49 protein-coding genes, 1 pseudogene and 1 riboswitch (1 of these 51 running past the window's edge) are annotated in these 57671 nt (G+C 61.1%); of the genes and pseudogenes, 24 read left to right on the top strand and 26 right to left on the bottom strand.

Annotated features, from left to right (window positions below; translation table 11 throughout):
• Positions 1–357, top strand: partial view of a malonate transporter subunit MadM gene (gene madM, locus C9422_RS02635; RefSeq protein WP_116579615.1) — the 3' end only. The gene continues 408 nt to the left of window position 1, outside the view; only the last 357 of its 765 coding nucleotides appear in the window; its start codon lies beyond the left edge, outside the window; the stop codon is at positions 355–357.
• A 155-nt stretch (positions 358–512) separates the two neighbouring features.
• Here madM and C9422_RS02630 read toward each other — a convergent pair whose 3' ends face one another.
• Positions 513–1427, bottom strand: a complete 915-nt coding sequence (locus tag C9422_RS02630) for a LysR substrate-binding domain-containing protein (RefSeq protein WP_007975432.1) — start codon at positions 1425–1427, stop codon at positions 513–515.
• A gap of 240 nt (positions 1428–1667) precedes the next feature.
• Here C9422_RS02630 and C9422_RS02625 point away from each other — a divergent pair, with 240 nt between their 5' ends.
• On the top strand, positions 1668–2285 hold the full coding sequence (locus C9422_RS02625; RefSeq protein WP_007975433.1) for a hemolysin III family protein: 618 nt from the start codon (positions 1668–1670) through the stop codon (positions 2283–2285).
• Here the strand turns inward: C9422_RS02625 and C9422_RS02620 are convergent.
• The gene (locus C9422_RS02620) at positions 2282–3199 is read right to left on the bottom strand and encodes a LysR family transcriptional regulator (protein ID WP_102673447.1); all 918 of its coding nucleotides are present in this window, start codon (positions 3197–3199) and stop codon (positions 2282–2284) included. The two genes, C9422_RS02625 and C9422_RS02620, sit on opposite strands and share 4 nt — an antisense overlap.
• Positions 3200–3308: 109 nt before the next feature.
• Here C9422_RS02620 and C9422_RS02615 point away from each other — a divergent pair, with 109 nt between their 5' ends.
• The 3 genes from C9422_RS02615 to C9422_RS02605 are packed head-to-tail and all read left to right on the top strand — an operon-like array spanning position 3309 to position 5860.
• Entirely contained in the window at positions 3309–4550 is a 1242-nt protein-coding gene (locus C9422_RS02615) for a D-amino acid dehydrogenase (protein ID WP_116579614.1), read from the top strand.
• Positions 4551–4577: 27 nt separating this feature from the next.
• Positions 4578–4928, top strand: a complete 351-nt coding sequence (locus tag C9422_RS02610; protein ID WP_116579613.1) for a RidA family protein — start codon at positions 4578–4580, stop codon at positions 4926–4928.
• A gap of 29 nt (positions 4929–4957) precedes the next feature.
• Entirely contained in the window at positions 4958–5860 is a 903-nt protein-coding gene (locus C9422_RS02605; protein ID WP_116579612.1) for a transporter substrate-binding domain-containing protein, read from the top strand.
• A 58-nt stretch (positions 5861–5918) separates the two neighbouring features.
• Here the strand turns inward: C9422_RS02605 and C9422_RS02600 are convergent, their stop codons facing one another.
• Together C9422_RS02600 and C9422_RS02595 are read right to left on the bottom strand one after the other, a co-directional pair.
• Positions 5919–6638 (bottom strand): 16S rRNA (uracil(1498)-N(3))-methyltransferase, encoded by a 720-nt coding sequence (locus C9422_RS02600; RefSeq protein WP_116579611.1) that lies wholly within the window; start codon positions 6636–6638, stop codon positions 5919–5921.
• 142 nt (positions 6639–6780) lie between these two features.
• Positions 6781–8187 (bottom strand): adenosylmethionine--8-amino-7-oxononanoate transaminase, encoded by a 1407-nt coding sequence (locus C9422_RS02595; RefSeq protein WP_116579610.1) that lies wholly within the window; start codon positions 8185–8187, stop codon positions 6781–6783.
• Positions 8188–8410: 223 nt separating this feature from the next.
• On the opposite strand from C9422_RS02595, the gene C9422_RS02590 reads away from it, so the two are divergent.
• The 3 genes from C9422_RS02590 (at position 8411) to C9422_RS02580 (ending at position 11618) form a co-directional block, all read left to right on the top strand.
• Positions 8411–10177: a flavin monoamine oxidase family protein gene (locus C9422_RS02590; protein WP_116579609.1), complete on the top strand. Its 1767-nt coding sequence runs from the start codon at positions 8411–8413 to the stop codon at positions 10175–10177.
• A gap of 263 nt (positions 10178–10440) precedes the next feature.
• Positions 10441–10992: a cytochrome b gene (locus C9422_RS02585; protein WP_116579608.1), complete on the top strand. Its 552-nt coding sequence runs from the start codon at positions 10441–10443 to the stop codon at positions 10990–10992.
• A gap of 32 nt (positions 10993–11024) precedes the next feature.
• On the top strand, positions 11025–11618 hold the full coding sequence (locus C9422_RS02580; protein WP_116579607.1) for a YceI family protein: 594 nt from the start codon (positions 11025–11027) through the stop codon (positions 11616–11618).
• A 233-nt stretch (positions 11619–11851) separates the two neighbouring features.
• On the opposite strand, the gene C9422_RS02575 is transcribed toward C9422_RS02580, so the two are convergent.
• The 4 genes from C9422_RS02575 to ahcY form a co-directional block, all read right to left on the bottom strand.
• The gene (locus C9422_RS02575; RefSeq protein ID WP_102699937.1) at positions 11852–13714 is read right to left on the bottom strand and encodes a DEAD/DEAH box helicase; all 1863 of its coding nucleotides are present in this window, start codon (positions 13712–13714) and stop codon (positions 11852–11854) included.
• Positions 13715–13936: 222 nt separating this feature from the next.
• Entirely contained in the window at positions 13937–14752 is an 816-nt protein-coding gene (locus C9422_RS02570) for an ABC transporter substrate-binding protein (protein ID WP_116579606.1), read from the bottom strand.
• A 144-nt stretch (positions 14753–14896) separates the two neighbouring features.
• Positions 14897–15742: a methylenetetrahydrofolate reductase [NAD(P)H] gene (gene metF, locus C9422_RS02565; RefSeq protein WP_116579605.1), complete on the bottom strand. Its 846-nt coding sequence runs from the start codon at positions 15740–15742 to the stop codon at positions 14897–14899.
• Positions 15743–15883: 141 nt separating this feature from the next.
• Complete coding sequence (gene ahcY / locus C9422_RS02560; protein ID WP_102699935.1) at positions 15884–17293, bottom strand: adenosylhomocysteinase; 1410 nt, start codon at positions 17291–17293, stop codon at positions 15884–15886.
• Between the two features lie 23 nt (positions 17294–17316).
• A riboswitch (S-adenosyl-L-homocysteine riboswitch) is annotated at positions 17317–17416 on the bottom strand.
• A 188-nt stretch (positions 17417–17604) separates the two neighbouring features.
• Here ahcY and C9422_RS02555 point away from each other — a divergent pair.
• Both C9422_RS02555 and C9422_RS02550 read left to right on the top strand, forming a co-directional pair.
• Positions 17605–18009 (top strand): acyl-CoA thioesterase, encoded by a 405-nt coding sequence (locus C9422_RS02555; protein WP_102699934.1) that lies wholly within the window; start codon positions 17605–17607, stop codon positions 18007–18009.
• 147 nt (positions 18010–18156) lie between these two features.
• The gene (locus C9422_RS02550; RefSeq protein WP_116579604.1) at positions 18157–19053 is read left to right on the top strand and encodes a formate/nitrite transporter family protein; all 897 of its coding nucleotides are present in this window, start codon (positions 18157–18159) and stop codon (positions 19051–19053) included.
• A gap of 3 nt (positions 19054–19056) precedes the next feature.
• Here the strand turns inward: C9422_RS02550 and C9422_RS02545 are convergent, their stop codons facing one another.
• Entirely contained in the window at positions 19057–20226 is a 1170-nt protein-coding gene (locus tag C9422_RS02545) for an MFS transporter (protein ID WP_116579603.1), read from the bottom strand.
• Between the two features lie 298 nt (positions 20227–20524).
• Between C9422_RS02545 and C9422_RS02535 the strand changes: the two genes are divergently transcribed.
• Both C9422_RS02535 and C9422_RS02530 read left to right on the top strand, forming a co-directional pair.
• Complete coding sequence (locus C9422_RS02535) at positions 20525–21358, top strand: EamA family transporter (RefSeq protein WP_007975454.1); 834 nt, start codon at positions 20525–20527, stop codon at positions 21356–21358.
• A gap of 49 nt (positions 21359–21407) precedes the next feature.
• The gene (locus C9422_RS02530; RefSeq protein WP_007975455.1) at positions 21408–21791 is read left to right on the top strand and encodes an MAPEG family protein; all 384 of its coding nucleotides are present in this window, start codon (positions 21408–21410) and stop codon (positions 21789–21791) included.
• A gap of 142 nt (positions 21792–21933) precedes the next feature.
• Here the strand turns inward: C9422_RS02530 and C9422_RS02525 are convergent, their stop codons facing one another.
• Entirely contained in the window at positions 21934–23118 is a 1185-nt protein-coding gene (locus tag C9422_RS02525) for a murein transglycosylase A (protein ID WP_116579601.1), read from the bottom strand.
• Between the two features lie 128 nt (positions 23119–23246).
• Here C9422_RS02525 and C9422_RS02520 point away from each other — a divergent pair, with 128 nt between their 5' ends.
• Positions 23247–23696 carry a cytochrome c gene (locus C9422_RS02520; protein WP_116579600.1) on the top strand — a complete coding sequence of 150 codons (450 nt, stop codon included), beginning with the start codon at positions 23247–23249 and terminating at the stop codon, positions 23694–23696.
• Positions 23697–23873: 177 nt separating this feature from the next.
• Here the strand turns inward: C9422_RS02520 and C9422_RS02515 are convergent, their stop codons facing one another.
• From C9422_RS02515 to C9422_RS02500, 4 genes are all read right to left on the bottom strand, one after another.
• A complete protein-coding gene (locus tag C9422_RS02515; protein ID WP_104450103.1) occupies positions 23874–24269 on the bottom strand; it encodes a DUF1090 domain-containing protein in 396 nt (131 codons plus the stop codon).
• 96 nt (positions 24270–24365) lie between these two features.
• Positions 24366–26045 (bottom strand): NAD-dependent DNA ligase LigB, encoded by a 1680-nt coding sequence (gene ligB / locus C9422_RS02510; RefSeq protein ID WP_116579599.1) that lies wholly within the window; start codon positions 26043–26045, stop codon positions 24366–24368.
• A 282-nt stretch (positions 26046–26327) separates the two neighbouring features.
• Complete coding sequence (gene metK, locus C9422_RS02505) at positions 26328–27518, bottom strand: methionine adenosyltransferase (RefSeq protein ID WP_007975460.1); 1191 nt, start codon at positions 27516–27518, stop codon at positions 26328–26330.
• 18 nt (positions 27519–27536) lie between these two features.
• The gene (locus C9422_RS02500) at positions 27537–28532 is read right to left on the bottom strand and encodes a metalloregulator ArsR/SmtB family transcription factor (RefSeq protein ID WP_116579598.1); all 996 of its coding nucleotides are present in this window, start codon (positions 28530–28532) and stop codon (positions 27537–27539) included.
• Positions 28533–28794: 262 nt separating this feature from the next.
• On the opposite strand from C9422_RS02500, the gene tkt reads away from it, so the two are divergent.
• The 6 genes from tkt to fba all read left to right on the top strand — a co-directional run bounded on the left by tkt (position 28795) and on the right by fba (position 35168).
• Positions 28795–30792, top strand: coding sequence for a transketolase (gene tkt / locus C9422_RS02495; protein WP_116579597.1), 1998 nt, complete (start codon positions 28795–28797; stop codon positions 30790–30792).
• A 167-nt stretch (positions 30793–30959) separates the two neighbouring features.
• Positions 30960–32012, top strand: coding sequence for an erythrose-4-phosphate dehydrogenase (gene epd, locus C9422_RS02490; protein WP_116579596.1), 1053 nt, complete (start codon positions 30960–30962; stop codon positions 32010–32012).
• Between the two features lie 12 nt (positions 32013–32024).
• A complete protein-coding gene (locus C9422_RS02485; RefSeq protein ID WP_007975464.1) occupies positions 32025–33188 on the top strand; it encodes a phosphoglycerate kinase in 1164 nt (387 codons plus the stop codon).
• A gap of 35 nt (positions 33189–33223) precedes the next feature.
• On the top strand, positions 33224–33445 hold the full coding sequence (locus tag C9422_RS02480) for a hypothetical protein (RefSeq protein ID WP_007975465.1): 222 nt from the start codon (positions 33224–33226) through the stop codon (positions 33443–33445).
• Positions 33446–33501: 56 nt separating this feature from the next.
• Complete coding sequence (locus tag C9422_RS02475) at positions 33502–33843, top strand: MliC family protein (RefSeq protein WP_116579595.1); 342 nt, start codon at positions 33502–33504, stop codon at positions 33841–33843.
• Positions 33844–34103: 260 nt separating this feature from the next.
• Complete coding sequence (fba, locus tag C9422_RS02470; RefSeq protein ID WP_007975467.1) at positions 34104–35168, top strand: class II fructose-bisphosphate aldolase; 1065 nt, start codon at positions 34104–34106, stop codon at positions 35166–35168.
• Between the two features lie 193 nt (positions 35169–35361).
• Here fba and C9422_RS02465 read toward each other — a convergent pair whose 3' ends face one another.
• Positions 35362–36030: a polysaccharide lyase family 7 protein gene (locus C9422_RS02465; RefSeq protein ID WP_116579594.1), complete on the bottom strand. Its 669-nt coding sequence runs from the start codon at positions 36028–36030 to the stop codon at positions 35362–35364.
• A 321-nt stretch (positions 36031–36351) separates the two neighbouring features.
• On the opposite strand from C9422_RS02465, the gene C9422_RS02460 reads away from it, so the two are divergent.
• From C9422_RS02460 to C9422_RS02450, 3 genes are all read left to right on the top strand, one after another.
• On the top strand, positions 36352–38475 hold the full coding sequence (locus C9422_RS02460; RefSeq protein WP_116579593.1) for a bifunctional diguanylate cyclase/phosphodiesterase: 2124 nt from the start codon (positions 36352–36354) through the stop codon (positions 38473–38475).
• A gap of 45 nt (positions 38476–38520) precedes the next feature.
• The gene (locus C9422_RS02455) at positions 38521–39012 is read left to right on the top strand and encodes a YgjP-like metallopeptidase domain-containing protein (RefSeq protein ID WP_116579592.1); all 492 of its coding nucleotides are present in this window, start codon (positions 38521–38523) and stop codon (positions 39010–39012) included.
• Between the two features lie 92 nt (positions 39013–39104).
• Positions 39105–39401, top strand: a complete 297-nt coding sequence (locus tag C9422_RS02450; RefSeq protein WP_007894945.1) for a helix-turn-helix domain-containing protein — start codon at positions 39105–39107, stop codon at positions 39399–39401.
• A gap of 97 nt (positions 39402–39498) precedes the next feature.
• Here the strand turns inward: C9422_RS02450 and C9422_RS02445 are convergent, their stop codons facing one another.
• Positions 39499–39951 carry a GNAT family N-acetyltransferase gene (locus C9422_RS02445; RefSeq protein ID WP_007975472.1) on the bottom strand — a complete coding sequence of 151 codons (453 nt, stop codon included), beginning with the start codon at positions 39949–39951 and terminating at the stop codon, positions 39499–39501.
• A gap of 257 nt (positions 39952–40208) precedes the next feature.
• Here C9422_RS02445 and C9422_RS02440 point away from each other — a divergent pair, with 257 nt between their 5' ends.
• Positions 40209–40946, top strand: coding sequence for an ABC transporter substrate-binding protein (locus C9422_RS02440; protein ID WP_102699230.1), 738 nt, complete (start codon positions 40209–40211; stop codon positions 40944–40946).
• A 151-nt stretch (positions 40947–41097) separates the two neighbouring features.
• On the opposite strand, the gene yccS is transcribed toward C9422_RS02440, so the two are convergent.
• From yccS to betI, 9 genes are all read right to left on the bottom strand, one after another.
• Positions 41098–43281, bottom strand: coding sequence for a YccS family putative transporter (yccS, locus tag C9422_RS02435; protein ID WP_116579591.1), 2184 nt, complete (start codon positions 43279–43281; stop codon positions 41098–41100).
• Positions 43282–43544: 263 nt separating this feature from the next.
• Positions 43545–44723, bottom strand: coding sequence for an NAD(P)/FAD-dependent oxidoreductase (locus tag C9422_RS02425; protein ID WP_116579589.1), 1179 nt, complete (start codon positions 44721–44723; stop codon positions 43545–43547).
• A gap of 135 nt (positions 44724–44858) precedes the next feature.
• Positions 44859–46196, bottom strand: a complete 1338-nt coding sequence (gene dbpA / locus C9422_RS02420; RefSeq protein WP_371924674.1) for an ATP-dependent RNA helicase DbpA — start codon at positions 46194–46196, stop codon at positions 44859–44861.
• 248 nt (positions 46197–46444) lie between these two features.
• Entirely contained in the window at positions 46445–47872 is a 1428-nt protein-coding gene (mdtD, locus tag C9422_RS02415) for a multidrug transporter subunit MdtD (protein ID WP_007975478.1), read from the bottom strand.
• A 151-nt stretch (positions 47873–48023) separates the two neighbouring features.
• The gene (locus tag C9422_RS02410; RefSeq protein ID WP_116579587.1) at positions 48024–49361 is read right to left on the bottom strand and encodes a TldD/PmbA family protein; all 1338 of its coding nucleotides are present in this window, start codon (positions 49359–49361) and stop codon (positions 48024–48026) included.
• Positions 49361–50803, bottom strand: a complete 1443-nt coding sequence (locus tag C9422_RS02405) for a TldD/PmbA family protein (protein WP_116579586.1) — start codon at positions 50801–50803, stop codon at positions 49361–49363. The genes C9422_RS02410 and C9422_RS02405 overlap by 1 nt, the downstream gene beginning before the upstream one ends.
• A gap of 276 nt (positions 50804–51079) precedes the next feature.
• Positions 51080–52780 (bottom strand): choline dehydrogenase, encoded by a 1701-nt coding sequence (betA, locus tag C9422_RS02400; RefSeq protein WP_116579585.1) that lies wholly within the window; start codon positions 52778–52780, stop codon positions 51080–51082.
• A gap of 180 nt (positions 52781–52960) precedes the next feature.
• Positions 52961–54433, bottom strand: coding sequence for a betaine-aldehyde dehydrogenase (gene betB / locus C9422_RS02390; RefSeq protein WP_102700682.1), 1473 nt, complete (start codon positions 54431–54433; stop codon positions 52961–52963).
• 60 nt (positions 54434–54493) lie between these two features.
• Complete coding sequence (betI, locus tag C9422_RS02385) at positions 54494–55087, bottom strand: transcriptional regulator BetI (RefSeq protein ID WP_007975486.1); 594 nt, start codon at positions 55085–55087, stop codon at positions 54494–54496.
• A 380-nt stretch (positions 55088–55467) separates the two neighbouring features.
• Between betI and C9422_RS02380 the strand changes: the two genes are divergently transcribed.
• Positions 55468–57408, top strand: a complete 1941-nt coding sequence (locus C9422_RS02380; RefSeq protein ID WP_256589861.1) for a BCCT family transporter — start codon at positions 55468–55470, stop codon at positions 57406–57408.
• A 130-nt stretch (positions 57409–57538) separates the two neighbouring features.
• On the opposite strand, the pseudogene mtgA reads toward C9422_RS02380, so the two are convergent.
• Positions 57539–57671, bottom strand: a pseudogene (gene mtgA / locus C9422_RS02375) (monofunctional biosynthetic peptidoglycan transglycosylase); the annotation flags it as partial.

The following is a 57671-nucleotide window of genomic DNA, read 5'->3' as shown; positions in this document are numbered from 1 at the left end:
AGCATGACCACCATCGGCGCCGGTGCGGTGACCTACATCGTCGGGCCAGTGACCGGAGCCGCGATTGGCGCCAGTTCCGATGTGGTGGCGCTGTCGATTGCCACCGGCCTGATCAAGGCGATCCTGGTGATGGTCGGTACACCGATGGCGGCGCGCTGGATGGGCCTGGACAACCCGCGTTCGGCGATGGTGTTCGGTGGGTTGGCCGGGACGGTCAGCGGCGTGACTGCGGGGCTGGCGGCGACAGATCGGCGCCTGGTGCCTTATGGCGCGTTGACCGCGACCTTCCACACCGGGCTTGGCTGCCTGCTGGGGCCTTCGCTGTTGTTCTTCATTGTTCGCGGGATTGTCGGGTAGTCCAGTGAGCGCTTTTTGTGGCGAGGGAGCTTGCTCCCGCTGGGCTGCGTAGCAGCCCTGAGATCGGCTACCGAGATGAGTCAGGTAAATTCGGTGGTCTGGTTTTGCGGGCGCTTCGCACCCGAGCGGGAGCAAGCTCCCTCGCCACAAGGGTTTCAAGCCTGGCGATTGGCATACATCCGACACTCCGCCAGCAACGCCAACAGGTTCGGATCACGCTCCTTGGCCTTCAGGAACACCACGCCAATGTGTTGCTGCAAGCGGTACTTTTCCTGCAACGGGATCAGCTTCACCCGGTTCTCGTACACCGCCGCAATCCGCCCCGGCAGCAGCGCATAACCCACGCCCGAACTGACCATGCTCAGCAGGGTGAAGATGTCGTTGACCTGCATCGCCACCTTCGGCTCGAACCCTGCCTGCTCGAATACCCGCTTGCCGTCCTGATGGGTGGCGAAGCCCTGGGTCAGGGTGATGAAGGTTTCGTCGCGGACTTCGGCCAGGTCGACTTCAGTCCGTTGGGCAAACTTCGAGTCGGCGGGGGTGGCGAGGAAGATGTCGTCGGAAAACAGCGGGATCTGTTCGCAATCCGGATCGTTGACACTCTCGTCCAGCGACACCAGGGCCGCATCGACTTCCATGTTCTTGAGCTTGTAGAGCAGGTCGATATTGGAGCCCAGAATCAGGTCGATGTTGAGCTCGCTGCGGCGGATTTTCAGGCCCATGATCAGTTGCGGCACGGTCTTCACCGTCAGCGAATACAGCGAGCCCAACTTGAAACGCTCGGCCGAGAATCCGGCGGCCTCGCGGGTCAGGCGCACACTTTCGACGACATCCTGAATCAGCTTCTGCGCCCGCTCCTCCAGCACGTAAGCGCTTTCCAGCGGTGTGAGGTTGCGGCCTTCATGCTTGAACAACGGGCAGCGCAGGGCACTTTCCAGGGAATGGATCGCCCGATGCACGCTGACGTTGCTGGTCTGCAATTCGGCGGCGGCGCGTGCCAGGTTGCCGGTGCGCATGAAGGCCAGGAACACCTCGAGTTTTTTCAGGGTCAACTCTTCATCGATCAGCATGGGGCGGACTCTTTTTGGTATCGGTCAATTGTGCCCGTTAAACACGGAGCGTTGTAGGAGCTGCCGAAGGCTGCGATCTTTTGATCTTGATTTTTCGCTGCCCTTGACGGTGCTGAAAATCAAAAGATCGCAGCCTTCGGCAGCTCCTACACGGGATTGCGCTATACGGAAACATTGCGCTTTTACGCTTGAGGGCTGAGCCTTGCGCGTTGCGCTGATGAAATTCGAGGTGAGCACCACATGTATCACGGAGAAAGACTAAATGCCTGGACGCATCTGGCGGGGGCCGTGGCGGCGTTTATCGGCGGGGTGTGGCTGATTGTGCTGGCCAGTCTCGACGGCAGTCCGTGGAAGATTGTCAGCATGGCGATCTACGCCTTTACCCTGCTGGTGCTTTACAGCGCATCGACCGTGTACCACAGCGTGCGCGGACGCAAGAAAGCGATCATGCAGAAGGTCGATCACTTCTCGATCTACCTGTTGATCGCCGGCAGCTACACGCCGTTCTGCCTGGTGACCCTGCGCGGGCCGTGGGGCTGGACCTTGTTCGGGATTGTCTGGGGGCTGGCGCTGATCGGTATCCTGCAAGAGATCAAGCCGCGTTCGGAGGCGCGGATTCTGTCGATCGTGATTTATGCGGTGATGGGCTGGATCGTGCTGGTGGCGGTCAAGCCGCTGCTCGCGGCGCTGGGCGGCGCCGGATTTGCGTGGTTGGCCTCGGGCGGGGTGTTGTATACCGTGGGGATTATCTTTTTTGCCCTTGATCATCGCCTGCGCCATGCCCACGGGATCTGGCATCTGTTCGTGATCGCCGGGAGCTTGCTGCACTTTGTGGCGATTTTCTTTTATGTCCTTTAAGGCCGTACCGGGGCCAACCGATCCAGTTGCTCCCGGGCTCGGCGGCTGAATACCTGCAACAGGTCGTTCAAGGTATGGGGCGGCGGTTCGGCGGCACGGGTCACTGCGTACAGGGTGATGGGTAACGGCGGTGCCAGAGGGCGGATCATTGTGTTGGCGGGAGAGGCGCCAAGGGCGGTGAACGGATCGATCACCGCCAGGCCCGCGCCGGATTCCACCATCGCCCGTGCCAGTGAGTAGGTTTGCACGGCGATGCGTACCCGGGGTGGCGGTTCGACCGCTTCCAGGTAACTGTCGAGCCGCGCGGCCAGTGGGTCGGCGCTGGACAAGCCGATCAGCGGCGCATCCGCCAGCGCCATCAGCGGCAACGGTTTACCCACCTCTTCCTGAGGCCAGTAACCACTCGGCGCCAGCGCCACCAGCACACCGGACGCCAGCGCCTGGGCCTTGAGCCCCGGGTGATCCGGGCGTTGCAGGGTCAGGGCGACATCCACTTCGCGCATCAACAGGTTCTGCACCAGTTCGCGACTGTGGGCGCTGGAGAGTTCGCAAGCGATGTCCGGGTAACGCCCGGTCCATTCGTGAATGGCTGGCGGCAGCAATGACAGGGCCAGCGCCGGGGTGGCACCGATGCGCAGGCTGTGGCCCGGTTCGCGGCGCAGGCTCTGCGCCAGGCGTCGCACGCCTTGCAGGCTTTCACTGACCTTGTCCACTTCACGCTCCAGCTCCAGCGCTTCCGGCGTCGCCTGCAACTTGCCGCGTACCCGCAGGAACAGCGGGAAACCCAATTGTTGCTCGGCGTGCTGCAACACCTTGCTCACCGCTGGCTGCGAGACGTGCAGCAATTGCGCAGCAGCGCTGATCGAACCGGTCTGGCGGATGGCCTGGAAAATTTCGATATGGCGAAGGCGCATGGCAAGTCCATAACCTTTGTTTATGGGTTTGCCATCTTTATGCATTGTTCAACGTCTGTCACCTGGCTCTAACCTTGGCCTCGTCTTCACAACGGTTTTAAGGACGGACATGGCTCAGCGTGTGTGCATCATCGGTGGCGGTGTGATTGGCCTGGCAACGGCCTATGCGCTGGTGCGCGACGGCTTTGAAGTGACGGTGGTCGAGGCACGGGACTCGCTGGGCAGCGAAACCAGCTTCGCCAACGGCGGCCAGTTGTCCTATCGCTATGTCGCGCCCCTGGCCGACGCCGGTGTGCCTTTGCAAGCCATTGGCTGGATGCTGCGCGGCGACTCACCATTGAAGCTGCGCCCGCGCTTTGACCCGGCCCAGTGGCGCTGGATGGCATCGTTCCTCGGCGCCTGCCGCCGCTCGGTCAACCGCGAGAACGCCGCGCACTTGCTGCGCCTGGCGCTGTTCAGCCAGGACACATTGAAGTCCTGGCGCGAGGGCGATGGGCTGACGGGATTCCAATGGCGGCGCAATGGCAAACTGGTGACTTTCCGCCAGGACAGCAGCTTCGAGCGTGCGCGCCAGAACCTGGCCGACCCGCAGCAACAGCAGGTGTTGTCTCCGGCCGAATGCGCGCAACTGGAACCGGCGCTGATCGATGCGCCCTTTGTCGGGGCGATCTACACCCCGGACGAAGAGGTGGGCGACTGCCACGGTTTTTGCCAGCAACTGGCCGCCCGACTGCAAGCGTCCGGTCGTTGCGAGTTTCGTCTCGGGCAAGCGGTAACCGGCATCCGCCACAGCAATGGCAGCGTCAACGCCATCGAACTAAGCGAGCAAGTGCTGCCGGTCGATCAACTGGTGATCGCCGCCGGTCACCGCAGTCCGCTGTTGGCGCTTCCCGGGCTGCAACTGCCACTTTATCCGCTCAAGGGCTACAGCCTGACCGTGCCGATCGGCGCCGGTCACCGGGCGCCGGACGTGAGCATTACCGACTACGACCGCAAGATCGTCTATGCCCGCATCGGCAAACAATTGCGAGTGGCGGCAATGGTCGACATTGTCGGCTTCGACCCTGCTTTGGACCCCAAGCGCCTGGCGCTGATCAAGCGTCAGGCCCATGACACCTTTCCAGATGCCGGCGCCTATGACAAAGCCGTCGAGTGGGCTGGCATGCGCCCGGCCACCCCTGGCGGCGTGCCGTTGCTGGGCGCGACGGCCTATCGCAACCTGTGGCTCAACCTCGGCCATGGCGCGCTGGGTTTTACCCTGGCATGCGGCAGCGGGCGCTTGCTCAGCGAGCTGATCGGCGAGCGCCAGCCGTCCATTGACCTTCAGGGTTTCAGCCACCGGGTCGCCTGAATACTGATTTCTGAAGAGGACATTGCAATGACTATTACCCGACTGCACAGCAACCCGCGCCTGTCTGGCGCCGTGACCTTTGGCGACCTGGTGTTTCTCTCCGGGCAGGTGCCGGGCGATGCCCGGGATGCCAGCGGCCAGACCCGCGAAGTGCTGGCGAAAATCGATACCTTGCTGGCCGAGGCGGGTAGCGACAAGGATCATCTGCTCAGTGCGACCATCTACCTGAAGAGCATCACCGAGGATTTCGCCGCGATGAACGAGGTCTGGTCGGCCTGGCTATCGCCGGGGCAGGCACCGAGCCGCACCACCGTGCAGGCCGAACTGGCCCGCCCGCAGGTGCTGGTGGAAATCACCGTCATCGCTGCACGCGTCTGATAAACCAACACCCACAACGGAGAATAACAATGCAAAAAATCACGTTGCTCGCTTGTACGCTTGGCCTGTTGCTCGGCAGTCAGGTTCAGGCCAATGAAGCGCCCCTGACCGGCACCCTGAGCAAAATCGCCAGCGCCAACAGCATCACCCTGGGCTATCGCGATGCTTCGGTGCCGTTCTCCTACGTGGGTGATCACAGCGGCAAACCGATGGGTTACTCGGTGGATCTGGCGGGCAAGATCGTCGAGCGCATCCAGCAGCAACTGGCGCTGCCGGACTTGAAGGTGAAGTACAACCTGGTGACCTCGCAGACCCGTATTCCACTGGTGCAAAACGGCACCGTGGACCTGGAGTGCGGCTCCACCGGCGTGACCGCCGAACGACAGAAGCAGGTGGCGTTCTCTTATGGTTTCATCTACGTCAAAGGCCAGTTGCTGACCGCGAAGGACAGCGGGATCAAGGGCTTCGCTGACCTGCGCGGCAAGAACGTGGTGACCACCGCCGGCACCACCAACGAGCGCTTCCTGAAAAGCTACAACGTCGATCACAAGATCGACATGTTCGTGATCAGCGCCAAGGATCACGGCGAAGCCTTCCAGATGCTGCAGTCGGGCCGGGCGGCGGCGTTCTACATGGACGACGCGCTGCTCTATGGCGAGCGCGCAAAGGCCAACGACCCACACAAATGGGTGGTGGTCGGGGAGGAGCAATCGCGGGAGATCTACAGCTGCATGGTGCGCAAGGACGATCCGCAGTTCCTGGCGCTGGTCAACGGTGCGTTGGCGGATCTGTACAGCTCGGGCGAGATCAATGGCATCTACAAACGCTGGTTCGAGCAGCCGATCCCGCCGAAGGGTTTGAACCTTGAATTCCCGATGACCAGCGAACTCAAGGCGATCATTGCCAAACCGGTGAGTGATCCGGTGCAGTAAATGCAAAAGATCGCAGCCTGCGTACATCCTGTAGGAGCTGCCGCAGGCTGCGATCTTTTCAGAAATCCCCCCAGAGTTGCTGGGCCACTGCCAACGCCACCACTGGCGCGGTTTCGGTGCGCAGCACTCGTGGACCGAGGCGGGCGGCGTGGAAGCCGCCGGCCTTGGCCTGATCGACTTCGGCATCGGACAAACCACCCTCCGGACCGATCAGGAATGCCAGACTTGAAGGTTTGGCATGGCTCACCAGCGGCTCGGCCACCGGGTGCAGCACCAGCTTCAACTCGGCTTGCGTCTGCTTCAACCAGTCAGCCAGCAACAGTGGCGGATGAATCAGCGGTACCCGTGAACGGCCGCATTGCTCGCAAGCGCTGATCGCCACCTGACGCCAGTGCAGCAGGCGTTTGTCGGCGCGCTCGTCCTTGAGTCGGACTTCGCAGCGTTCGGTGAAGATCGGGGTAATTTCGCTGACGCCCAGTTCCGTGGCTTTCTGAATCGCCCAGTCCATGCGCTCGCCTCGGGACAGGCCTTGGCCGAGATGGATTTGCAATGGCGATTCGATCTGCCCGGCAAAGCTTTCATCGATCTGCACCACGACGCGTTTTTTGCCGACTTCGACCAGCCGGGCGCGAAACTCCTGGCCCGAGCCGTCGAACAATTGCAACGCATCGCCCTCGGCCATGCGCAGCACACGGCTGATGTAATGGGCCTGGGCTTCGGGCAACTCGTGCTCGCCGGTGCTCAGGGGGGCGTCGATGAAGAAGCGGGACAGTCTCATGCGGGGTCTCTGAAAAAGGTGTAAATATCTGGCGGCCCCATCGCGGGCAAGCCCGCTCCCACAGGTACAGCGCAATCCTGTGGGAGCGGGCTTGCCCGCGATGACGGTAGTCCGGTCAGCGCTGAAGCTTAGGTGAAATCAATCAACCCGGATCACGGAACCCCGGATGGAAGTCCTTCGGCACCGCCACGCTGACGCTGTCACGGGTCGCTATATCGATCCCTTCGCTGGCCACTTCGGCCAGGAAGTCGATCTGCTCCGGGGTGATCACGTACGGCGGCAGGAAATACACCACGCTGCCCAATGGACGCAGTAAAGCACCGCGCTCCAGGGCGTGCTGGAACACCTTCAGGCCACGGCGTTCCTGCCACGGGTAAGCCTCTTTGCTGGCCTTGTCCTTGACCATCTCGATGGCCAGCACCATGCCGGTCTGGCGCACTTCGGACACGTTCGGGTGATCCACCAGATGCGCCGTCGACGAAGCCATGCGCTGCGCCAGGGCCTTGTTGTTCTCGATGACGTTGTCTTCTTCGAAGATGTCCAGCGTCGCCAGGGCCGCCGCGCACGCCAGCGGGTTGCCGGTGTAGCTGTGGGAGTGCAGGAAGGCGCGCAGGGTCGGGTAGTCGTCGTAGAAGGCGCTGTAGACTTCGTCTGTGGTCATGCACGCCGCCAGTGGCAGATAGCCGCCGGTCAGGGCCTTGGACAGGCACAGGAAGTCCGGGCGGATGCCGGCCTGTTCGCAGGCGAACATCGTCCCGGTGCGGCCGAAACCGACGGCGATTTCGTCGTGGATCAGGTGCACGCCATAGCGATCGCAGGCTTCGCGCAGCAGCTTGAGGTACACCGGGTGGTACATGCGCATGCCGCCGGCGCCTTGGATCAGCGGCTCGACAATGACTGCAGCCACGCTGTCATGGTTCTCGGCCAGGGTCTGTTCCATCGCGGCGAACATGTTGCGCGAGTGTTCTTCCCAGCTCATGCCCTCGGGACGCTGGTAGCAGTCCGGGCTCGGCACTTTGATGGTGTCCATCAGCAGCGCCTTGTAAGTCTCGGTGAACAGCGGCACGTCGCCCACCGACATCGCCGCCATGGTTTCGCCGTGGTAGCTGTTGGTCAGGGTGACGAAGCGCTTCTTGTTCGGCTGACCGCGATTGAGCCAGTAGTGAAAGCTCATTTTCAGCGCGACTTCGATGCAGGACGAACCGTTATCGGCGTAGAAGCACCGGGTCAGGCCCTCCGGCGTCATCTTCACCAGTCGTTCGGACAGTTCGATCACCGGTTGATGGCTGAAGCCGGCAAGGATCACATGTTCGAGCTGATCGACCTGGTCCTTGATGCACTGATTGATCCGCGGGTTGGCGTGCCCGAACACATTGACCCACCAGGAACTGACCGCATCGAGGTAGCGTTTGCCTTCGAAGTCTTCCAGCCACACGCCTTCCCCGCGTTTGATCGGGATCAGCGGCAGTTGTTCGTGATCTTTCATCTGGGTGCAGGGGTGCCACAACACGGCGAGATCGCGTTGCATCCACTGATTATTCAGGCCCATTTTCACTCTCCTGGAGGCGGTCCGTGACCTGCGCGGACAAACAATCGGGCAAGCCTATGCAATGCGTGCCACGGGGACAACCCATTGTGTCGAAAGAGCTACTTTGTCCTGACCGATAGACGTTGCTGGCAGGTGCCTGATAGCTGACGTATCCTTCGCGCTTCTTGAGCCGTCTGGCTCGCAAAAACTGCTGTTTTCCTCGTGTGATTCCGGAGTTCGCTGAATGTCTGTCGGTTGGCTGCGCGCCTGTGCGCTGGTGATGTTGGGGCTGTTCAGCGTGTCTGCGCTGGCCAAGGATAAAACCGCGATCGTGATCGGCGGCGGCCTGTCGGGCCTGACTGCCGCGTACGAGCTGCAGAGCAAGGGCTGGCAGGTCACCCTGCTGGAAGCCAGGTCGAGCCTGGGCGGCCGTTCCGGCATGGCCACCAGCGAGTGGATCGGCAACGACAAGACCCAGCCGGTGCTGAACAAGTACGTATCGAACTTCAAGCTGAGCACTACGCCGGCACCTGAGTTCGTGCGCACCCCTGGCTACCTGATCGACGGCGTGTATTACAGCGCTGCCGATCTTGCCACCAAGGAGCCAGCCACCGCCGAGGCGCTCAAGCGCTACGAAAAGACCCTGGATGATCTGGCGCGCTCGATCGATGACCCGCAGAACCCGGCCGCCAACAACACCTTGCACGCGCTGGATCAAGTCAACGTGTCGAGCTGGCTCGACAAGCAGAACCTGCCGGCCACCGCCCGCCAGTTGATCAACCAGCAGATCCGTACCCGCTACGACGAACCTTCGCGCTTGTCGCTGCTGTACTTCGCGCAGCAGAGCCGCGTCTACCGTGGTGTCTCCGATCGTGACCTGCGCGCTTCGCGCCTGGTCGGTGGCAGCCCGGTGCTGGCCCAGGCCCTGGTCAAGCAGCTGAAAACCATCAAGACCAATTCCCCGGTCTCGGCGATCATTCAGGACAAGGACGGCGTGACCGTCAAGGTCGACAACGTCGGCTACCAGGCTGACTACGTGGTGTTGGCCGTGCCATTGCGCGCCCTGAACAAGATCCAGATGACTCCGGCGCTGGACGCCCAGCACCTGGCAGCGATCAAGGGCACCAACTACGGCTGGCGCGACCAGATCATGCTGAAGTTCAAGACGCCGGTGTGGGAAAGCAAGGCGCGCATGTCCGGCGAGATCTACAGCAACACCGGCCTGGGCATGTTGTGGATCGAGCCTGCCCTGAAGGGCGGCGCCAACGTGGTGATCAACCTGTCCGGCGACAATGCGCGGGTGATGCAGGCGTTCGGCGACAAGCAGATGGTCGATCAGGTGTTGATCCGCCTGCACGCGTTCTATCCACAGGCTCGCGGCTCGTTCACCGGTTATGAAATCCGTCGCTACAGCACCGACCCGTCGACTGGCGGTGCCTACCTGGCCTTCGGTCCGGGCCAGATCAGCAAGTTCTGGCGCCTGTGGGAACGCCCGATTCAGCGCGTAACCTTCGCTGGCGAACACACCGATACCCTGTATCCGGGCACCCTGGAAGGCGCGCTGCGCACCGGTCAACGTGCGGCCAGCCAGGTTGAAGACCTGGCGGCGGGCAAGTCGTTCGAACCGGCGAAAGTGGTTCCGGCCGCCGCTGCGGCGGGCGCTGGTGCGGTGGCGGCGAAGAAGGGCAACTTCTTCAGCAACCTGTTCGGCGGCTCGGATGACGAGAAGAAGCCGGAACCGGTCAAGGCACCTGAGCCTGTTGCACCGCCAGCACCTGCTCCGGCGCCAGCCCCGGCCGCCGTGCCGGCACCGGTGGAAGCACCGAAGCCTGCGACACCGGTAAAAGCCGAGCCAGCCAAGAAGGCTCCGGCCAAAACACCAGCCAAGCCGGCCGCCAAGACCGAAGCGAAAAAAGCCCCGGCCAAGGCACCCGCCAAGAAAGCCGAGCCGGCCAAGAAGCCAGCGGCCAAACCGGCTGCGACGCCGGCAACGGATGCCAAGGCGCAGTAACGTTCAGGCGTAGAAAAAGCGCGGCTCAAGGGCCGCGCTTTTTTTTGCCTGGAAAAAGCCGGGACCAGAATCGAATAAATCTTTTGATACAGGTGTTAGCTGGTTTGTATTCACTTTTTCTCACAATTTCGACTTTAATCTTTCCTTAACTCGCAGGCTTCAGACTGTTGATCGTATTTTTCGATATTTCAAAGCAAATTTTTCCGCTTTAATTCGATAGATAACTCGATACTCTTGGGCCAGCACTTACAGGGATCCAGGCAATGCAGCTACGAAACTCTTCCTCCCGCTACGGCTGGGTCAGCATCTTCATGCACTGGGGCGTGGCGCTGGCCGTGTTCGGTTTGTTCGCCCTTGGCCTGTGGATGGTTGGGCTTGGCTATTACGACCCATGGCGCAAGGCAGGGCCGGATCTGCACAAGAGCATTGGATTGATCCTGCTGGGCGTCATGGTGCTGCGGGTGTTGTGGCGATTCGTCAGCCCACCACCACCGACCTTGAGCAGCTACAGCCGCATGACGCGTCTGGGCGCGAAATTCGGCCATGGCTTTCTGTATCTCTGCCTGTTCGCTGTGATGATTGCCGGTTACCTGATTTCCACCGCAGAAGGTGTCGGGATTCCGGTGTTTGACTGGTTTGAAGTGCCTGCCCTGATCTCCGGACTGCCGGATCAGGCAGATAACGCCGGTGCCATTCACCTCTACCTGGCGTGGGTGCTGGTAATTTTTTCCGGCCTCCATGCGTTGGCAGCATTGAAGCATCACTTTATCGATCGTGATGTGACCCTCAAGCGCATGCTGGGTCGCAAAGCCTGAAGTTCAACCTCGACTCCCAAGGAAAACAAAGCATGTTGAAAAAGACTCTCGCCGCTCTGGCAATCGGTTCCGCGCTGCTGTCCGCTAACGTGATGGCGGCTGACTACACCGTCGACAAGCAAGGCCAGCATGCCTTCGTCGACTTCAAGATCAGCCACCTGGGCTACAGCTACATCACCGGTACCTTCAAGGACATCGACGGCACGTTCAGCTTCGACGCTGCCAAGCCTGAAGACAGCAAGATCGAGTTCAACGTGAACACCGCGAGCGTTTTCACCAACAACGCCGAGCGTGACAAGCACATCTCCAGCAAAGACTTCCTGAAGGTGGCTGATTTCCCCAAGGCTACTTTCAAGTCCACCAGCGTTAAGTCCACTGGCAAAAACGCCGCCGGCAAAGATACTGCCGACGTGACTGGCGACCTGACCATTGCAGGCGTCACCAAGCCAGTCGTGGTCAAGGCCACTTTCCTGGGCGAAGGCAAGGATCCATGGGGCGGCTACCGTGCTGGCTTCGAGGGCACTACCAGCATCAAGCGTTCCGATTTCGGCAAGATGATGGACCTGGGTCCACAGTCCGACGCCGTGGATCTGTACGTTACGTTTGAAGGTGTCAAAGCGAAATAAATTTTCGCCCCTGACAAAAAAACGCCCGCTGCTCCCCTGAGCACGGGCGTTTTTTGTTGCCGTACACAATCCCCTGTAGGAGCTGCCGCAGGCTGCGATCTTTTGATCCTGTTTTTTTAAAAGCAAAATCAAAAGATCGCAGCCTGCGGCAGCTCCTACACAAAGCGGGTTGGTGTACCAAAAAAAATGCCCCGGACCTTGCGGTTCGGGGCATTTTTTATTGCAGCGATAACTCAGCGATTGCGGGTCAGCAATGCCGGTTTTTCACCACGAGGACGGCTTGGCAGTTGATCCAGCTGCTCAGGTGTCGGGAAGCGGTCGGCTTTCGATTCCTTGTGCATGATCTTCGGTGCCGGGCCACGCGGGTTCTGCACAGCCGGTTCCGAACGAGGCTGGTCGTCACGGGCCGGGCGGCGATTGCGTGAGTCTTCGCGGCGGGCCTGACCATCGCGCGGTGCGCCACTGCGAGGACCGCTACGCTTGGCCGGCGGGGTGCCGGTGCTGGCGCCATCGCTGTTGCGCGGACCGTTCTGGCGACCTTGTGGCTTGCCGGAACGTGGAGTGCCTGCGGCGGTGCCCTGTGCCGGAGCACCCGGACGGCGACCACGGCCTTGCGCGGGTTTCTGCTGCGGCACGTAGTCGACGCGGTTACCGAAGTTATCGATATCGTCGTCCAGGAACTCGTCCGGGGCACGGTCGGCGGCGGCACGAGGAGGCTGCGACGGACGCTGTTCGCGAGCCGGAGTGCCTTCACGTGGCTTTTGCTGACGGGCAGGGCGCTCGCCGCGTTCGCCGGCCGGTTTTTCCTTGCCCTTGTCCTTGCCTTTGTCCTTGCGACCGCCGCCGCCACCGCTGCCGTTCGGACCGTCGCCGCGCGGGCCACGTGGATTGCGCGGGTTGCGCATGTCCGGACGCTCGCGCACTTCAGGCTTTTCCGCCTCGATGGTGCTTGCATCGAAGCCCATCAGGTCGCCGTCGGCGATTTTCTGCTTGGTCATGCGTTCGATGCTTTTCAGCAGTTTTTCTTCGTCCGGGGCGACCAGCGAAATCGCCTCGCCCGAACGACCGGCACGACCGGTACGGCCGATACGGTGCACGTAGTCTTCATCGACATTCGGCAGTTCGAAGTTGACCACGTGTGGCAACTGGTCGATGTCCAGGCCGCGGGCGGCGATGTCGGTGGCCACCAGGATGCGCACGGTGCCGGCCTTGAAGTCGGCCAGGGCTTTGGTGCGGGCGTTCTGGCTCTTGTTGCCGTGGATCGCGACAGCGCTCAGGCCGTGTTTGTCCAGGTACTCGGCCAGGCGGTTGGCGCCGTGCTTGGTGCGGGTGAACACCAGCACCTGTTCCCAGGCGCCAGCGGTGATCAGGTGCGCCAGCAAGGCACGCTTGTGGCTGGCCGGCAGGCGGAATACGCGCTGTTCGATGCGCTCGACCGTGGTGTTCGGCGGCGTGACTTCGATGCGCTCCGGGTTGTGCAGCAGCTTGCCGGCGAGGTCGGTGATGTCCTTGGAGAAGGTCGCCGAGAACAGCAGGTTCTGGCGTTTGGCCGGCAGGCGGGCCAGGACCTTTTTCACGTCATGGACAAAGCCCATGTCGAGCATGCGGTCGGCCTCGTCCAGCACGAGGATTTCCACGTGGGACAGATCGACGCTGCCTTGGCCGGCCAGGTCGAGCAGGCGGCCAGGGCAGGCCACCAGCACGTCTACGCCACGGGACATGGCCTGAACCTGCGGGTTCATGCCGACACCACCGAAGATGCAGGCGCTGACGAACTTCAGGTCACGGGCATAGACCTTGAAGCTTTCATGCACTTGCGCGGCGAGTTCGCGAGTCGGGGTCAGGACCAGCACGCGCGGCTGGCGCGGGCCGTGACGCTGGGATTTGTCCGGGTGACCGTTAGGGAACAACCGCTCCAGGATCGGAAGGGCGAAACCGCCGGTTTTACCAGTACCTGTCTGTGCCGCGACCATCAGGTCGCGACCTTGCAACACGGCGGGAATGGCCCGCTGTTGCACCGGAGTAGGCTCGGTATAGCCCGCTGCCTCGATGGCGCGGACTAAAGCCTCGGAGAGACCGAGGGAAGCAAAGGACATGAGTAATCCTGTTTTAGTTAGGGCTTGGCCCAATGGGAGTCTTGCCTGGCGCGAATGGCGTTTAAGAGGACGCAATCCCGTCCGGTCCTGCTGGGTCTCGAAGGCTCGTCTGCAAGCGCTCGCGCGGGCTGAAAGCTGCGCAGTAGCGGGGTTGAGATGCCTTTAACGATTCCGGGCGTCCGGGCGTGAGCCTGGCGGGAAGGCCGGAGTATAACAGAGCAATCACTGCGCGCCGCTTTCCTGCTGCTCAACGGTTTTTTCCGTGGCGGCCGTGGCCTTTTCAGTCTTCATGTTGACGGCCGGTTCCGCGCCATAGCGGGCACTCAGTTCGGCGTAGGCGGGCTCGCGCTTGAAGCGCTTGAGTTCGGCACCGAAACGTTGCACCAGCAGATCCATGCCTGCATTGCGCCGCACCGCGAGAAACTGGCTTTGCTGGCTGATGATCGTCGGGTTTTCGGTGATCTTGTCGCGGATGCCCAGTTCATCGAGCAAATGCTGGCCGACCCGGCGGTCGGTAATCAACAGGTCAATCCGCCCTCGCAGCAGTTTGCCGAAGTTGGCTTCGTGAGTGGGCGCCGGCTCGCGGGTGAACAGCGTGGAGTCGCTGAAATCCTTGCTGTACAGGTAACCCGGCGAGGTGCCGATGGTCAGGCCGCGCAAGTCATCAAGGGTGCGAAACGGATGGGGCCGGTCATTGGCGTAGAACAACACGAACTGCACTTCAGACAGTGGTTCGCTGGGGTAGAGAAGGGTCGCATCACGTTCATCGCTGTGAAAGATGTCCAGCGCGCCGTCGGCCTGGCCGGATTCAAGCATCGACAGGCAGCGTTTCCATGGCAGGAACTGCCACTCCACTTCGATGCCCAGGCGCTTGAAGACAATGGCGGTGGTTTCGTAGTCAAGGCCCAGTGATTTGCCGTTGTCATCGTACACATAAGGCGCCCACGGCTCCGTGACAATGCGCAACTTCTCGCCCCGGGCGGCGAAGCTCAGGCAAGTGAAGGCAAGTACGGCGATTAACTGCGTGATCAAAGGCATGGGCTTGAGATTACGACGAGAAACCGGAAAGAGCCAGAAACTCACCGCAGATGCTCTAACTCCGTGGATTGAAGCAAAAGATCGCAGCCTGCGGCAGCTCCTACAAGAGCTGCCGCAGGCTGCGATCTTTTGATCCTGCTTTGCTTAACGCGGCAACTTCAGATTGTTCCACACCGCCAGGCTCGCTTCAGCCTGGTTCAGCGTGTAGAAGTGCAGCCCTGGAGCGCCACCTTGCAGCAGTTGTTCGCACATCTCGGTGATGACCTGTTCGCCAAAGCGCTGAATGCTCTGGGTGTCGTCGCCGTAAGCTTCCAGTTGCTTGCGGATCCAGCGCGGGATTTCCGCACCGCAGGCATCGGAGAAGCGCGCCAGCTTGTTGTAGTTGGTGATCGGCATGATGCCCGGCACGATCGGGATGTCCACGCCCAACGCCCGCACACGTTCCACGAAGTAGAAGTAGCAGTCGGCGTTGAAGAAGTACTGGGTGATCGCGCTGTCGGCGCCGGCGTTGGCCTTTCGCACGAAGTTGGCGACATCGTCTTCGAAGTTGCGCGCTTGCGGATGCATTTCCGGGTAGGCGGCAACTTCGATGTGGAAATGGTCGCCGGTTTCTTCACGAATGAATTCAACCAGGTCATTGGCGTGGCGCATTTCGCCACTGGCCATGCCCATTCCCGAAGGCAGGTCACCGCGCAGGGCGACGATGCGCTTGATGCCGGCGGCCTTGTACTGGGCCAGCAGACCGCGCAGGTCGTCTTTGCTGTCGCCCACGCAGGACAGGTGTGGAGCGGCAGGGATTTTGACTTCGCTTTCCAGCTGCAACACGGTGTTCAGCGTGCGATCACGGGTCGAACCGCCGGCGCCATAGGTGCAGGAAAAGAAATCGGGGTTGTAGAGGGCCAGCTGACGAGCAGTGGCGAGCAGCTTTTCATGCCCAGCATCGGTCTTCGTAGGGAAGAACTCGAAGCTGTAGCGACGATCTTGGGACATGGTCATATCCTTGGAAACACGTAAGCCGGACGCAGGCTCTTGTAGGAGCTGCCGCAGGCTGCGATCTTTTGATCCTGACAATCAAGGTCAAAAGATCGCAGCCTGCGGCAGCTCCTACAGAGAGCGATCAGTCAGATCCGATCAGTAGCGGTAAGCGTGCGGCTTGAACGGACCTTCGACGGTCACGCCGATGTAGTCGGCCTGGGTCTTGGTCAGTTGAGTCACAACGCCGCCGAAGCCACGGACCATTTCCAGGGCCACTTCTTCGTCGAGTTTCTTCGGCAGTACTTCAACGGTCAGGCGCTCGGCTTTTTGGGCTGGCGACAGGTCGGCGTACTTCTGGCCGAACAGGAAGATCTGCGCCAGAACCTGGTTGGCGAACGAACCGTCCATGATGCGGCTCGGGTGGCCGGTGGCGTTGCCCAGGTTAACCAAGCGGCCTTCGGCCAGCAGGATCAGGTAGTCGTCGTTCTGTGGGTCGAAATCGCCAGCGCCGGTGCGGTGGATCTTGTGAACCTGTGGCTTCACTTCTTCCCATGCCCAGTTCTTGCGCATGAAAGCGGTGTCGATTTCGTTGTCGAAGTGACCGATGTTGCAGACAACAGCGCGCTTCTTCAGGGCCTTGAGCATGTTTGCGTCGCAAACGTTGACGTTACCGGTGGTGGTCACGATCAGGTCGATCTTGCCCAGCAGCGCCTTGTCGATGCTGGCTTCGGTACCGTTGTTGATACCGTCGATGAACGGCGAAACCAGTTCGAAACCGTCCATGCAGGCTTGCATGGCGCAGATCGGGTCAACTTCGGAAACCTTGACGATCATGCCTTCCTGACGCAGGGACTGAGCGGAACCCTTGCCCACGTCACCGTAGCCGATCACCAGCGCTTGCTTGCCGGACAGCAGGTGGTCGGTGCCGCGCTTGATCGCATCGTTCAGGCTGTGACGGCAGCCGTACTTGTTGTCGTTCTTGCTCTTGGTCACCGAGTCGTTGACGTTGATGGCCGGGATTTTCAGCTCGCCCTTGGCCAGCATGTCCAGCAGGCGGTGAACGCCGGTGGTGGTTTCTTCGGTCACGCCGTGGACGCGATCCAGAACCTGTGGGTACTTCTTGTGCAGCAGCTCGGTCAGGTCGCCGCCGTCGTCGAGGATCATGTTGGCGTCCCATGGCTGGCCATCCTTGAGGATGGTCTGCTCCAGGCACCACTCGTACTCTTGTTCGGTTTCACCTTTCCAGGCGAAAACCGGGATACCGGCAGCGGCGATGGACGCGGCGGCCTGATCCTGAGTCGAGAAAATGTTGCAGGACGACCAGCGCACTTCGGCACCCAGGGCAACCAGGGTTTCGATCAGCACGGCCGTCTGAATGGTCATGTGGATGCAGCCGAGGATCTTCGCGCCCTTGAGCGGTTGCTCTTCGGAGTACTTGCGGCGCAGACCCATCAGGGCTGGCATTTCGGATTCGGCGATGATGGTTTCGCGACGGCCCCAGGCAGCCAGGGACATGTCGGCGACTTTGTAATCGGTAAAATCTGCAGGCGTGATAACAGCGCTCATGAAGAGCCTCCATTCGTAATGTATGCGAATGGGCGCCGTTGTGCGTTTAGTGTCTGGCTTAAGGCCAGGCAACGCCCCATCCGAGCCTGACAGGTCGAACCTGCTGCAGCGCCCCTCGGACAGGTGGCGGGAAAACGGTATCAAGTGATGATGACCGTTTTGAAACGGTGGCGATTATAGCTTTCTTTGAGCGGCAAGTTGCAAGCGACAAGCGACAAGCGAGAGCAGGACGGTTTTTACTTGCAGCTTGTGGCTTGAGACTTGAAGCTGGGGGCATCCACCACCATCGTTCAAACGCCTCGGAGCCCCCCATGAATTTCCACACCCGCAAATGGGTAAAACCCGAAGACCTCAATCCTAACGGCACGTTGTTCGGCGGCAGTCTGCTGCGCTGGATCGACGAAGAGGCGGCGATCTACGCCATCGTCCAGTTGGGAAACCAGCGTGTGGTGACCAAGTACATTTCCGAAATCAACTTCGTCAGCGCCTCGCGCCAGGGCGACATCATCGAACTGGGCATCACCGCCACCGAGTTCGGCCGTACCTCGATCACCCTGACCTGCGAAGTGCGCAACAAGATCACCCGCAAGAGCATCCTCACGGTCGAGAAAATGGTCTTCGTCAACCTCGGTGAAGACGGCTTGCCGGCGCCCCACGGCCGGACCGAGATCAAATACGTCAAAGACCAGTTCCAGGACGATGACGCCGGCTCGTAATGCGAGCCCGTAGGAGCTGCCGCAGGCTGTTATCTTTTGATCCTGATTTTTAAAGATCAAAAGATAACAGCCTGCGGCAGCTCCTACAGAACGGAATAGAACCCCCGCGTGTCGTAGCTAAATAGCCCGCCACTGGTTGCGCACATCATGAACTCGGCACAAGACGGCAAGACCCCGAACCTTTCGGCGCAAGAAGAGCATGATGTCGAAAAGAGCCAACCGCCCCGTGCTGCGGTGTTGCACGAGATCATCCGCACCCAGGGCGATCAGGAGCTGGAGCGCAGCATTGCCGCTTTGTGGTGGTCGGCGCTGGCGGCGGGGTTGACCATGGGCCTGTCGCTGATGGGCATGGGCCTGCTCAATTCGCGCCTTCCGGACGGCGAGGGATTCAAGGTGATCGCCAGTTTCGGTTATTGCGCCGGTTTCCTCGCGGTGATCCTCGCGCGTCAGCAACTGTTCACCGAAAACACCTTGACCGCCGTGCTGCCGGTGATGACCAAACCGACCCTGGCCAACTTCGGCCGTCTGCTGCGGCTGTGGACGGTGGTGCTGATCGGTAACCTCTGCGGCACCTTGCTGGTGGCGTACGTGATGCTGGAACTGCCGATTTTCGACAGCAAGACCGACGTCGCCTTTCTCGATATCGGCCGCAAGGTCATGGAAAACCACGCCAGCCAGATGTTCGCCAAGGGCATCGTTTCCGGCTGGATGATCGCGACCATGGTCTGGATGATTCCGTCCATGGAGAGCGCGAAGATGTGGATCATCATCCTCATCACCTACCTCATGGCGCTGGGAGACTTCACCCACATCGTCGTCGGCTCGCTGGAGGTTTCGTATCTGGTGTTTGCCGGCGAGTTGCCGTGGAGGGACTTCTGGCTGGTGTTCGCCGGGCCGACGCTGGCGGGGAACATCATTGGTGGCAGCTTTATTTTCGCGCTGATCAGTCATGCTCAGATCCGCAGCGAAAGCGGACCACCGAAAGCGTCTGCGGATCAGAGCGAAGCTGCTGATCCGCAGACGATCAAAAAACCATCAAGGTGATGCTCAGCCCACTACATTCAGCGCAGCCGCACCGCGACGCTGGCGATAGATGAAGAACAGCGCGGTCAGCACGGTCAAGCCGCTGACCAGTGCGCCGGTCCACGGCAAGTCCGCCAGATTCGCGCCGCTGGCCACTACCAGGCCGCCAATCCATGCGCCAGCGGCGTTGCCGAGGTTGAAGGCACTCTGGTTCAACGTTGAACCGAGGTTCGGTGCTTCATGGGCCTGATCGATGATCAGCAGTTGCAGGATCGGGCATAGCGCGAAGGCGAACGTCCCCCACAGCACCAGTGTGATTGCCGCCGGGATCACCGATTGGCTGGTTTGTGTGAATGCCGCCAGCACCACCAGCACCGCCAATGCCATGCCCACCAGCGATGGCAGCAAGCGGCTGTCCGCCAGGCGACCGCCGAGCATGCTGCCGGCGGTCAGGCCAACGCCGAACAACAGCAGCATGATGGTGACGCCGTGGGGGCTGACGCCAGTGATGTCCTGCAGGATCGGCGCGATGTAAGTGAACACACTGAACAGGCTGGTCGAGGCCAGCACGCTCATGCCCAGGGCCAGCAGCACATTGGCCTTGCCCAGCACCTTGAACTCGCTGGCCAGGTTGGCTTTATCCATCGCGATGTTTTTCGGCAGCCAGACCCATTGCGCAATCGCGGCCAGCACGCCGATCACCGACACCGCCCAGAACGTCGAGCGCCAACCCGCGTATTGCCCGAGCGCGGTACCCAATGGCACGCCGAGCACGTTGGCCAGGGTCAGGCCGGTGAACATCATGGCAATCGCCTGAGCCCGTTTGTTGGGGGCAACCAGCCCTGCAGCCACCACCGAACCGATGCCGAAAAAGGCGCCGTGGCAGAGTGCCGTGATTACCCGCGCGGCCATCAGCGTGGCGTAGTTCGGTGCCAGCGCGCAGAGCATGTTGCCGAGGATGAACATCAGCGTCATGCCTAGCAGGGTGGCTTTGCGTGGCATGTTGGCGGTGCCGACGGCGAGGATCGGCGCGCCGAACACCACGCCCAGGGCGTAACCGGTGATCAGCAATCCGGCATCGGGAATGCTGACGCCGAGATCGCGGGCGACGTCGGGCAACAGGCCCATGATCACGAATTCGGTGGTGCCGATGCCGAAGGCGGCAACAGCGAGGGCAAGCAAAGCGAGTGGCATGCGCAAGGTCTCTGTCGGTAGTCTTGACGCTGTGATCAGGCATACGCAGGCCGACGACCGTTCTCGACGAGAGCGGGCGGGGCAGGATTTTTATTGGAATTGGTCTGTGCGCAACTGAGTGCGGCGTGGTCGTTTGCAGTATAAACAGCTGCTGACATATGGCGAATCAATTCTCTACCCGGCTTCCTGTAGGAGCTGCCGCAGGCTGCGATCTTTTGATGTTTTTTTTCAGGATCAAAAGATCGCAGCCTGCGGCAGCTCCTACAGGGACTTGGCGAAAACAAAAAAGGAGTGGGCCGTGCTTGCGACGGCGTTGGTGTTGGTGGCGGCGCTGTTGCACGCGGCGTGGAATACCCTGATCAAATTCAGTGCGGAGCGGCTGCTGGTGGTGGCCTGCATGGACAGCGTGGCGCTGCTCTTTGTCGCGCTGATGGTGCCGTTCCTGAGCCTGCCGCCGCTGGAGATCTGGCCGTGGATCCTGGCCTCGGCGGCGTTCGAACTGCTCTACCGCTACTTACTGATCCAGGCCTATCGGGTCGGCGACCTCGGGCTGGTTTATCCACTGATGCGCGGCCTGTCACCCTTGGTGGTGCTGGCGCTGACGCTGATCTTTGCCGGGGAGGTGCTGACCCATCAGCAGATTTTCGGAATCCTGCTGATCCCGTTCGGCATGCTGTGCCTGCTCTGGCAGGGTGGCGGCGGTGCGCGTTTGCCGTGGTCGATGCTGCCGGTGGTGGCATTGATCGGCCTGTGCATCGGTTGCTACACCTACATCGACGGTCAGGCCTTGCGGCGCTGGTCCCATCCTCTGGATTACCTGGTCTGGGTCACCTTGCTCAGTGCCTGGCCGTTTCCATTGTTGGCATTGGTAAGCAAGCGCCCCGCGTTCATGCTGTTCTGGCGCGAGCAGTGGCGCCTGGGTCTGGCGGTCGGGTTTTGCGTGTTGTTCAGCTACGCTCTGGTGCTGTGGGCGATGCAATTGGGTTCGATTGCAGAAGCGGCAGCGTTGCGCGAGATCAGCGTCATTCTGGTGGTGCTGTTTGGCATGCGTTACCTCAAAGAACCTTTTGGCGGGCCACGCCTCTTAGCCTGTGGGCTGGTGCTGATCGGCATACTGGTGATGAAGTTTTGATCGCCGTTGATGGGTTCGATTTTCTACAACATGAAGAAGGGACTGCGTAATGACGGTTGCTCTGTGGTGCATTTTGATTGCGATCTTCCTGCCGTATCTGTGCACGGGTGTCGCGAAGATCAGTGGCGGGTTCCGACTGAAAGACAATCATGATCCACGAGGGTTTCTCGATTCCCTGGAGGGTTTGGGCAAGCGGGCAAATGCGGCGCAGCTGAACAGCTTTGAAGTGACGCCGGCGTTTGCAGCCGCGGTGATCGTGGCGCACCTGGCGGGCAATGCCGAATTGGTCACCATCAATGTGTTGTCGGTGTTGTTCATCACCAGCCGTCTGCTTTTCATCATTTTCTATCTGGCGGACCTGGCGGCGCTGCGGTCGTTGATGTGGTTCGTGGGGATGGCGTTGATCGTGAGTTTCTTTGTGGTGTCCGTCTGAGTCTCAGGCGCTAATCAAGGCCTCTTCGCGAGCAAGCCCGCTCCCACATTTGATCCTCGGTGGACACAGATTCTGTGTTCGACAGTGATCCGGTGTGGGAGCGGGCTTGCTCGCGAAAGCTATCTGTCAGGCGATGCGAGACTCAAGGATTGGTTTTAACCGCATCCGCCACCTGCGGCACTTGCGGTAACGCCGCACCTTTGGGCCAGAGCATCCAGATCTGCCCCTGCTGTTTCATGTCCCCGGCCAGTTGCCCGGCTGCATCGCCGGTGCCCCAGAACAGATCCGCCCTGACTTCACCGGCAATCGCGCCGCCGGTGTCCTGCGCTGCTACGGGGCGAACCAGGGATGTACCGTCCGGTCTGGTGGTGGACAGCCACAGCAGGCTGCCCAGCGGAATCACCTTGCGATCCACCGCTGCGCTGTAACCGGCGGTCAAGGGTACGTTCAACGAGCCGCGCGGACCTTCGTTGCTGTCCGGGTTACGGGTGAAGAACACATAGCTGGGGTTGCTGCCGAGCAGTTCGGGAATCCGCGACGGATTGGCCTTGGCCCAGGTGCTGATGGCGCCCATGGTCACGTCTTCTTTTTTCAGCTCGCCCTGTTCCACCAGCCAGCGGCCGATCGGTCGATAGGGATGGCCGTTCTGGTCGGCATAGGCGATGCGCAACTGGCGGCCATTGTCGAGCTGGATACGACCCGAACCCTGGATTTGCAGGAACTGCAGGTTCATCGGATCGGTCAGCCAGGCCACGACCGGTGCCTTGACCCCTTTGCTCTCGATGGTTGCCGCATCGTCGTACGGCTTGAGCACGCGACCTTCAAGTCGACCGCGCAGGCGTTTGCCCTTGAGTTCCGGGTAAATGCTGTCGAGGGCGACGATGATCATGTCTTCGGGGACGCCATAGACCGGGACATTGGCCACGCCGGTCTGGGTCAGGCTGCCCGGATAGACCGGCTCGTAGTAGCCGGTGATCAAGCCGTTGGGGTTGTCGTTGGCGGCGCGCAGGCCATACACATCGAGGTTCTGCTTGAGAAAGCCGCGAATGTCGCTGGCGGTTTGCGGCACGTTGGCCGCCGCCGCGCAGGTGCCACCCCAGACCGGGTCGGCCTTGAGTCGGGTGCAGGCGCTGCGCCAGGAGCCGAAACCGGCGACCAGGTCGGCGTCGGACACCGCCGGCAGCGCTTCCCATGTAGCGCTGGAGTAAGTGGCCAGGGCATGGGTTTTCGGTTGTTGCTTGTCGCCACCGGTGCAGCCTGCGAGCAGGGCCATCATCGGCAGGGTCCAGGCCAGGCTGTGACGCCATGCCTTTAAACGGCTGTTCATGGAGTGATTCCTTTGCCGGTTGCCTGATCGCTCCATGCGCTCAAGCAACCCTTATTGATAATAGGGCTATTGGTCTTTGCCGATGACGCGAGGATACTGGCCGCCGTTTCCCGTGACCTGAAGCCACCATGACTCTTAAAAGACTTTCTGTTGTATTGCTGGCCTGCCTGACATTGTCCGCTTGTGGCGGTGTTGACCCTAATTCGCCGCTCGGTCAGCGCAAGGCCATTTTCAAGCAGATGCTCAAGACCGGCGAAGACCTGGGCGGCATGTTGCGCGGGCGTATCCCGTTCGATGGCCCGAAATTCGCCGAGGGCGCGGTGAAGCTCGATGGGTTGTCCCGTGAGCCGTGGCAGCATTTTCCGCAGGTGCGCGAGGAAGATCACACCAGCGCCAAGAGCGATGTCTGGGAGCAGCAGGCACGCTTTCAGGGCATGGCCCGCGATCTTGAATCCGCCACCGGTGAGTTGGTGATCGCCAGCCAGATTCAACCCTACAAGGCCAGCAACCTGGGGCCGGCGGTGCAGAAAGTCGAAGATGCTTGCAGTGCGTGTCATAAGGCGTTTCGGGATCATTGATTCGGTGTTACGCATGACCTGTGGCGAGGGAGCTTGCTCCCGCTGGGCTGCGAAGCAGCCCCAAAACCATTCAAACAGCTTTCGCCTGCAAAATTCGGCTAACCGGGTTTACGACGGCTTCGCCGCCGAGCGGGAGCAAGCTCCCTCGCCACAAAAGCTTTTTCGCCCAGCGTCGGCTTATTTATCCAGCTCATCCAAAGCGTCCTGCAATTCCTTACGGGCATCGGCGAGTTTGTCTTTACGCTTGTTGATTTTCTCGGGGTCGCCTTTGCTCATGGCCTTGTCGAGGTCCGCCTGACGCTTGCTGACTTCGTGCCTGGCGTCGAGCACCTTGTTTTCCCGCTCCTTCTTCAGCGAGGCGTCGGTGCAGTTGGCTTCGACTTCGCTCAGGGCTTTTTCCAGGCCAGCCTGCTGGTCGGCGTTGCCGTGGACCTTGGCCAATTCGATCTGGTTGACGATACCTTGCTTCTTGGCGGCGCAACCGGACAGCCCCGGCGCTTCCTCGTCCGCCATCAATGGGGTGGCCAGCATGCTGCACAGGGCCAGGAGGGCGAGCGGTGAAAGAAATTTCATAAAAGCTCCATGTAGGAAGGCCAGCGGGCCGGTGTGGCAATGGCTTGTTGGAGCCCAGCGATCCCCAGGGGTTCCCGGTGGGCACGGGGCTGGCAGCTAAAAGCCGTCAATCCCCCTTTCACGTAACGTTTCACTCAAGGCCAGGACCTGCGGATCGCGGAAAAAAGCGTTCAGTTGCGCCGCGCGTCCCGGCCCGATACCGGCCTCGGCCCGCCATTGTTCGATGTCTCGCTGCGCCAGCGTCTGCCATGAGTTGCCGAGAGGCACCGGACCTGTCGGTGGCAATCCCAGGGCTTTCAGCCAGTGCGCGAACGGGCGTTGCCGGGCCTGCTTGAAGCTGTCTGCAAGGCGAGTCGCGCTGCGCTCGCCGAAACCGTCAATGGTAGCAAGCTCTTGGGCGTCAAGGGTCAACCAATCCAGCAGACCGTTCAGGCGACCTGTTGCAAGAAGTTTTTCCCAAGTGCCCGGACCGACATTGGGCAGCGCCAGCCCCTGTTTGCCGCTGAGCCAGGCCAGGCGTGCGAGAAATTGGCCCTCACAACCCGGTGTCGGTTGCCAGCAACTCAATGAATGAAAGTCCGCTGCCTTCGGCACGCTCAATTCGACACGCTCGCTGCTGCGCAACACGACGTCATCGAGCCTGGGAATGGTCAGCCCGGCCAGGCTGATGGCGACCTGATCACCCGGACGTATGTCCATTGCCCGCCAGCGTTGCAGCGAGCTGACGCTGACGCGTTTGATCTGCCGGTCATCGAGCGTCACCGGGGTCAGTTCCAGTACCGGAGTGATTCGCCCGGTCCGGCCGATTTTGAAGTGAACCTGGCGGACTTCGGCCAGTGCCTGGGCGAACGGATATTTCCAGGCGATGGCCCAGTAGGGTGGCCGGGCTTGCCAGCGTTCGGCGGCCGGGCGCTGGTTCTGGCGCAGGACGATGCCGTCGCTGGCAAAGGGCAGGGAGGCGCGATACCAGTGTTCGCGCCAGCGTTCGGCATCGCTGACGGAGGCGATTGGCTGGCTGTATGCCGTGGTACTGGGGAAGCCCAGCGCCTTCAGTGCTGCGGCCTGGGCGGGTGTGCTTGCCGGCCCTTGGGGCCAGTCCCAGACAAACAGGTCAATGCCGGCGGCTTGTTCGGTGCTCAAGACCTTGCGTGCCATCAGGCCCGCCACCGTGGCGCGGGCGTTGAGGCTGCCGGCGCGGGCCTGCACATGATCGGTCAGGCGCCAAAACAGTTCACCTTGCACGAGCAGATCCCGAGGCTGGGATAGCTGCTTCGGGATGGCCGGAATCTGTCGTGCCGGAGTGGTCCAGTCCTGGCCGCTCTCGCCGTCGCCGCGGCTGATGGCCTGGGTCAGCAGACCATTACGGTAAACCAGGGTCACCGCCACCCCGTCGATTTTGGGCTGAGCCCAAACGTCCACCCGGTCACGCAGCCATTTTTCGACGGAAGGCCGATCATGCAGTTTGCCCAGGCCTGTGTGGGCGATGGGGTGGGGCAGCGCGCCGCGCGCAGTGCGCAAGGGGTCTGCGGGCGGGTTCAGATTGAAGCACTGGCGCCATTGGGTGAGTCGCGTGCGGGACTGGTCGTAGAGTTCATCGGCGACCAGTGAATGTCCCTGGCGGTGATAGCTGTCGTCCCATAAGTCGATCTGCTGTTGCAGTGTGCCGACTTCGTTCAGGGCGCGGTCGGGTGGCCAGTCCGGGCACTCGGTGGCGCTGGCATTCAGGCAGGCAAGGGTCAGCAGGGCGGCGAAAAACAGGCGCAGGTCGGGAAGCATCTTGAGCGTCCTTGCTCGGTGAGGTGCGTGAAGGCTAGGTCAGTATCTGTTGGTGCAGCGGTTGGGGTTTTTACCGAGTGTTTCTGGTGACTGGGCGGGCCTCTTCGCGGGCAAGCCCGCTCCCACAGGGATTTGCGTTTGCCCACAGATCTCGGGCACACCAAAGATCAACTGTGGGAGCGGGCTTGCTCGCGAAGGCTGCGACGCGGTGTAAAGCGAATCCCCAATAAAAAGCCCCGCAAGGCGCGAGCCGTGCGGGGCTTCGGGTGTTGCGGGGAAGTCTTACAGGCCGGCAGCAGAACGCAGGGCGTCGGCGCGGTCGGTTTTTTCCCAGGTGAACGTGGTGAAGGTGTCGTCACCAACGGTCTTGGTCGCCGGGGTGCGACCGAAGTGGCCGTACGCCGCGGTTTCCTGGTACATCGGGTGCAGCAGGTCGAGCATGGTGGTGATCGCGTATGGACGCAGGTCGAACACTTCGCGAACCAGTTTGACGATCTTGTCGTCGCTGATCTTGCCGGTGCCGAAGGTGTTCAAAGAAATCGAAGTCGGTTGGGCAACGCCGATCGCGTAGGAAACCTGGATCTCGCAACGCTCGGCCAGGCCGGCGGCAACGATGTTCTTGGCCACGTAACGACCGGCGTAGGCCGCCGAACGGTCAACCTTCGATGGATCTTTACCGGAGAACGCGCCACCGCCGTGACGGGCCATGCCGCCGTAGCTGTCGACGATGATCTTGCGACCGGTCAGGCCGCAGTCACCCACCGGGCCGCCAATGATGAACTGGCCGGTCGGGTTGATGTGGAACTGGGTGTCCTTGCTCAGCAATTCGGCAGGCAGCACGTGCTTGACGATCAACTCCATCACGCCTTCGCGCAGGTCGTTGTACGACACTTCCGGGTTGTGCTGGGTCGACAGGACGACCGCGTCGATACCGACGACCTTGCCGTTTTCGTAGCGGCAGGTCACTTGCGACTTGGCATCCGGACGCAGCCAAGGCAGCAGGCCGGATTTGCGGGCTTCAGCCTGGCGCTGCACCAGCTGGTGCGAGAAGGTGATCGGCGCGGGCATCAGCACGTCGGTTTCGTTGCTGGCGTAGCCGAACATCAGGCCCTGGTCGCCGGCACCCTGATCTTCAGGCTTGGCACGGTCGACACCCTGGTTGATGTCAGGGGACTGCTTGCCGATGATGTTCATCACGCCGCAGGTGGCGCCGTCGAAGCCGACGTCGGAGCTGGTGTAGCCGATGTCGGTGATCACGTCACGAACGATCTGCTCCAGGTCAACCCAGGCCGAAGTGGTGACTTCGCCGGCGATGATGGCCACGCCCGTTTTCACCAGAGTCTCGCACGCCACACGGGCGAACTTGTCTTCAGCAATGATGGCGTCCAGCACCGCATCAGAAATCTGGTCGGCGATTTTGTCCGGATGCCCTTCAGACACGGACTCGGAGGTGAAAAGGGAGTATTCGCTCATCTCGATGTTTTCCTGAAATTACCGATGGTGAGTGTCGCCAGTCGGTCGCTGAAAGTGGCGAACCTGGATCTGGAAACCATTACGTAAGCCTACATAGAGGCTTTCCCCGGGAACGAGTCCCGCAGCGGTGGCCCAACGGGCCAGATCGTCCTGTTCAAACCCCAGCCAGAGATCACCGCAGGCCTCCTTGGCCCAACTCTGGTTGTGGCTACATAACTCTGTCACCAACAGGCTACCGCCTGGTTGCAGCAAGTGGGCCATGTGCTTGAGCGCATCGGCCGGCGCGGCAAAATGATGCAGCACCATGTTCAGTACCACGCAATCGGCCTTGAGGCTGACGCCGTTCAATGCATCGGCCAGTTGCAGGCTGACGTTAGTCAGCTTGTCGCGTTCGCAGACCTGGCGCGCCAGTTCGAGCATCGCGGTGCTGTTGTCCAGCGCCGTGACCTGCGAGAAGCGGCGCGCCAGTTCCGGCAGGAATGCGCCATCGCCGGGGCCGACTTCAATGGCCGTGGCGTCTTTGCCCAGGCTCAACTTGTCGAGCAGCGCCACCACGCTTTCGCGGTACTGCGGCAGGCCGGCGATCAAGTCTTGCTGGGCGCGAAACTTCTCCGCTACCCGTGAGAAAAAGTCCTGGCTGGCGGCTGCTCGTTGCCCGTGGACCTGAGCGATGCGCGCCTGCACATCGGCCGGCAGCGTCAGGTTGTCCACTTCTTCGAGCAGGGCTGCGTGCAATTTGCCGCCCAGTAGTTCGGTGTGGGGCAGGGCACGACGGTAAAAAATCGCATTACCTTCGCGGCGCGTTGCCACCAGGCCGGCCTGGGCCAGTACCTTGAGGTGGTGGCTCATGCCTGACTGGCCGATGCCGAAGATCTGCGCCAGTTCCAGCACGCCAAACGAATCGTTGGCCAGTGCGCGCAAAACATTCAACCGCAGGGGATCGCCGCCAGCCTTGCACAAGGCTGCCAGCTCATCGCAATCGTCATGCTGAATGGAGGGCACGCGTAAATTCATAAGGCCGGCAGTCTAGTCACGGGTCGAAGGCATCGCAAGAGCAATATCAAAAAGTTTTGATATTGCTCGATAGATGGCACTTCTTGACGTTAGCTTCAGTCAACAAACGAACAGCGGAAAGGTTTCATCAGGCGAATACGTCGTTATCCATTGGAAAAACGCCTTCAGATGACTATCTGTCATTGCCCCGAGGCGGCCCGGTGAGGGAAAATGCTCGCCTTTTTTCCGTTTCGTTTTATTCAAGTCCCCCAGGAGAACAGCGATGCCTAGCCGTCGTGAGCGTGCCAACGCCATTCGTGCCCTCAGCATGGATGCCGTGCAAAAAGCCAACAGCGGCCATCCCGGTGCCCCAATGGGTATGGCGGATATCGCCGAGGTACTTTGGCGCGACTACCTCAAGCACAACCCGAGCAATCCATCGTTCGCCGACCGTGACCGCTTCGTGCTGTCCAACGGCCATGGCTCGATGCTGATCTACTCGCTGCTGCACCTGACCGGCTACGACCTGTCGATCGATGACCTCAAGCAGTTCCGTCAACTGCACAGCCGCACCCCGGGCCACCCGGAACTCGGCTACACCCCGGGCGTGGAAACCACCACCGGTCCACTGGGTCAGGGCCTGGCCAACGCCGTGGGTTTTGCCCTGGCTGAAAAAGTCATGGCGGCGCAGTTCAACCGTCCTGGCCACAACATCGTCGACCACCACACCTATGTGTTCCTGGGTGATGGCTGCATGATGGAAGGCATTTCCCACGAAGTCGCTTCCCTGGCCGGTACCCTGGGCCTGGGCAAGCTGATCGCCTTCTACGATGACAACGGCATCTCCATCGACGGCGAAGTCGAAGGCTGGTTCACCGACGACACACCGAAGCGTTTCGAATCCTACAACTGGCAAGTGATCCGCAACGTCGACGGTCACGACCCGGAAGAGATCAAGACCGCGATCGACACGGCACGCAAAAGCGCGCAGCCAACCCTGATCTGCTGCAAAACCACCATCGGCTTCGGTTCGCCGAACAAGCAAGGCAAGGAAGACTGCCACGGAGCCCCACTGGGTGACGCGGAAATCGCCCTGACCCGCGCGGCGCTGAAGTGGAACCACGGCCCGTTCGAAATCCCGGCGGACATCTACGCCGAGTGGGACGCCAAAGAAGCAGGCAAGGCTGTCGAAGCCGAGTGGGACCAGCGTTTCGCTGCCTACTCCGCCGCCTTCCCGACTGAAGCCAACGAACTGGTGCGTCGCCTGAGCGGTGACCTGCCAGCTGACTTCAGCGAAAAAGCTGCGGCCTACATCGCCGAAGTGGCCGCCAAGGGCGAAACCATCGCCAGCCGTAAGGCCAGCCAGAATGCCCTGAACGCATTTGGCCCGCTTCTGCCCGAGTTCCTCGGCGGTTCGGCTGACCTGGCCGGTTCCAACCTGACCCTGTGGAAAGGTTGCAAAGGCGTTACCGCCGAAGATGCCAGCGGCAACTACATGTACTACGGCGTGCGCGAGTTCGGCATGACCGCGATCATGAACGGCGTTGCCCTGCACGGCGGTCTGGTGCCTTACGGCGCGACCTTCCTGATGTTCATGGAATACGCCCGCAACGCAGTGCGCATGTCGGCCCTGATGAAGCAGCGTGTGATCCACGTCTACACCCACGACTCCATCGGTCTGGGCGAAGACGGCCCGACTCACCAGCCAATCGAGCAACTGGCCAGCCTGCGCTGCACGCCGAACCTCGACACCTGGCGTCCGGCCGACGCCGTTGAATCGGCGGTGTGCTGGAAGTATGCGCTGGAGCGCAAGGACGGTCCTTCGGCCCTGATCTTCTCCCGTCAGAACCTGCAGCACCAAACCCGTGATGCCGGCCAGATCGCCGACATCAGCCGCGGTGGTTATGTGCTCAAGGACTGTGCAGGCGAGCCTGAGCTGATCCTGATCGCTACCGGTTCGGAAGTCGGCCTGGCTGTTCAGGCCTTCGACAAACTGACCGAGCAGGGCCGCAAGGTTCGTGTGGTTTCCATGCCGTGCACCAGCGTGTTCGATGCCCAGGACGCCGGCTACAAGCAATCGGTCCTGCCGTTGCAGGTCAGCGCCCGTATCGCCATCGAGGCCGCTCACGCGGACTACTGGTACAAGTACGTGGGCCTGGAAGGCCGTGTGATCGGCATGACCACCTACGGCGAGTCGGCGCCTGCGTCGGCCTTGTTCGAAGAGTTCGGCTTCACCCTGGAAAACATCCTGGGTCAGGCTGAAGAACTGCTGGAAGACTAAAACACGCCGCGGTGGCCCAGGCCACCGCGATCCCCTGTAGGAGCTGCCGCAGGCTGCGATCTTTTGATCTTGATCTTGAAAGGATCAAAAGATCGCAGCCTGCGGCAGCTCCTACAGAGGGTGTGTTGTTAGCGAAAATTCGTCTGACTGCGTCTATCGAGAACCCCATGCCTCAACCGCGTCCCTACAAAGTTGCACTCAACGGCTACGGCCGGATTGGTCGTTGCGTCTTGCGTGCGTTGTTCGAGCGAGGCGACAAGGCCGGGTTTGAAATCGTCGCGATCAACGATCTGGCGGACATGGCCAGCATCGAATACCTGACACGCTTCGACTCCACCCATGGCCGGTTCCCCGGCGAAGTGAAGGTCGACGGCGATTGTCTGCATATTAATGGCAACTGCGTGAAGGTCCTGCGCAGTGCCACCCCCGAAGGCATCGATTGGGCATCTTTGGGCATCGATCTGGTGCTGGAGTGCTCCGGCGCTTATCACACTCGCGAAGACGGCCAGCGTTTCCTCGACGCCGGCGCCCCGCGCGTGCTGTTTTCCCAGCCGATGGCCAGCGAGACCGATGTCGACGCCACCATCGTCTACGGCGTGAACCAGGATTGCCTGACCGGCGATGAACTGCTGGTGTCCAACGCATCCTGCACCACCAACTGCGGCGTGCCGCTGTTGCGCTTGCTGAATCAGGCCATTGGCCTGGATTACGTATCGATCACCACCATTCACTCGGCGATGAACGATCAGCCGGTCATCGATGCCTATCACCACGAAGACCTGCGCCGCACCCGTTCGGCGTTCCAGTCGGTGATTCCGGTGTCCACCGGTCTGGCGCGTGGTATCGAACGCCTGTTGCCGGAACTTGCCGGACGAATTCAGGCCAAAGCCGTGCGGGTGCCGACGGTCAACGTGTCCTGCCTCGATATCACGATGCAGACCGCCACTACGACCGACGCCACCGAGGTCAACCGGATCCTGCGCGAAGCCGCCACCAGCGGCCCGCTCAAAGGCCTGCTGGCTTACACCGAGTTACCCCACGCAAGCTGTGATTTCAACCACGACCCACATTCGGCGATCGTCGATGCCAGTCAGACCCGCGTTTCCGGCCCACGGCTGGTGAACATCCTGGCCTGGTTCGACAATGAATGGGGTTTTGCCAACCGAATGCTGGACGTTGCAGAACACTATCTGCAAACAGCAACTTCAAAAAAACCGTAGGAAGTGCGACCCATGACCGTGTTGAAGATGTCCGACCTCGATCTGCAAGGTAAGCGCGTATTGATCCGCGAAGACCTCAACGTCCCAGTCAAGGACGGTGTTGTCACCAGCGATGCGCGTATCCTGGCCTCGCTGCCGACCATCAAGCTGGCCCTGGAAAAAGGCGCGGCCGTGATGGTCTGCTCGCACCTTGGCCGTCCGACCGAAGGCGAGTTCTCGGCCGAGAACAGCCTCAAGCCGGTTGCTGACTACCTGAGCCGCGCCCTGGGCCGTGAAGTGCCGCTGGTGGCTGATTACCTGGGCGGTGTCGACGTCAAGGCCGGCGACATCGTGCTGTTCGAAAACGTGCGTTTCAACAAAGGCGAGAAAAAGAACGCCGACGAACTGGCCCAGCAATACGCCGCCCTGTGCGACGTGTTCGTGATGGACGCCTTCGGCACCGCTCACCGTGCCGAGGGCTCGACCCACGGCGTGGCCAAGTTCGCCAAAGTCGCCGCTGCCGGCCCGTTGCTGGCCGCTGAACTGGACGCACTGGGCAAGGCCCTGGGCGCCCCGGCCCAGCCGATGGCTGCCATCGTTGCCGGTTCCAAGGTGTCGACCAAACTCGACGTACTGAACAGCCTGAGCCAGATCTGCGACCAGTTGATCGTCGGCGGCGGCATTGCCAACACCTTCCTGGCCGCTGCCGGTCACCCGGTCGGCAAGTCGCTGTACGAGCCGGACCTGCTCGACACCGCTCGCGCCATCGCCGCCAAAGTCAGCGTGCCGCTGCCAGTGGATGTGGTGGTTGCCAAGGAATTCGCTGAAAGCGCCGCTGCGACCGTCAAGCTGATCGCTGACGTCGCTGCCGACGACATGATCCTGGACATCGGCCCGCAGACCGCGGCGAACTTCGCCGAACTGCTGAAATCGTCCAAAACCATCCTGTGGAATGGTCCGGTCGGCGTGTTCGAATTCGACCAGTTCGGCAATGGCACCAAAGTGCTGGCCCAGGCCATCGCAGACAGCGCGGCGTTCTCCATTGCCGGCGGTGGCGACACCCTGGCGGCCATCGACAAATATGGCGTGGCCGAGCAGATCTCCTACATTTCTACCGGTGGCGGCGCGTTCCTCGAATTCGTCGAAGGCAAGGTGCTGCCAGCCGTTGAAGTCCTGGAAAGCCGGGCCAAGGCCTGAGGGTCGCCCGTTTGACCTGGCAAGGGAGTGTTGACATGGTCAAGACGTTAGCGCTGTTGATCGTCGCAGGTTCGCTGGTGGCGTGCGGGAGTAACCCGAAGGCCACTGCGGAACCGGCGCCGTCCGAGTCGGACAAGGGCTGCTACCAGGCTGACTGGCAGGCCGAAACCAACCCGGTGCTCAACAAGCGTTCCGGGCCCGAAGGCCTGGACAAATACGAGACCCGGACGCCCGCCAAGGAACATGGTTGCCCTTGACGGGTCTGACTCATTACTCAGGGCTGGCAGCGTGCGCCGCCAGTCGAGGGACACGGATGAAAGGTTTTATCGCCGTTACGGCGCTGGCGCTGTTGGCCGGTTGTGCTCAGCTGAATCAGTTGAACCCGTTCCAGTCGTCCGCACCTGTGGATAACTGGACCACCTGGACCTGCGACAGCCAGGCCAAAGTGCTGTGGCGCTACACCGACGACAGCCGCAAGGAAGTCGACGTGCGCCTGGGCGGTGCCGATCAGGTCTACCGCTTGAAGCAGGAACCGGGTGCATCGGGTTCGCTGTACAGCAATGACATGCTGGCGTTTCACATAAAAGGTGAGGAGGGCCTGGTTTACTGGGTCGCCACTAATGATTTGATTGGGCGCGGTTGTAAAGCGCAATAAACGGACTACGCCGTACCTGTAGGAGCGAGCCTGCTCGCGATGGTCGTTAACGATAACGCTGGGCACCTGAATGCCCGCGCTGTCTGGGCCACCATCGCGAGCAGGCTCGCTCCCACAGGGTTCCGGGGAAGTTCTTGAGATTTTCGCAACACCGAATTCGCAGCTCGGGCTCAACCCCCGATCTGCAATAACTTGAATAGCCGCCGCCGCTACGGCAGGCTGGCACGATTAACGACCCTCAACCGGGAGAGACACACACAATGGCACTTATCAGCATGCGCCAGATGTTGGACCACGCAGCCGAGTTCGGCTACGGCGTTCCAGCCTTCAACGTCAACAACCTTGAGCAGATGCGCGCCATCATGGAAGCCGCTGACAAGACTGACTCCCCGGTGATCGTCCAGGCTTCGGCCGGTGCTCGCAAATACGCCGGTGCACCGTTCCTGCGTCACCTGATCCTGGCGGCAATCGAAGAATTCCCGCACATCCCGGTGTGCATGCACCAGGACCACGGCACCAGCCCTGACGTCTGCCAGCGTTCCATTCAACTGGGCTTCAGCTCGGTGATGATGGACGGTTCCCTGGGCGAAGACGGCAAGACCCCGACCGACTACGACTACAACGTGCGCGTTACCCAACAGACCGTGGCCATGGCTCACGCCTGCGGCGTTTCGGTAGAAGGCGAGCTGGGTTGCCTGGGTTCGCTGGAAACCGGCATGGCCGGTGAAGAAGACGGCATCGGCGCCGAAGGTGTTCTGGATCACAGCCAGATGCTGACCGACCCGGAAGAAGCCGCTGACTTCGTCAAGCGCACTCAGGTTGATGCCCTGGCCATTGCCATCGGCACCAGCCACGGCGCCTACAAGTTCACCAAGCCGCCTACCGGCGACGTGCTGGCCATCGACCGCATCAAGGAAATCCACAAGCGTATTCCGAACACTCACCTGGTGATGCACGGTTCGTCTTCGGTTCCGCAAGAGTGGCTGGCGATCATCAACCAGTACGGCGGCGACATCAAGGAAACCTACGGCGTACCGGTTGAAGAGATCGTCGAAGGCATCAAGCACGGCGTGCGCAAGGTCAACATCGACACCGACCTGCGCCTGGCATCCACTGGCGCCATGCGTCGCCTGATGGCCACCAACCCGAGCGAGTTCGACCCACGCAAATTCTTCGGCGCCACCGTCACCGCCATGCGGGACGTATGTATCGCTCGCTACGAAGCTTTCGGTACTGCCGGTAATGCATCGAAGATCAAGCCGATCTCGCTGGAAGGCATGTATCAGCGTTACCTGAAAGGTGAGTTGAACGCCAAGGTCAACTAAGACCGGGCGTTAAGCTGCAAAAATGAAGAACCCGCCGCGAGGCGGGTTTTTTGTGGGCGTTTATCCATGGTCGACGCGGTCAGTGTGGGAGCGGGCTTGCTCGCGAAAGCGTTGTGTCATTCAACATCAATGTCGCCTGATGTTACGCCTTCGCGAGCAAGCCCGCTCCCACAGGGTCAACGGTGCCCCGACATTATTGATTGTGATCGATATCCAGCTTGCTGAAGGTCACTTTCCCGCCTTCGGTGGTGTACCCGGTGTTGTCCTGCACATAGACCCCGGCCTTGAAGTACAGCGGCTTGTCGCGCCAGGTTGTGCTGATTTGCGTATCCCATTGATAGCCTGCCGCGCTGATGCCTAGGGCGCCACCGGGGCTGAGGTGAATGAGGTAGTTGAACTCCTGGTCGAGTTTCACCCCTGTCGCAACGATGATCACCCGGCCTGTATCGTCATCGGGATGCATCCGCACCTTGGCGACGATATTGCCGGTGGCCGTACTGGTTTTGTATTGGTACTCGACCTTCACCAGCGGTTTCTGGCTTTGATAGGCATGGATCTGGCCGATGACGACTTTCCCGGAACTCGGCACCTGGTTCACTGCCAGCGTGGCATACAACAAATTGTCGGCATCCGGGTAATACCAGTTTTTCAATGTGCCGTTGCTGTAGGTTTCACGTAATTCGGTGCGCGGATAAATCGCGTTTTCGGTACGGGAGCCGGTCACGGGCGACCAGAAAAACAACGTGCCGGTGTCGGAGTGGAAGTATTGATCCTTGAAACCATCCACCAGCTTGGAGGTTTCGACAGTGTACGGCGGGCTGCCGACGGGGACGCTGAGGTTCCAGGTTGCGAGGTCGATCATGTCGGTTCTTCCGCTTGATTCATGCTGCACGGGCGTGCCATAAGCTCTAGACCGCGCCTTTGGGGCGGCCTTTATAAGCGTAGCGAGATATTTTGTTAACGCTTGCCTGACGGGTGGTTGACGTCAACATCCTGTCGAAATGCCATCTTTCCCGGTTTTATGGGTCTGAACCATCGACCGTTAGTCGGCAAAAAGTCACAATGGTGAATGCTGGCTCACTGATACCTTCTGCTTTTGCAGAACCGGGTCTAGAGTGAAAGCACAGTATTTGTCCGGTTTTCACGAGAAGCCGGCCTGACGCCCCGCAATTAGAGAAGCAGCATGGAATGCGCGCAACCCACGCCAGTAGACGGCGGCTCAACCCTTTTAGTCGTAGACGATTACCCTGAAAACCTGATCAGCATGCGTGCGTTGTTACAGCGCCAGGGCTGGCGGGTCATTACTGCCACCTCGGGATTCGAGGCCCTCGGCTTGTTGCTGGAACACGATATCGACCTGGTGCTGCTGGACGTGCAGATGCCGGGCATGGACGGTTATGAAGTGGCGCGCCTGATGCGCGGTAGCCAGCGGACCCGGCTCACGCCGATCATTTTCCTGACCGCCAATGAACAGTCCCAGGACGCGGTCATCAAGGGCTATGCCAGCGGTGCGGTGGATTACCTGTTCAAGCCGTTCGACCCGCAGATTTTCACGCCCAAGGTCCAGGCGTTGCTCGAACACCAGCGCAACCGCCGGGCCTTGCAGCGCTTGAGTCATGATCTGGAATCCGCCCGGGCCTTTAATGCATCGGTGCTGGATAACGCGGCCGAAGGCATTCTGGTATTGGGGGAGGACGGCCTGATTCGTTTTGCCAATCCGGCGATGTCGCGGCTGCTCAATGCCCCGGTGCAGGAACTGCAAGGCAAGGAGTTTCTGGACTATCTGCAAAAGCCCCATATCCCGGTCTGGGCCGATTCCGAGTTTTTCACGGGCTACAAACGTGGCGAAACCTTGCGCCTGCACGATGCTTTGCTGCGTACGACGCGCGGCCAGCAGGTGCCGGTGGCCTTGTCCTGTGCGCCATTGCCTGCCGAGCAACATGCAATGGTAGTGACCGTGCTGGACATGTCGGTGGTGCGCCATCTGCATCAGCAGCTGGAGTTTCAGGCGGTCACCGATCCGCTGACCGGATTGCTCAACCGCCGCGGTTTCTACCAGACCGTAGAGAACCTGCTGTTGCGCGGTGAGCGTACCGACGGTTCCTGGGTCTTGATGTATCTGGACCTCGACGGCTTCAAGCGCGTCAATGATTCGCTCGGCCACGATGCCGGCGATCGGGTGCTGCGCTGGGTCTCCGAACAGTTGAAGGCATGCTTGCGGCCCTTCGACATCCTGGCGCGGATGGGCGGCGATGAGTTCACCGCGCTGCTGGATCTGGAGGTCCCCGAGCAAGCGGCGAAGATTGCCGAGAAGCTCATCGAGCGCGTGTCGATCTGTCAGCAGGTCGACGGCCTCGATATCGCCCTGGGTGCCAGCATCGGCATTGCTACGTTCCCCGATTGTGGCGCCAATCTCGACGGGATGCTGCGGGCGGCCGACATCGCCATGTACGAAGCCAAGCGTGCCGGTCGTCAGCAATATCGCTTCTACGATCACGAAATGAACGGTCGGGCGCGCTCGCGGCTGATGCTCGAGGAAAGTGTGCGCACGGCCATCGAGAACCGGGATTTCAACCTGGTGTATCAGCCTCAGGTGGCGATTGCGGACGGGCGAATTCGTGGCTTCGAGGCCTTGCTGCGCTGGCAGCATCCGAGCGTTGGCGACGTGCCGCCGGGGCTGTTTTTGCCATTGCTGGAAGAGGCGCGGCTGATCAGTCGGCTGGGCAGCTGGATCTACCACCGCAGCGCCGGGCAGCGCAAAGCCTGGGAAACCCTGTTCACCGAGGACCTGGTGCTCGGCGTCAGCTTGAGCAGTACGCAGTTCGGCATGCCCAACCTGGTCACTGAACTGCGCCAGGTGCTGGAGCGCCATGGCTTGCAGCCGCGTCATCTGGAGGTCGAGGTCACGGAAGAGGCCTTGATGCATCACCCCGAGGAAACCCGCAAGCAGTTACGCCTGTTGCACAATCTGGGCGTACGAGTGGCATTGGATGACTTCGGGGCCGGCCCGTGCTCCCTGTCGCATCTGCGCGACCTGGAGCTGGACACCCTCAAGCTCGACCGGCATTTGATAGCCCGGTTGCCGGACTCGGTACGGGATGCGGCGCTGGTGCGCAGTGTGATCGACTTGTGCAAACAGTTCGGGGTGCTGGTGATTGCCGAAGGGGTGGAAACCGTCGCGCAGTATGAATGGTTGCGGGCCAACGGCTGCGAATATGTGCAAGGCTTCCTGGTGGCCCGGCCGATGATGGCCGAGGACGCCGGGGTCTTTGTCCAGCCGTTTGACTGGAGCGCGCTGCCCCGCTGAATTCGCTACACTGGCGACCTTTCAGTGACCTGTATTGCCGCCCCGATGACCGTGTTGAAATATCTCCAGGCCTATCCCGCCACTTTGCAGGATCAGGTGCGCCAGCTGATCGCCGACGGTCGGCTGGGCGATTACCTGAGCCAGCGTTACCCGCAAAAGCACGGTGTGCAGAGCGACAAGGCGCTGTACACCTATGCCCTGGACCTCAAGCAGGAATACCTGCGTAATGCTCCGTCCATCGACAAGGTGCTGTTCGACAACCGCCTGGACCTCACTCACCGTGCCCTTGGCCTGCACACCACGATCTCCCGGGTGCAAGGCGGCAAGCTCAAGGCCAAGAAGGAAATCCGCATCGCTTCGCTGTTCAAGGAAGCGCCTTGCGAGTTCCTGAAAATGATCGTGGTGCATGAGCTGGCGCACTTCAGGGAATCGGATCACAACAAGGCGTTCTACAAGCTGTGCGAGCACATGCTGCCGGGGTATCACCAGGTGGAGTTCGATGTGCGGGTGTACCTGACTTGGCGGGATATGCAATAGAAGATCAAGATCGAGAGATCGCAGCCTGCGGCAGCTCCTACAGGTATTGGAGTAGGAGCTGCCGCAGGCTGCGATCTTTTAAGGAGCAATGGATGGACGTGAGCAAGACCAAGAGCAGCTTCTATCGCCGGTTGTACGTGGCGTACCTGATCGACAGCGGACTTGCCAGCAGCGTCCCGGCGCTCACCGAAGTGACCGGCATGCCCCGGCGCACGGCGCAGGACACCATCGCGGCGTTGGCGGATCTGGATATCGTCTGTGAATTCGAGCAGGAAGAAGGCGCGCGCAACCATGCGGGGCGCTATCGGATTCGCGAGTGGGGGGCGATTGATCGGGGGTGGATCGAGCGTAATCTGCGGCAGATCAAGGCGGTGCTGGAGTATCCCTGAAATCTTTCAGTGGTTTGACTGACGCCTTCGCGGGCAAGCCCGCTCCCACAGGGGACCGCATTCCAGTGTGGGAGCGAGCTTGCTCGCGATAGGGCCCTCAAGGACGACGCATGCCAATGTGTGGAATGCCATCTTCCACATACTCCTCACCCGCCACGACAAACCCATAGCGCCCGTAATACCCCTGCAAATGCGCCTGGGCCGAAAGGTAGACCGGCAGGCCGGGCCAGTACTTCTCGATCTGTTTCAACGCCTGGTCCATCAGTTCATGCCCCAGGCCCATGCCGCGTGCCTGCGGGGCAATGATCACCCGCCCGATCACCACGTCGCCGCCCTGCGATTGCGGGTCAAGCAACCGCAGGTAGGCCACCAGCTGGTTACCGTCCCAGGCCATCACGTGGCAGGTGTCGCCATCCAGGTCCTGGCCATCGATATCCTGGTAAACGCATTTCTGCTCGACGACGAACACTTGCGCGCGCAGTTGCAAAATGGCGTACAGCTGCTCTTTGCCCAGGTCGCTGTGATGTTTGCAGATCCAATCGACTGTCATGTTTTGATTCCCTGAAAACGTCGTTCCGATACTAAGCGCACTCACGCCAGAAGTCTTTATGGCGGGAGAATCTGTGACAAAGGCCAAAATGCCATCATTCATTTCTCGCGTGGATGTCTTCTTTGTGTAATCTGGATCGAAGCGCTGTGCTGTGGCTTCGATGAGCTAATGTTGAGTACCCGGGTATCGCCGGATCAGGGGCCTTGGGGTTTTGGCTGAAAACACGTCGGGCAATCGCCCGCTAAGGATTTTCTAGCATGCCGCGATTGCATCGAGCTTTTGCTTTGATTGGATTGCTGTTGCTGGTTCAGGGAGCGGCGGCAGAAAAACTGCGGTTGGTTGCCGATGCCTGGCCACCCTTTACCGATGCCACGCTCGTCAACGGTGGCCTGGCCACGGACATTGTCAGTACCGCGCTCGCCAGGGCCGGCTATGCCAGTGAATTTGAACAAGTGCCTTGGGCGCGGGCCTTGATGGGGTTGGGTGAGGGCCGATACGACGTGCTGGTCAACGCCTGGTACACCGAGGAGCGTACAAGACTCGGCCAGTTTTCCGGCGAATACCTGCTCAATCGCGTACGTTTTCTCAAGCGTAAGGACGCGCCCATCGAATTCAATAACCTGCAGCAATTGCACACATATCCGATTGCCATCGTGCGTGGTTACGCCTATTCGCCCGGGTTCGACAACGATGACTCGTTGCAGAAAGTCCCCGTGCACAGCTTCGCCATGGCCGTGCGTATGGTCGCTGCCGACCGGGTCAAGCTGACGCTGGAAGATGAGTACGTCGCCCGCTATTACCTGGCCCGCGAGTCACCCAAGGTACGAAACGCCGTGGAATTCCTGCCCAAGGCCTTGAGCGAGAACAGCCTGCATATTCTGGTCAGCCTGAAGAACCCGCAGCATGAGCAGATCGTTGCCGGCTTCGACCGCGAGATCGCGGCGATGAAGGCGGACGGGAGTTATGAAAAGTTGATGAAGCAGCATGGGATGTGAGTGGGTTGAGCCAGTTTCTGTGTTGATGCTGATGACCCCATCGCGAGCAAGCTCCCACAGTGGGCGAGGGCGAACACAAATCTTGTGACCATCAGATAACCCTGTGGGAGCGAGCTTGCTCGCGATGAGGCCCGCTCAGACACCACAGATCTCAATCTTCGCTCGTATCCTTGATGAGATGCGCCGCCAACGTCCGCAACGGCCCGAGCTGTCGGCAGATCAATGCCAACTGCGTCTGCACCAGCCGCTGGCCTTCATCGATTTCATCCGGCATCTGTTCCAGCTCATTGGCCAGTGCTTCTTCTTCATCGCTCTGGATCGCAATCGAAGCCTTGCTCGCCAGTCCCTGGGCGATCTCGTCGATGCTGGCAGCCAGTTTCACCCCGGCCCCCTCGATCAACTGTTCACGCACGTCTGCCGGCAGTTGGGTTTCCCGGTGCGCACCCAGGCCCGACAGGTAACTGAGCAACGTGTGTGACAGCACCAGGAAGCGGAAACCCACGTCCGCTTCCTTTCGGAAATGCCCCGGCTCCATCAGCATATTAGCCAGCGTGGTCGACAGCGCCGCGTCGGCATTGTGTGCGTTGCGGCGGGCCAGGCGGTAGGCCAGGTCGTCGCTTTTGCCCGCCGCGTACTGCTGCATGATCTGGCGCAGGTAAATGCTGTTGCAGGCCAGGGTGTTGGCCAGCACTTTGTTCAGGCGCCGGCCCTGCCAGTCCGGCAGGAACAGGAACACCGCCAGCCCGGCGATCAGGCTGCCGAGCAAGGTATCGAACAGCCGTGGCAGGAACAGTCCGTAACCGTCGCCCACCTGGTTGAAGCAGAACAGCACCATCAGGGTGATTGCCGCCGTCGCCAGGGTGTAGCGGGTGGTACGGTTGGTAAAGAACACCACCCCGGCGGCAATGGCGAAGCACGATTGGATCAGCGGGTTCGGGAACAGGTCGAACAGCGCCCAGGCCAACGTCAGGCCGATGGCGGTGCCAATGATCCGTTGACCGAGTTTACGGCGAGTGGCGCCGTAGTTCGGTTGGCAGACGAACAGCGTCGTGAGGATGATCCAGTAGCCCTGGGACGGGTGAATCAAATGCACCATGGCGTAGCCGATGCTCAACGCCAGGGGCAATCGCAGGGCATGACGGAACAGCAACGAGGTCGGCGTCAGCTGCGTGCGCAGGCGAACCCACACGTCCTTGAGATTGCGTGGCGAGCGGTCGAGCAAGCTGCTGTCGGTGGCGTCGGCCAGGGCGTCGGGGTTGCTGGCGTCGCTGAGCAAGCGGTCGAGGGTACCGAGGTTGGCCGCCAGTGCCCGCAGCGAACGCAGCAGGCCGCGCCAGGCCGGGTTGCTCTGGATGCGCAGGTGTTCGAGAGAGGCATCCAGATCGCTGAGAGCCTCGGTGAAACTGGCGTCATAGGTGAACGGTTGACGCATCTGGATCGATTCGGCCAGGGCACGGCAGGCTTTGCCTTGCTGACGCAACAGGCGTTGGCAGCGGAACATGACGTCACTGTGGAAAAACGCTTCTGCGAGTGCGTTGTACGGATAGTGTGAAGAGCTGGCGCGCTCGTGGATGTCCTGGGCGAGGAAGTACAGTTTCAGGTAGCGGCTGACCTTCGACCCCGGGCGCCCGTTGCCGACCCGGTGCAGGATGATTTCCTTGGCGGCATTCAGTGCCGCCACCACTCGGCCGTTCTGCTGGGCCAGTTCCAGGCGCCGCGCTTCGACGTCCATCTGCCGGATTGGCTCGAACAGTGAAGATTTCAGCTTCAGGTAATAGCCCAGCTCGCGGAACAGCCGCGCCAGGCTTTGCTGCACCGGCTGATTGGAAAACAGTGCCTGCCACAACACCGACAGCAAGCCATACCAGGCGGCGCCGGCCACCAGCAGCACCGGCTCGTGCCAGACGTCGGTCACCGCGCCGCCACGCTGGTCCACGCCGATCATGGTGTAGACCGACAGGATCAAGGTTGCCGAAGCAATCGCGCCATAGCGCTCGCCGAGGGCGCCGAGCATGGTCAGGCAGAACGCGGCCAGGGCGAAAGCGATGATAAACAGCGAGGGGTAGGGGAAGAGCAGTTCAACGGACAGGGCGGCGACAGCGAAACACACCAGCGTCACCGCCAGCGCGTTGAGACGGCCCTGCCAGCTGTCGTCGGTCTCGGCCAGGGCGCTGGCGATAATCCCCAGGAACAACGGGATCAGCAGGCCCATTTCGTCCTGATACCAACACAGCGCCATGGTGCCGGTCAGGGCAATGAATACCCGTACGCTGTAGCTGAATTTATCCAGCGCCCAAAGGCGCCGCAGAGACTGGCGGAACGAAGTCGATGACATGAAGTGCGAAGGCCTTCCGAGGCAATGACGCTAAATTGAGCCACTAATGACGCCGACGCAATGGCGCCGATCACATCAGACAGCAAAATCTGTTCCTTTGAGCATTGGTGATCTGGGTTGATCACAAGTTTTGTGGCTGGCCTAGAAACCTGTGGGAGCGAGCTTGCTCGCGATGAGGCCATAACATTCAACAGAGATGTTGACTGATAGGCCGCCATCGCGAGCAAGCTCGCTCCCACAGGGGGGTTGTGTAGGTTTCTGAATCAGACGTACTGCGCCGCCGCGTAGCCCGAAGCCCAGGCCCACTGGAAGTTGAAACCGCCCAGATGCCCGGTGACATCCAGTACTTCGCCGATGAAATACAGGCCCGGGCTTTTCAGCGATTCCATGGTCTTGGACGACACTTCATTGGTGTTGACGCCGCCCAGGGTCACCTCGGCGGTGCGATAACCTTCGGTACCCGCCGGCACGACTTTCCAGCTCGCCAGTTTCTCGGCGATGTCAGCCAGTTCCGCGTGGGTGTACTGCTTCATCGGTTTGGAGACGAACCAGTTGTCCGCCAGCAGGTTGGCCATCTTCTTGGTGAAGATTTCGCCGAGCAGGGTTTTCAGCTCGCTGTTGGGGCGTTCGGCCTGTTGCTGTTGCAGCCAGCTCGGCACGTCGTGATCCGGCATCAGGTTGATCTCGACGGTATCGCCGGACTCCCAGAATGACGAGATCTGCAAAATCGCCGGGCCGCTGAGGCCGCGGTGGGTAAACAGGATGTTCTCGCGGAAGCTCTGGTCGTTGCAGCTCACCAGGCAATCCACCGAGGTACCGGACAACTCGGTGCACAACACCTTGAGTTGATCGGTGATGGTGAATGGCACCAGACCGGCGCGGGTCGGCAGCAGCTCGTGGCCGAACTGCCTGGCCACCTGGTAACCGAAGCCGGTGGCGCCCAGTGTCGGGATCGACAGGCCGCCAGTGGCGATCACCAGGGATTCGCAGGTGATCTGGTCGAGGGTTGTGTCCAGCAAATAGCCCTTCTCAAGCTTTTCGATGGTCTGGATAGAGGTGTCCAGGTGCAGGTTGACGCCGACCTGGTCGCACTCGTTCAGCAGCATTTCGAGGATGTCGCTGGATTTGTTATCGCAGAACAACTGGCCGAGTTTTTTCTCGTGATACGGCACGCCGTGCTTGGCCACCATGCCGATGAAATCCCACTGGGTGTAACGGGCCAAGGCGGATTTGCAGAAATGCGCGTTCTGCGAGAGAAAATTGCCTGGTTCCGTGTACATGTTGGTGAAATTGCAGCGACCGCCGCCGGACATCAGGATTTTCTTGCCGGCCTTGTTGGCATGGTCGAGCAGCAGCACCTTGCGCCCGCGCCCGGCGGCGGTCAGCGCACACATCAACCCTGCGGCGCCAGCGCCAATGATCACGACTTCGGTAGAGCGCAAAACGGTGTCCTCAAAAGAAACCTGTAGAAGCTGTGTAGGAGCTGCCGCAGGCTGCGATCTTTTGACTTTGCCTTTTCAAAAACAAGATCAAAAGATCGCAGCCTGCGGCAGCTCCTACAGGGTAGGCGGTGTTTTTTACAGGATGCGCACGCGCAACGAGCGGCCCTTGATCTTGCCGTCGTTCAAACGCTGCAAGGCCTGTTTGGCGACGCCGCGCTCCACGGCCACATAGGCCTGGAAGTCGAAAATCGCGATCTTGCCGACCTGGGCGCCGGGGATGCCGGCGTCACCGGTCAGTGCGCCAAGAATGTCGCCCGGACGGACCTTGTCCTTGCGGCCGCCAGCGATGCACAGGGTGCTCATCTGCGGCAGCAGCGGACCACCGCCCTTGGAGGTGAGGTTGTCCACCTGATCCCAGGTCAGCGGTGTTTTCTGCAATTGCTCGATGGCTTGTGCACGCTGCGCTTCGGACGGCGCCACCAGGCTGATCGCCAGGCCTTTCTCACCGGCACGGCCGGTACGGCCGACGCGGTGGATGTGAATTTCCGAATCGCGGGCCAGCTCGACGTTGATCACCATGTCCAGGGAATCGATGTCCAGGCCACGGGCAGCGACGTCGGTGGCGACCAGTACCGAAGTACTGCGGTTGGCGAACATCGCCAGCACCTGGTCTCGGTCACGCTGTTCCAGGTCACCGTGCAGGCCAACGGCAGAGATGCCTTTGGCGGTCAGGTGATCGACGGTTTCCTGAACCTGCTGCTTGGTGAAGCAGAAGGCTACGCAGGACGCCGGGCGGAAGTGGCCAAGTACCTTGGTCACCGCCCTCATGCGGTCATCCGGGGAGATCTCGTAGAAGCGCTGCTCGATCTGCGTGTCGTCGTGGAACGCTTCGGCCTTCACTTGCTGCGGGTTGCGCATGAACTTCGAGGCCAGCTGCTTGATGCCCACCGGGTAGGTCGCGGAGAACAGCAGGGTCTGGCGACGCTCCGGGGCCTGCATGATGATTTCTTCGATCGAGTCGTAGAAACCCATGTCGAGCATGCGGTCGGCTTCGTCGAGGATCAGGGTGTTGAGGCCGTGGAGGACCAGCGAGCCCTTGCGCAGGTGCTGCTGGATGCGCCCCGGCGTGCCGACGATGATGTGCGCGCCGTGCTCCAGCGAAGCGATCTGCGGGCCGAGGGACACGCCGCCGCACAGGGTCAGGACCTTGATGTTGTCTTCGGCACGGGCCAGGCGACGGATTTCCTTGGCGACCTGGTCGGCCAGCTCGCGGGTCGGGCACAGGATCAGTGCCTGGCAGCCGAAGTAACGCGGATTGATCGGGTTCAGCAGGCCGATGCCGAAGGCCGCGGTCTTGCCGCTGCCGGTCTTGGCCTGGGCGATCAGGTCCATCCCTTTGAGGATCACCGGCAAGCTTTGCGCCTGGATCGGCGTCATCTGGGCATAACCGAGGGATTCGAGGTTAGCCAGCATGGCGGCAGACAGCGGCAAAGTATTAAATTCGGTGGCGATGGTGGTCACGGGACTGGCCTGCAAAACAAAATGTCGCGCAGTGTACCAGTCCGATGGCCATTCGCCCGTAGTTTCCGGACGAGAAGTAGCCGAGCGATGACCAGGCAAGGCGAAAACAGGCGAGAAAGCGGAGTTGGCTTTAGCCAATGAGCATTTCGAGGCTGTTTTCAACGCAGCATGGTCGAGCGCAGGCACTTCTCGTTCGGAAACTAAGGCTCTATGTGTTCTTCCGGACGCTTGACGCGCCGTCCGTCATTCTTTGACAGTTGCGAGAAGATTGTCGCGGCCAGCATCGCCATGATCCCGACAGTCACAAACGTCAGCTGGAATGCGCCCAGCACCGTCTCCACGCCATCATTGCCGATCTCCGCCGTGAAGCCACCGAGCAACGCACCGGCGCAGGCAACGCCCAGGCTCAGGGACAATTGCGCGACCACCGACAGCAGGCTGTTGCCGCTGCTGGCGCTGGCGTCGTCGAGGTCGATCAGGGTCACGGTGTTCATCGCGGTGAACTGCAGGGAGTTGATCGCACCAAGGATCGCCAACAGGCACAGCAGTAGCCAATACGGCGTCTGCTCGCTGACCAGGCCCATGCTCGCCAGCATGATGCCCAGTGCCAGGGTGTTGCCGGTCAGCACGATGCGGTAACCCAGACGCTCGATCAGCGGCCGTGCCACCCACTTGGCGATCATCGCCGCAGCGGCCAGCGGCAGCATGCTCATCCCGGCCTGGGACGGCGAGTAGCCCAGCGCCACTTGCAGCAGCAACGGCACCAGAAAGGGCAGGGCGCCGCTGCCGAGACGGGCGAACAGGTTGCCGAGGATGCCCACGGCAAAGGTCCGGGTCTTGAACAGCGACGGCGCGAACAACGGGTTTTCGATATGCCCGGCGCGCAACCAGTACGCCGCCAGGCACGCCATGCCGCCGAACAGCAGCAACATCACCCGCAGGTGTGGCAGGTGCAGTTCGCCCAGGCCTTCCATGGCGATGGTGATCAGAATCATTGCTGCGCCGAACAGCACGAAGCCCAGGCTGTCGAAACGGGTGCGTTCCGAGCCGCGCAGGTCCGGGATGAATTTCCACACGGCGTAGCAGCCCACCAGCCCCACCGGCAGGTTGATCAGGAAGATCCAGTGCCAGGTCAGGTATTGCACCATCCAGCCGCCCATGGTCGGGCCGATCAAGGGGCCTAGCAGCCCGGGAATGGTGATGAAGCCCATGATCCGCACCAGTTCCGAACGCGGGTAGGCACGCAGTACCACCAGCCGCCCGACCGGCAGCATCAACGCTCCGCCCAGGCCCTGGATCACCCGGGCGCCGATCAGCAGGCTCAGGCTGCTCGACAATGCGCAGAGCAACGAGCCGAGACTGAACAGCAGGATTGCGCTGAAGAAGATCTTCCTGGTGCCAAAACGGTCGGCGATCCAGCCCGAGGCCGGGATCAGCAAGGCGACCGTGAGCATGTAGGCGATGATCACCCCTTGCATGCGCAATGGGTCCTCGGCCAGGTCGCGGGCCATGGCCGGCAGGGCGGTGTTGAGGATCGTCCCGTCGAGGGACTGCATGAAGAAGGCAATGGCGACAACCCAGGGTATCCAGCGGGCGGTGACAGCGTCGAGAGGCGGGCGGTTGGGCATGGGACCTCTTGTGGGATGAGTCAGTTGTTTTTTGTGTGCCCTGAAAAGATCGCAGCCTGCGGCAGCTCCTACAGGAGGAGCGGCGCCCTCCGGAACATGTATTGAAATACGGTCCTGTAGGAGCTGCCGCAGGCTGCGATCTTTTGCGGTATTACAAGGTCAAGGTCAAACGGCTGACCAACGCCCCTGGTAGCAACGCCGAAGCCGTCGCCCGCTGGCTGTACGTACTCGCCGACAGCAACAACTCCCGCTCCGCGGTCAACGCTTCGAGCCGCGAACCGAGCAGGCTGAAGGCGCTGTCATCAAAGCGCATGGTGTTGACCGGTGCTTGAATCTCGCCGTTCTCGACCCAGAACGTAGCAAAGCGGGTCATGCCGGTCAGGCGTGCGGCCGGTTGATCCGAAAAGTTCAGGTACCACAGGTTGCTGATGTACAGCCCCGTACCCAACTGCTTGAGAATGTCCGCGTCAGGCAATGCCCCGGCTTTCATGTTCAGCGCGCTCGGGGATTCACCGCCGCTGGCACCGTTGGCAGTCAAACCGTACTCCGCGGCGCTGCGCGAACTGACCAGTTGTGCCCCGGCCCTACCGTTGACGATCAACCCCAGGTCACTGCGCGGATAACCTTCATCGGAAAACGCCGGGCTCAGTGAACCACTGACCTTTTCATCCAGCGAGACCAGCGGGCTGAACGCGCTGTCGCCACCGTAGAGCCTTTGCAGCGGACTGCTTTTGCTGGCAATCGACTGTGCCGAGAAACCACCCCAGCACAGCATGCCCATGATCTCTTCCAGCGCCGCCGGCGCCAAGTAAGCGCGGTACTGGCCGGGCGCCAAAGTGCGTAGCGGCCGTCCCAGAAACTCAAGCTGCTCGCGGGCTTGCTCGAAGCGTTTGGCAAAGCCCTCGCTGTTCCAGTCCTGCCCGGCATAGCTGGCCTTTACCGCCTGGCCGTTCTCGTGGAACAGGCTGAAGTCGAAATTGAAACTGTTGGCCTGATGCCAGCCGAAGGCGCCCGAAGAACTGGCAAAACCACGACTGATCGGTCCGGCAGCGTAGAAACCGACAAGATCCAGGCCTTCGGCGGCCTGGGTGATTTGCGCGACCACCTGTTCGGTGTCCGGCAGCGGTTGGGCCTGCACGTTGTTGCTCTGCCAGCCATTGTGGTTGAGCAGCAGATACGGGTCCGGAGGTAGCAGCGGCAAGGTGTCGCGCAGCTGTTGCAGGCCTTCGTTCAAACGTTGCAGATCAACCTGGGGATCGCCGGCCAACGTGATTTGCAGGTCGGCATGGCGGCCTTCGTTGATCAGTTTCAGGCCGATGCTCGCCTGCTGCACCTGACCGGCCTGACGCACCTTGGCGTGGTTGAAACGTATGAAGGCCGAAGACTCGGCGGCGTAGCTGAGGGTGAACTGTTCGGGCTCGTGAAGCGCTGCACGCAGGCTGTTGACCAGCGCCTTGAACGATGCGGACTGGCTGATTGACGGATGCATCAGGCGTCTCCTCCGAATACATCAACGTTACTGAACACGCAGGCCGGTGACGCGTGGCCGACGCGGATCACCTGGTTCGGCTCGCCCTTGCCGCAATTCGGTGTGCCGAGGACCTTGAAAGTACTGGCATCGCCGACGGCGCTGAGGCTTTTCCAGAACTGCGCGGAGATGCCCCTGTAATTGGGATTCTTTACCACTCCCTTGAGTTCGCCGTTTTCGATCAGTTGGCCCCATTCGCAGCCGAACTGGAATTTATTGCGGGCATCGTCGATCGACCAGGAACGGTTGGTCGACATCAGCACGCCGTGTTCGATACCGCCGATCAACTGCTCGATGGACTGATCGCCCGGCTCGATGTTGAGGTTGGCCATGCGATCGATCGGCGGGCGATTCCAGCCGCAGGCGCGGCTGTTGGCGACGCCGTCCATGCCGGCCCGGAATTGCGACAACGCACCGCCCAGCGGGCGCAGCAACAGGCCTTCGCGGATCAGGAACTGCTTGCTGGCGGGCGTGCCGTCGTCGTCATGGCCATAGCTGGCGAGTTCTTCGGGGATGTCCGGGTCGAAGGTCACGTTGAGCAGGCCGGAGCCGTATTGCAGTCGGCCGAAATCTTCGGTTTTGACGAAACTGGTGCCGGCGTAATTGCGCTCGTCACCCAGAATGCGGTCCAGCTCCAGCGGGTGGCCGATGGATTCGTGGATTTGCAGCATCATCTGGTCGGGCATCAGCAGCAGGTCGCGCTTGCCTTGCGGTGTGTTTGGCGCCAGCAGCAGTTGCAGCGCCTGATCAGCCACCTGGGCACCGGCACCGATCAGGCCGCAGCGGCTGATAACGTCTGCCGCGCCTTGCTGGCCGAAGTTCTCGCGACCCAGGCTGCGGGTCTGGCTGTCGTTGCCGTCGTAGGCCGTGACGTCCAGGCCAGGGTACACAAAGCGTTGCGCCTGGCGCAGTTCGGCACCGGCGCTGTTGAGGTAAATCTGCTCGACGTGAGTGATGCCGAGGCTGACCTGCCAGTTCACCAGACGCTCGTCCCTGGGCACGGCGGCCGACTCGGCGCCGAGCAGTTGGTAGCAGTCGCTCAGGGACGGGAAGGGCTGGTCGAGGTTCGGCGAAAAATAATCGGCACGGTCGCTGGAAACAGCCTGTTCACGCAGGTCCAGCAAGGCGTGGGGCTTGAGTCGACGGGCCTGGTGTTCGGCGCGCTCGAGGGCGGCCTGCAGGCCTTGTTGCGACAGATCGTTGGTCGCCGCATAAGCCTCGACGCCGTTGACCCGCACGGTCAGCATCGCCCCTTCGTCACGGCTCAGGCTCGGCGGTTCGGCGACGTTCTTGCGCACCGACAGGTACTGCCCGGACTCGCGCACATAACGCAGGGAAAAGAATTCAGCACCCGTGCGCAAGGCAGCGAAGCGCTGCTTGAGCTGGGGGTAGAAGTCGAACATTCGTGAACCTCCTGGGTATGGAGTGGCGATGGCGCGGTGCTGCGAGGGGAAGGGGTGAAACGATTGCGTGGCGCTAGATTAGGCCTGCGAGGGGGGGAGGATCAAGTTTGTATCGGGCTTGCTAGTGATTGCCGGGAGAGAGGTGTTGCCTGGCCGGGCCTCTTCGCGAGCAAGCCCGCTCCCACAGTAGTCCTGGTTGGATCACAAATCTGCAATCCAACCCGAAACCTGTGGGAGCGGGCTTGCTCGCGAATAGCCGTGACGCGGTGTAACGCCTTACGCCGTCTGGCTCACTTCCCGCACCGGCTTGCCCTTCACCGGCGCTTCACCGGCCACGTAGTAAGTGGCTGTGCTGCGCGGCAATGGCTTGCGGCCACGGATCTTGTCGGCGATTTTCTCGGCCATCATGATCGTGGGTGCGTTCAGGTTGCCGGTGGTGATGATCGGCATGATCGAGGCATCGACGACACGCAGGCCTTGCATGCCATGCACGCGACCTTCGCCATCGACCACGGCCATCTCGTCGGTGCCCATCTTGCACGAGCAGGACGGGTGGAAAGCGGTTTCGGCATGTTCGCGGATGAACTTGTCCAGTTGCTCGTCGGTTTGCACCTCGATGCCCGGGCTGATCTCGCGACCACGGAAAGCGTCCAGTGCAGGCTGTTGCATGATTTCACGGGTCAGGCGGATGCCGTCGCGGAATTCCTGCCAGTCCTGCTCGGTGGCCATGTAGTTGAACAGGATGCTCGGGTGCTGGCGTGGGTCCTTGGACTTGGCCTGGATGCGCCCACGGCTTGGCGAACGCATGGAGCCCATGTGCGCCTGGAAGCCGTGCTCTTTCACGCCGTTGCTGCCGTTGTAGTTAATCGCTACCGGCAGGAAGTGGTACTGGATGTTCGGCCATTCGAATTCCGGACGGGTGCGGATGAAACCGCCGGCTTCGAACTGGTTGCTGGCGCCGATGCCGGTGCCGTTGAACAGCCACTCGGCACCGATGGCCGGCTGGTTGTGCAAGAGCAGCGACGGGTACAGCGAGACTGGCTGGGTGCAAGCGTATTGCAGGTACAGTTCAAGGTGATCCTGCAGGTTTTCACCGACGCCCGGCAGGTCGTGGACCACCGGAATGTCGAGCTTGTTCAGCAGCTCGGCCGGGCCGACGCCGGAGCGTTGCAGGATCTGCGGCGAAGCGATGGCGCCGGAGCACAGCAGCACTTCCTTGCGCGCCTTGACTTCAACGCGCTCTTCAGCCGCGCCAACCAGGTAACGTACGCCGACCGCACGCTTGCCTTCGAACAGGATCTTGTCGGTCAGGGCGTGGGTGACGATGGTCAGGGTCGAACGCTTCTTGGCGACGTCCAGGTAACCACGGGCGGTGGAGGCACGACGACCTTTCGGTGTCACGGTGCGATCCATCGGGCCGAAGCCTTCCTGCTGGTAGCCGTTCAAGTCTTCGGTGCGCGGGTAGCCGGCCTGCACGCCGGCTTCAACCATGGCGTGGAACAGCGGATTGTTGCCGGCTTTCGGCGTGGTCACGCTGACCGGGCCGTCGCCACCGTGGTAGTCGTTCGGGCCGATGTCGCGGGTTTCCGCTTTACGGAAATAGGGCAGGCAGTCCAGGTACGACCAGTCTTCCAGGCCTGGCAGTTTCGCCCAGCCGTCGTAGTCCATGGCGTTGCCGCGGATGTAGCACATGCCGTTGATCAGCGAGGAGCCGCCCAGGCCCTTGCCGCGACCGCACTCCATGCGACGACCGTCCATGTGTGGCTCAGGATCGGTTTCGTAGGCCCAGTTGTAGCGACGGCCTTGCAGCGGGAACGCCAGGGCGGCCGGCATTTGCGTGCGGAAGTCGAAACGGTAGTCCGGACCGCCGGCTTCCAGCAGCAGGACGGTGACGCCGGCGTCTTCGGTCAGACGGGTCGCCAGGGTGTTACCGGCCGAGCCGGCACCGATGATGATGTAGTCGAATTCTTGGGACATTGAATGCACCCTCTTTGATGGTTGTCAGGTCGGGCCTGGGCGAGTGCTGCGCACTCGATTCGCGAGCAAGCCCGCTCCCACATTTGATCTCTGGTGTACACAGGATCTGTGTCCACTGGCCCCTTGTGGGAGCGGGCTTGCCCGCGAAGAGGCCCTCGCAGGCAATACAGGACTCGGGTCTTAGAACACCGAGACGTAATCGCCCAGCTCGACCTGTACCGATTTGATGCGGGTGAAGTTGTTCAGCGAGCTGATGCCGTTCTCACGGCCGACACCCGACTGCTTGTAGCCGCCAACCGGCATCTTCGCGTCGGACTCGCCCCAGGCGTTGATCCAGCAGATACCGGCTTCCAGTTGGTGAATCACGCGGTGCGCGCGGTTCAGGTCGCGGGTGACGATACCGGCGGCCAGGCCGAATTCGGTGTCGTTGGCGCGACGGATCACTTCTTCTTCGGTTTCGTAGGTGAGGATCGCCATCACCGGGCCAAAGATTTCTTCACGGACGATGGTCATGTCGTCGGTGCAGTCGGTGAACACGGTCGGGGCCACGAAGGCGCCTTTGGCGAAGTCGCCGTCGGTCAGGCGCTCGCCGCCGCACAGTACGCGAGCACCTTCTTCCTTGCCCTTGGCGATGTAGCCCAGCACGTTTTCCATGTGGGCGAAGCTGACCAATGGGCCGAAGTTGGTGTTTTCGTCTTCAGGGTTGCCGACGCGGATGCGCGCAACGCGCTCAACGATCTTGGCTTCGAAAGCGGCTTTCAGGTGGGCCGGTACGAACACGCGGGTGCCGTTGGTGCACACCTGACCGGAGCTGTAGAAGTTGGCCATCATCGCGGTGTCGGCAGCACGATCGAGGTCGGCGTCGTCACAGATGATCAACGGCGACTTGCCGCCCAGTTCCATGGTCACTTCCTTGAGCGAAGAGCTCGAAGCGCTGGCCATGACTTTCTTGCCGGTGTCGGTGCCGCCGGTGAACGAGACTTTCTCGATGCGCGGGTGCTCGGTCAGCCAGGTGCCGACTTCACGGCCGCTGCCGGTCAGGACGTTGAACACGCCGTTTGGCACGCCGGCTTCGGTGTAGATCTCGGCCAGTTTCAGGGTGGTCAGCGAGGTGACTTCGCTTGGCTTGAAGATCATCGCGTTACCGGCCGCCAGGGCTGGCGCGGATTTCCACAGGGCGATCTGGATCGGGTAGTTCCACGCGCCGATACCGGCCACGACGCCCAGCGGCTCGCGACGGGTGTAGACGAACGAGGTGGTGCGCAGCGGAATCTGCTCGCCTTCGATGGCCGGAACCAGGCCTGCGTAGTATTCCAGCACATCGGCGCCGGTGACGATGTCGACGTAGCGGGTTTCGGAGTACGACTTGCCGGTGTCCAGGGTTTCCAGGGCGGCCAGTTCGTCGTTGCGCTCACGCAGGATTTCCACGGCGCGACGCAGGATGCGCGAACGCTCCATGGCGGTCATGGCGGCCCAGATTTTCTGGCCCTTTTCGGCGCTGACGACGGCGCGCTCGACGTCATCGAAGGTGGCACGTTGTACTTTTGCGAGGACTTCACCGTTAGCCGGGTTGATGGCTTCGAAAGTGGCGTCGCTGCTGGCGTCAGAGTAAGCGCCATCGATGTAGAGTTTTTGCAATTCGAAACGGGCCATAAAGTCCTCGCAAGTGCATCAGTGATTGGCGCGGTCCGGTGGTTGAGCGTTCTGTGTGCTCTAACTCACCTGCTTGGCCAGTTGGAAATCCATGTATTCGTAAGCGATCTGGTGCGCCTGCCCGGTGTCGAAAGCATCTCCCGACAGCGCGCCGCGCAACCACAAACCGTCAATGAGGGCTGCCAGGCCACGGGCTGCACTGCGCGCATCGTCGAGCGGCAGTACGCGGCGGAACTGGCAGCACAGGTTGGAATACAGACGGTGATCGTTGATCCGCTGCAACCTGTGCAAAGACGGGTGGTGCATGCTGGTGGCCCAGAAGGCCAGCCAGGTTTTCATTGCCGGGCCATTGACCTGGCTGGCGTCGAAGTTGCCTTCGATGATCACCTGCAGATGCGCCCGGGGGCTTGCATCTGTCAGCGCCTGACGGCGCGCGGTGACGTTCTCGCTGAGGACACTCATCAGGTACTGCGCCGTGGCAGCGATCAGGCCGTTCTTGTCCTGAAAGTAATGACTGATGATGCCATTCGAGACACCGGCCAAACGGGCGATCAGCGCAATGCTGGCGTCCCCCATTCCGACCTGGTCGACCGCCAGCAATGTGGCTTCGATCAACTGTTGGCGGCGGATGGGTTGCATACCGACCTTGGGCATCTTGCACATCTCCTTAGGCCTTCCGGCAGACGTCAAACGACTACCGGCTTGAGGGCCAGTCTATTTTGTTTTGATTGAACGTTCAATCAACAAAGAATAAGATCTGCGACAAATCGTCGCTGCCTTCAGATTTTTCCTACATGTAGCGGCGGAAAAAATGACTTCCGAATCTGCTCGAAACCTACGCGCTGTGGCGCTCAAGGGGTTTCGGGCTTTTTTCGGGCTGTCTTTATATCACCCGCTGGTCGGCTGCCCACTAACCGATTGGTCGGGTAACTCGTTTGCCTTGCGTTCTTCTCTCGCACGCCCGGAGCATCTGTGCCATGAGTTCTGCCTCGCTAATAAAGACCCCACCGCAGAAGGTGTCGGTCAACGGTTGGGTGTTCTACACCTCTACCGCGTTGATTCTGTTGTTGACCGCCATTCTGATCATCGCCCCGCAAGAGGCCGGCAGAATGCTGGGTACGGCGCAAGCCTGGTTGTCCCGCAGCTTCGGCTGGTACTACATGGTGGTGATTGCCGCCTATCTGATTTTCGTCGTCGGCCTGGCGTTTTCGTCCTACGGCAAACTCAAGCTGGGCAGTAAGGATGACACCCCGGATTTCAGCTACGGCGCCTGGGCGGGGATGCTGTTCTCCTCGGGTATCGGCATCTCGTTGTTGTATTTCGGCGCGTCCGAACCGCTGGACCACTATTTCAACCCGCCGGAAGGCGTGGCCGGCAGTAACCTCGCGGCACGTCAGGCAGTACAACTGACGTTCCTGCATTGGGGCCTGCACGGCTGGGCGATTTACGCGCTGGTCGGCTTGGCGGTGGCGTACTTTGCCTACCGTCATAACCAGCCGCTGGCATTGCGTTCGGCGCTGTATCCGCTGGTGGGTGAGCGCTGGGTCAAGGGCGCGGCCGGTCATGCGGTGGACGGCTTCGGCATGTTCGTGACCCTGCTGGGCCTGGTGACCAACCTTGGGATCGGTTCGCTGCAAGTGTCGTCGGGCCTTGAAAACCTGTTCGGCATGGAGCACAGCAACACCAACCTGCTGATCGTGATCATCGTGATGAGCACCGTGGCGACCATCGCCGCCGTGTCGGGTGTGGAAAACGGCATCCGTCGTCTGTCCAACCTGAACATCGTGCTGTTCAGCGGCCTGCTGATTTTCGTCCTGCTGTTCGGCCCGACCCTGCACCTGCTCAACGGCTTCGTGCAGAACGTCGGCGACTACCTGAACGGCGTGGTGCTGAAGACCTTCGACCTTTACGTGTATGAAGGCGACGCCGAGAAGTCCGACCGCTGGTTGGGCCTGTGGACCCTGTTCTACTGGGCCTGGTGGATTTCCTGGGCACCATTCGTGGGCATGTTCATCGCACGTATTTCCCGTGGTCGCACGGTGCGTGAACTGGTGGCCGGCGTACTGCTGATTCCGCTTGGCTTCACCCTGGCGTGGCTGTCGATCTTCGGTAACTCGGCCCTGGACCTGGTGATGAACCATGGGGCGGTGGAGCTTGGAAAAACGGCGCTGGAACAGCCGTCCATGGCGATCTACCAGTTGCTTGAGCATTACCCGGCGTCGAAGGTGGTGATCGGCGTGTCGATCTTTGTCGGTTTTGTGCTGTTCCTGACCCCGGCGGATTCCGGCGCGGTGATGATGGCCAACCTGTCGTGCAAGGGCGGTACCGTCGATGAAGACGCGCCGCACTGGCTGCGGATCTTCTGGTCGGTGGTGATCACTCTGGTGACCATCGGCCTGCTGTTCGCCGGTAACTTCGAAGCCATGCAGACCATGGTGGTACTGGCCGGTCTGCCGTTCTCGGTGGTGCTGGTGTTCTTCATGTTCGGCTTGCACAAGGCCATGCGCCAGGACGTGCAGATCGAACAGGAGCAAGCGGAACTGGCGGCACGCGGTCGTCGTGGTTTCAGCGAGCGTTTGACCCAACTGGACCTGCAGCCAAGCCAGTCGGTGGTGCAGCGCTTCATGGACAAGCAAGTGAGCCCGGCGCTGGAGGATGCGACGGCGCAAATGCGTGCTCAGGGCCTGAAGGTTCAGACGTTGCTGGGCAAGTCCAAGCGTTGCATGGGCGTGCGGGTCGAGATGGAAGAGGGCAACCCGTTTGTCTACGAAGTCAGCCTGGACGGTTACCTGGCCACGCCGACTGAATCGGCACAGTCCGATGAGGCGCGTCAGCGTTTCTATCGCGCCGAGGTTTACCTGCATAACGGTAGCCAGGACTACGACTTGATGGGTTTCACTCAAGATCAGATCACCCGTGATGTGCTCGATCAGTTTGAAAGCCATCGGCAGCTCCTTGGCCGGGTTTACAGCTGAGTTGTGAGGGGCGCGGTGTTTCAGTGATACCGCGTCCAGCTTCAAAAGATCGCAGCCTTCGGCAGCTCCTACATTGGAACGCGATCCCCTGTAGGAGCTGCCGAAGGCTGCGATCTTTTGATCTTGGGAATCACTGGGACCAAGGCGCCCGACGCGAATCGTTCAGCCCGACCAGATAGCGGTCGCCACCCAGTTGGCTCATCTGGCGCCGAATCCAGCCTGCACGTCGCGCCACGTAAGCGGGCGGGTGGCTCGCACTCCAC

This window comes from Pseudomonas sp. B1(2018), from assembly GCF_003097365.1.
Classification (GTDB): domain Bacteria; phylum Pseudomonadota; class Gammaproteobacteria; order Pseudomonadales; family Pseudomonadaceae; genus Aquipseudomonas; species Aquipseudomonas laurylsulfatiphila.
Note: the sequence above shows the minus strand (reverse complement) of the source record. Positions and strands in the feature narration are given on the sequence as shown.

Bases quoted from the DNA above. Each gene is read 5' to 3' on its own strand.
- C9422_RS02440 (WP_102699230.1), top strand. From the start codon at position 40,209: ATGCCGCGATTGCATCGAGCTTTTGCTTTGATTGGATTGCTGTTGCTG.
- C9422_RS02445 (WP_007975472.1), bottom strand. From the start codon at position 39,951: ATGACAGTCGATTGGATCTGCAAACATCACAGCGACCTGGGCAAAGAG.
- C9422_RS02410 (WP_116579587.1), bottom strand. From the start codon at position 49,361: ATGCATCCGTCAATCAGCCAGTCCGCATCGTTCAAGGCGCTGGTCAAC.
- C9422_RS02625 (WP_007975433.1), top strand. From the start codon at position 1,668: ATGTATCACGGAGAAAGACTAAATGCCTGGACGCATCTGGCGGGGGCC.
- dbpA (WP_371924674.1), bottom strand. From the start codon at position 46,196: ATGCTGGCTAACCTCGAATCCCTCGGTTATGCCCAGATGACGCCGATC.
- mdtD (WP_007975478.1), bottom strand. From the start codon at position 47,872: ATGCCCAACCGCCCGCCTCTCGACGCTGTCACCGCCCGCTGGATACCC.
- C9422_RS02460 (WP_116579593.1), top strand. From the start codon at position 36,352: ATGGAATGCGCGCAACCCACGCCAGTAGACGGCGGCTCAACCCTTTTA.
- C9422_RS02545 (WP_116579603.1), bottom strand. From the start codon at position 20,226: ATGCCACTCGCTTTGCTTGCCCTCGCTGTTGCCGCCTTCGGCATCGGC.
- betA (WP_116579585.1), bottom strand. From the start codon at position 52,780: ATGTCCCAAGAATTCGACTACATCATCATCGGTGCCGGCTCGGCCGGT.
- C9422_RS02500 (WP_116579598.1), bottom strand. From the start codon at position 28,532: ATGAATTTACGCGTGCCCTCCATTCAGCATGACGATTGCGATGAGCTG.
- C9422_RS02630 (WP_007975432.1), bottom strand. From the start codon at position 1,427: ATGCTGATCGATGAAGAGTTGACCCTGAAAAAACTCGAGGTGTTCCTG.
- ahcY (WP_102699935.1), bottom strand. From the start codon at position 17,293: ATGAGCGCTGTTATCACGCCTGCAGATTTTACCGATTACAAAGTCGCC.
- C9422_RS02520 (WP_116579600.1), top strand. From the start codon at position 23,247: ATGACTCTTAAAAGACTTTCTGTTGTATTGCTGGCCTGCCTGACATTG.
- fba (WP_007975467.1), top strand. From the start codon at position 34,104: ATGGCACTTATCAGCATGCGCCAGATGTTGGACCACGCAGCCGAGTTC.
- C9422_RS02485 (WP_007975464.1), top strand. From the start codon at position 32,025: ATGACCGTGTTGAAGATGTCCGACCTCGATCTGCAAGGTAAGCGCGTA.
- C9422_RS02530 (WP_007975455.1), top strand. From the start codon at position 21,408: ATGACGGTTGCTCTGTGGTGCATTTTGATTGCGATCTTCCTGCCGTAT.
- C9422_RS02620 (WP_102673447.1), bottom strand. From the start codon at position 3,199: ATGCGCCTTCGCCATATCGAAATTTTCCAGGCCATCCGCCAGACCGGT.
- C9422_RS02605 (WP_116579612.1), top strand. From the start codon at position 4,958: ATGCAAAAAATCACGTTGCTCGCTTGTACGCTTGGCCTGTTGCTCGGC.
- C9422_RS02595 (WP_116579610.1), bottom strand. From the start codon at position 8,187: ATGGGCCTGAATAATCAGTGGATGCAACGCGATCTCGCCGTGTTGTGG.
- C9422_RS02580 (WP_116579607.1), top strand. From the start codon at position 11,025: ATGTTGAAAAAGACTCTCGCCGCTCTGGCAATCGGTTCCGCGCTGCTG.
- ligB (WP_116579599.1), bottom strand. From the start codon at position 26,045: ATGCTTCCCGACCTGCGCCTGTTTTTCGCCGCCCTGCTGACCCTTGCC.
- C9422_RS02475 (WP_116579595.1), top strand. From the start codon at position 33,502: ATGAAAGGTTTTATCGCCGTTACGGCGCTGGCGCTGTTGGCCGGTTGT.
- C9422_RS02610 (WP_116579613.1), top strand. From the start codon at position 4,578: ATGACTATTACCCGACTGCACAGCAACCCGCGCCTGTCTGGCGCCGTG.
- epd (WP_116579596.1), top strand. From the start codon at position 30,960: ATGCCTCAACCGCGTCCCTACAAAGTTGCACTCAACGGCTACGGCCGG.
- C9422_RS02515 (WP_104450103.1), bottom strand. From the start codon at position 24,269: ATGAAATTTCTTTCACCGCTCGCCCTCCTGGCCCTGTGCAGCATGCTG.
- metK (WP_007975460.1), bottom strand. From the start codon at position 27,518: ATGAGCGAATACTCCCTTTTCACCTCCGAGTCCGTGTCTGAAGGGCAT.
- C9422_RS02570 (WP_116579606.1), bottom strand. From the start codon at position 14,752: ATGCCTTTGATCACGCAGTTAATCGCCGTACTTGCCTTCACTTGCCTG.
- C9422_RS02575 (WP_102699937.1), bottom strand. From the start codon at position 13,714: ATGTCCTTTGCTTCCCTCGGTCTCTCCGAGGCTTTAGTCCGCGCCATC.
- C9422_RS02405 (WP_116579586.1), bottom strand. From the start codon at position 50,803: ATGTTCGACTTCTACCCCCAGCTCAAGCAGCGCTTCGCTGCCTTGCGC.
- C9422_RS02525 (WP_116579601.1), bottom strand. From the start codon at position 23,118: ATGAACAGCCGTTTAAAGGCATGGCGTCACAGCCTGGCCTGGACCCTG.
- betB (WP_102700682.1), bottom strand. From the start codon at position 54,433: ATGGCCCGTTTCGAATTGCAAAAACTCTACATCGATGGCGCTTACTCT.
- C9422_RS02600 (WP_116579611.1), bottom strand. From the start codon at position 6,638: ATGAGACTGTCCCGCTTCTTCATCGACGCCCCCCTGAGCACCGGCGAG.
- C9422_RS02555 (WP_102699934.1), top strand. From the start codon at position 17,605: ATGAATTTCCACACCCGCAAATGGGTAAAACCCGAAGACCTCAATCCT.
- C9422_RS02585 (WP_116579608.1), top strand. From the start codon at position 10,441: ATGCAGCTACGAAACTCTTCCTCCCGCTACGGCTGGGTCAGCATCTTC.
- C9422_RS02450 (WP_007894945.1), top strand. From the start codon at position 39,105: ATGGACGTGAGCAAGACCAAGAGCAGCTTCTATCGCCGGTTGTACGTG.
- C9422_RS02465 (WP_116579594.1), bottom strand. From the start codon at position 36,030: ATGATCGACCTCGCAACCTGGAACCTCAGCGTCCCCGTCGGCAGCCCG.
- metF (WP_116579605.1), bottom strand. From the start codon at position 15,742: ATGTCCCAAGATCGTCGCTACAGCTTCGAGTTCTTCCCTACGAAGACC.
- betI (WP_007975486.1), bottom strand. From the start codon at position 55,087: ATGCCCAAGGTCGGTATGCAACCCATCCGCCGCCAACAGTTGATCGAA.
- C9422_RS02480 (WP_007975465.1), top strand. From the start codon at position 33,224: ATGGTCAAGACGTTAGCGCTGTTGATCGTCGCAGGTTCGCTGGTGGCG.
- C9422_RS02590 (WP_116579609.1), top strand. From the start codon at position 8,411: ATGTCTGTCGGTTGGCTGCGCGCCTGTGCGCTGGTGATGTTGGGGCTG.
- tkt (WP_116579597.1), top strand. From the start codon at position 28,795: ATGCCTAGCCGTCGTGAGCGTGCCAACGCCATTCGTGCCCTCAGCATG.
- C9422_RS02455 (WP_116579592.1), top strand. From the start codon at position 38,521: ATGACCGTGTTGAAATATCTCCAGGCCTATCCCGCCACTTTGCAGGAT.
- yccS (WP_116579591.1), bottom strand. From the start codon at position 43,281: ATGTCATCGACTTCGTTCCGCCAGTCTCTGCGGCGCCTTTGGGCGCTG.
- C9422_RS02615 (WP_116579614.1), top strand. From the start codon at position 3,309: ATGGCTCAGCGTGTGTGCATCATCGGTGGCGGTGTGATTGGCCTGGCA.
- C9422_RS02550 (WP_116579604.1), top strand. From the start codon at position 18,157: ATGAACTCGGCACAAGACGGCAAGACCCCGAACCTTTCGGCGCAAGAA.